Origin of the sequence: Paractinoplanes durhamensis, assembly GCF_016862175.1 — a bacterium.
In the GTDB taxonomy this organism is placed as follows: Bacteria; Actinomycetota; Actinomycetes; order Mycobacteriales; family Micromonosporaceae; genus Actinoplanes; species Actinoplanes durhamensis.
The window spans coordinates 1-40688 of the sequence record NZ_BOML01000049.1; the positions used below are offsets into that span (position 1 = coordinate 1).

Annotated in this window: 32 protein-coding genes; 21 read left to right on the forward strand and 11 right to left on the reverse strand. The window is 71.7% G+C overall.

The genetic code is table 11. From position 1 onward, the window contains the following. Window positions 1–113 precede the first annotated feature (113 nt). Entirely contained in the window at window positions 114–512 is a 399-nt protein-coding gene (locus tag Adu01nite_RS29960; protein WP_203731648.1) for a hypothetical protein, read from the forward strand. Between the two features lie 123 nt (window positions 513–635). Here Adu01nite_RS29960 and Adu01nite_RS29965 read toward each other — a convergent pair whose 3' ends face one another. After that, window positions 636–3005 carry a phosphoketolase family protein gene (locus tag Adu01nite_RS29965; protein WP_203731649.1) on the reverse strand — a complete coding sequence of 790 codons (2370 nt, stop codon included), beginning with the start codon at window positions 3003–3005 and terminating at the stop codon, window positions 636–638. A 239-nt stretch (window positions 3006–3244) separates the two neighbouring features. Between Adu01nite_RS29965 and Adu01nite_RS29970 the strand changes: the two genes are divergently transcribed. The 5 genes from Adu01nite_RS29970 (at window position 3245) to Adu01nite_RS29990 (ending at window position 9583) form a co-directional block, all read left to right on the forward strand. Further along, window positions 3245–4825, forward strand: a complete 1581-nt coding sequence (locus tag Adu01nite_RS29970; RefSeq protein ID WP_239132793.1) for a sulfatase-like hydrolase/transferase — start codon at window positions 3245–3247, stop codon at window positions 4823–4825. Further along, window positions 4822–5712, forward strand: a complete 891-nt coding sequence (locus Adu01nite_RS29975; RefSeq protein ID WP_203731709.1) for a nucleoside hydrolase — start codon at window positions 4822–4824, stop codon at window positions 5710–5712. Before Adu01nite_RS29970 ends, Adu01nite_RS29975 begins: the two co-directional genes overlap by 4 nt. 39 nt (window positions 5713–5751) lie before the next feature. Continuing rightward, entirely contained in the window at window positions 5752–7119 is a 1368-nt protein-coding gene (locus Adu01nite_RS29980) for a transaminase (protein ID WP_203731651.1), read from the forward strand. After that, window positions 7120–7959 carry an NAD-dependent epimerase/dehydratase family protein gene (locus tag Adu01nite_RS29985; protein WP_239132794.1) on the forward strand — a complete coding sequence of 280 codons (840 nt, stop codon included), beginning with the start codon at window positions 7120–7122 and terminating at the stop codon, window positions 7957–7959. It abuts the gene before it with no gap. A 127-nt stretch (window positions 7960–8086) separates the two neighbouring features. Beyond that, window positions 8087–9583 carry a dolichyl-phosphate-mannose--protein mannosyltransferase gene (locus Adu01nite_RS29990; protein WP_203731656.1) on the forward strand — a complete coding sequence of 499 codons (1497 nt, stop codon included), beginning with the start codon at window positions 8087–8089 and terminating at the stop codon, window positions 9581–9583. Here the strand turns inward: Adu01nite_RS29990 and Adu01nite_RS29995 are convergent. From Adu01nite_RS29995 to Adu01nite_RS30005, 3 genes are read right to left on the reverse strand one after another with little or no spacing between them, the layout of a single operon-like run. Further along, on the reverse strand, window positions 9580–10173 hold the full coding sequence (locus tag Adu01nite_RS29995) for a hypothetical protein (protein ID WP_203731658.1): 594 nt from the start codon (window positions 10171–10173) through the stop codon (window positions 9580–9582). The two genes, Adu01nite_RS29990 and Adu01nite_RS29995, sit on opposite strands and share 4 nt — an antisense overlap. Beyond that, window positions 10170–10895: a PASTA domain-containing protein gene (locus Adu01nite_RS30000; RefSeq protein WP_203731660.1), complete on the reverse strand. Its 726-nt coding sequence runs from the start codon at window positions 10893–10895 to the stop codon at window positions 10170–10172. The genes Adu01nite_RS29995 and Adu01nite_RS30000 overlap by 4 nt, the downstream gene beginning before the upstream one ends. Window positions 10896–10913: 18 nt before the next feature. Next, window positions 10914–12797, reverse strand: a complete 1884-nt coding sequence (locus tag Adu01nite_RS30005; protein ID WP_203731662.1) for a propionyl-CoA synthetase — start codon at window positions 12795–12797, stop codon at window positions 10914–10916. Between the two features lie 143 nt (window positions 12798–12940). On the opposite strand from Adu01nite_RS30005, the gene Adu01nite_RS48575 reads away from it, so the two are divergent. Next, window positions 12941–14455, forward strand: a complete 1515-nt coding sequence (locus Adu01nite_RS48575) for a methyl-accepting chemotaxis protein (protein WP_203731664.1) — start codon at window positions 12941–12943, stop codon at window positions 14453–14455. Window positions 14456–14515: 60 nt separating this feature from the next. Here the strand turns inward: Adu01nite_RS48575 and Adu01nite_RS30015 are convergent, their stop codons facing one another. Then, a complete protein-coding gene (locus Adu01nite_RS30015; protein ID WP_203731666.1) occupies window positions 14516–16096 on the reverse strand; it encodes a methyl-accepting chemotaxis protein in 1581 nt (526 codons plus the stop codon). Between the two features lie 279 nt (window positions 16097–16375). On the opposite strand from Adu01nite_RS30015, the gene Adu01nite_RS30020 reads away from it, so the two are divergent. Then, window positions 16376–19756 carry a hypothetical protein gene (locus tag Adu01nite_RS30020; protein WP_203731668.1) on the forward strand — a complete coding sequence of 1127 codons (3381 nt, stop codon included), beginning with the start codon at window positions 16376–16378 and terminating at the stop codon, window positions 19754–19756. A gap of 61 nt (window positions 19757–19817) precedes the next feature. Here Adu01nite_RS30020 and Adu01nite_RS30025 read toward each other — a convergent pair whose 3' ends face one another. Continuing rightward, window positions 19818–20540, reverse strand: coding sequence for an acetoacetate decarboxylase family protein (locus Adu01nite_RS30025; protein WP_203731670.1), 723 nt, complete (start codon window positions 20538–20540; stop codon window positions 19818–19820). Window positions 20541–20666: 126 nt separating this feature from the next. On the opposite strand from Adu01nite_RS30025, the gene Adu01nite_RS30030 reads away from it, so the two are divergent. From Adu01nite_RS30030 to Adu01nite_RS30055, 6 genes are all read left to right on the forward strand, one after another. Beyond that, window positions 20667–21815 carry an NAD(P) transhydrogenase subunit alpha gene (locus tag Adu01nite_RS30030; RefSeq protein WP_203731672.1) on the forward strand — a complete coding sequence of 383 codons (1149 nt, stop codon included), beginning with the start codon at window positions 20667–20669 and terminating at the stop codon, window positions 21813–21815. After that, on the forward strand, window positions 21812–22096 hold the full coding sequence (locus Adu01nite_RS30035; RefSeq protein WP_203731674.1) for an NAD(P) transhydrogenase subunit alpha part 2: 285 nt from the start codon (window positions 21812–21814) through the stop codon (window positions 22094–22096). The genes Adu01nite_RS30030 and Adu01nite_RS30035 overlap by 4 nt, the downstream gene beginning before the upstream one ends. After that, window positions 22093–23463 (forward strand): NAD(P)(+) transhydrogenase (Re/Si-specific) subunit beta, encoded by a 1371-nt coding sequence (locus Adu01nite_RS30040; protein ID WP_203731676.1) that lies wholly within the window; start codon window positions 22093–22095, stop codon window positions 23461–23463. Before Adu01nite_RS30035 ends, Adu01nite_RS30040 begins: the two co-directional genes overlap by 4 nt. Window positions 23464–23566: 103 nt before the next feature. After that, the gene (locus Adu01nite_RS30045) at window positions 23567–24733 is read left to right on the forward strand and encodes an alpha/beta hydrolase-fold protein (protein WP_203731678.1); all 1167 of its coding nucleotides are present in this window, start codon (window positions 23567–23569) and stop codon (window positions 24731–24733) included. A gap of 11 nt (window positions 24734–24744) precedes the next feature. Then, on the forward strand, window positions 24745–25623 hold the full coding sequence (locus Adu01nite_RS30050; protein ID WP_203731680.1) for an ABC transporter ATP-binding protein: 879 nt from the start codon (window positions 24745–24747) through the stop codon (window positions 25621–25623). After that, the gene (locus Adu01nite_RS30055; RefSeq protein ID WP_203731682.1) at window positions 25620–26225 is read left to right on the forward strand and encodes a hypothetical protein; all 606 of its coding nucleotides are present in this window, start codon (window positions 25620–25622) and stop codon (window positions 26223–26225) included. The genes Adu01nite_RS30050 and Adu01nite_RS30055 overlap by 4 nt, the downstream gene beginning before the upstream one ends. Here the strand turns inward: Adu01nite_RS30055 and Adu01nite_RS30060 are convergent. Genes Adu01nite_RS30060 through Adu01nite_RS30070 form a run of 3 tightly spaced genes read right to left on the reverse strand, consistent with a single transcriptional unit; the run spans window position 26222 to window position 29690 of the window. Continuing rightward, the gene (locus Adu01nite_RS30060) at window positions 26222–27598 is read right to left on the reverse strand and encodes an acyl-CoA synthetase (protein WP_203731684.1); all 1377 of its coding nucleotides are present in this window, start codon (window positions 27596–27598) and stop codon (window positions 26222–26224) included. The genes Adu01nite_RS30055 and Adu01nite_RS30060 overlap by 4 nt on opposite strands. A gap of 22 nt (window positions 27599–27620) precedes the next feature. Beyond that, window positions 27621–28805, reverse strand: a complete 1185-nt coding sequence (locus Adu01nite_RS30065) for a helix-turn-helix domain-containing protein (protein ID WP_203731686.1) — start codon at window positions 28803–28805, stop codon at window positions 27621–27623. Between the two features lie 36 nt (window positions 28806–28841). Continuing rightward, entirely contained in the window at window positions 28842–29690 is an 849-nt protein-coding gene (locus tag Adu01nite_RS30070) for an oxidoreductase (protein ID WP_203731688.1), read from the reverse strand. Window positions 29691–29792: 102 nt separating this feature from the next. On the opposite strand from Adu01nite_RS30070, the gene Adu01nite_RS30075 reads away from it, so the two are divergent. Next, window positions 29793–30647, forward strand: a complete 855-nt coding sequence (locus tag Adu01nite_RS30075; RefSeq protein WP_203731689.1) for a helix-turn-helix domain-containing protein — start codon at window positions 29793–29795, stop codon at window positions 30645–30647. A gap of 24 nt (window positions 30648–30671) precedes the next feature. Beyond that, complete coding sequence (locus Adu01nite_RS30080) at window positions 30672–31889, forward strand: methyl-accepting chemotaxis protein (protein ID WP_203731692.1); 1218 nt, start codon at window positions 30672–30674, stop codon at window positions 31887–31889. Between the two features lie 1002 nt (window positions 31890–32891). Here the strand turns inward: Adu01nite_RS30080 and Adu01nite_RS30085 are convergent. Both Adu01nite_RS30085 and Adu01nite_RS30090 read right to left on the reverse strand, forming a co-directional pair. Continuing rightward, complete coding sequence (locus tag Adu01nite_RS30085) at window positions 32892–33068, reverse strand: hypothetical protein (RefSeq protein WP_203731694.1); 177 nt, start codon at window positions 33066–33068, stop codon at window positions 32892–32894. A gap of 112 nt (window positions 33069–33180) precedes the next feature. Then, a complete protein-coding gene (locus Adu01nite_RS30090; protein ID WP_203731696.1) occupies window positions 33181–33780 on the reverse strand; it encodes a TetR/AcrR family transcriptional regulator in 600 nt (199 codons plus the stop codon). Window positions 33781–33841: 61 nt separating this feature from the next. Here Adu01nite_RS30090 and Adu01nite_RS30095 point away from each other — a divergent pair, with 61 nt between their 5' ends. From Adu01nite_RS30095 to Adu01nite_RS30115, 5 genes are all read left to right on the forward strand, one after another. Next, window positions 33842–35005: an acyl-CoA dehydrogenase family protein gene (locus Adu01nite_RS30095; RefSeq protein WP_203731698.1), complete on the forward strand. Its 1164-nt coding sequence runs from the start codon at window positions 33842–33844 to the stop codon at window positions 35003–35005. Beyond that, window positions 34995–36212, forward strand: a complete 1218-nt coding sequence (locus tag Adu01nite_RS30100) for an acetyl-CoA C-acetyltransferase (RefSeq protein WP_203731700.1) — start codon at window positions 34995–34997, stop codon at window positions 36210–36212. Before Adu01nite_RS30095 ends, Adu01nite_RS30100 begins: the two co-directional genes overlap by 11 nt. Continuing rightward, the gene (locus Adu01nite_RS30105; protein WP_203731702.1) at window positions 36209–38224 is read left to right on the forward strand and encodes a 3-hydroxyacyl-CoA dehydrogenase NAD-binding domain-containing protein; all 2016 of its coding nucleotides are present in this window, start codon (window positions 36209–36211) and stop codon (window positions 38222–38224) included. Before Adu01nite_RS30100 ends, Adu01nite_RS30105 begins: the two co-directional genes overlap by 4 nt. Then, a complete protein-coding gene (locus Adu01nite_RS30110) occupies window positions 38221–39297 on the forward strand; it encodes a CaiB/BaiF CoA transferase family protein (protein ID WP_203731703.1) in 1077 nt (358 codons plus the stop codon). Before Adu01nite_RS30105 ends, Adu01nite_RS30110 begins: the two co-directional genes overlap by 4 nt. 214 nt (window positions 39298–39511) lie before the next feature. Then, on the forward strand, window positions 39512–40688 hold a 1177-nt coding region (locus Adu01nite_RS30115), incomplete at its 3' end, for a methyl-accepting chemotaxis protein (protein WP_203731705.1).

The following is a 40688-nucleotide window of genomic DNA, read 5'->3' on the forward strand; positions in this document are numbered from 1 at the left end:
CCCCGAGTAAGCCGAAGCCGCCCCGGAACCCCGGGGCGGCTTCTTCGTGTCGGCTCCCGGGCCGGCCGGGCGGGCACTGACGCCGGTTGATGTCGACTGCGATCATGGGCGGCGTGCAGAGCTCAGCGGTGGTTCCGGGGCGGGCCGCGATAACGGCGGTGTGGGGATTTCTTGCGGCGGCGTTCGGGGCCGATCTCTTCGCGGATGTCGGGGACCGGCCGGAGACCGTGTTCCGGTTCGTGGTGGCGATGCTCGGGCTGTTTCTCGTGTTCCGGGAGCTGACCGCTCAGGCGGAGCGGCGGGCCGACTACGAGACCGCGGAGCGGTGGAGCCTCAGTGACACGCAGAATCTTGTCGCGCTGCTCGTGCTGGCCGCGGTGCTGGCGGTGACCGTGGCATTCCCGATCGGGTCGATCACCGAACCCACGGCCTCGGCCTGCTACGCCATTCTCTACACGGTGCTCGCCGCCTACTTCGTCTTCACCCGGCGGCGGACCCTGCGCGGGAAATGACCCCGGGCGCGACAGCGCCGTCCCTTGCCACCGGGGCCGACCCGGCGGCAAGGAACGGCATCGGCCATCTACGGCCTTGTCGATTCCCACGGGACTCGTCGCAAATCCCGTATTCATATGGTTTTAAGAAGGCAGCGCCCAATCGCGGACCTCGGGCATGTCCTCGAGGTTCTCCACGACGTAGGCGTCGTGCTTGGCCAGCTGGGACTCGCACCAGGCCTTCAGGTCCGCGGCGCCGCGCGGCAGGCGCTTGGCGTTGTTGATGGCGTCCATGACCAGGTGGTAGCGGGACGTCTTGTTGCGGACCGTCATGTCGAACGGGGTGGTCGTGGTGCCCTGCTCGATGAAGCCGCGCACCCGGAACCGGTCGGCGTCCGGCCGGCCGTGGACCAGCTGGTGGATGGCGCCCGGGTAGCCGTGGAAGGCGAAGATCACGTCGACGTTGTCGGTGAACAGCTCGGTGAACTGGACCTCGGACATGCCGTGCGGGTGGTCCTTGGGGCGGGGCAGGCTCATCAGGTTGACCACGTTGACGACCCGGGTCTTGAATCCGGGCAGCTTCTCCTTGAGGATCTGCGCGGCCGCGACCGTCTCCATCGTCACCACGTCGCCGGCGCAGGCCAGGATGATGTCGGGGTCGGTGTCGCCCTCGTCGGTGCCGGCCCAGTCCCAGATGCCGGCGCCGCGCTCGCAGTGCGCGATCGCCTCGTCCATCGACAGATACTGCAACTGGGGCTGCTTGTCGATGACGATCAGGTTGACGTAGCTGCGTGACCGGAAGCAATGGTCGGCGACCGAGAGCAGCGTGTTGGCGTCCGGCGGCAGGTAGATCCGGGCGACGTTGCCGCGCTGGTTGAGCACGACCTGCAGCAGGCCGGGGCCCTGGTGGCTGAAGCCGTTGTGGTCGTTACGCCACGCGGTGCTGGTCAGCAGGATGTTCAGCGACGGCACCTTGGCCCGCCACGGCAGGTGCGCGGCCTCCTGCAGCCACTTGCCGTGCTGGACCGTCTGCGACGCGCTGACCATGGCGAACGCCTCGTAGGTGGCGAACATGCCGTGCCGGCCGGTCAGGTTGTAGCCCTCCAGCCAGCCGTGACAGTTGTGCTCGCTGAGCACCTCCATCACGCGGCCGTCGGCGCTGAGCTTCACGTCGCCGGGGATCGTGCGCTCCATGAACGCCCGGTCGGAGACCTCGAAGACCGCGCCGAGGCGGTTGCTGTTGGTCTCGTCGGGGCAGAACAGCCGGAACCGGTCAGGGCTCGACGTGTAGATGTCACGCATCATCTCGCCGAGCTTGCGGGTCGACTCGGCGTGCTGGGTGCCGGGCTTCTTGACGTCGATGGCGTACTGACGGAAGTCGGGCATGTCGAGGTCGCGGGTGAGCAGGCCACCGTTGGCGTGCGGGGTGGCACTCATCCGCAGCCGGCCTTCCGGCGACTGCTCGCGCACCGGCGCGGCGGGCGCACCGTTGGCGTCGAAGAGCTCTTCCGGACGGTACGACTTGAGCCACTTCTCCAGGAGCTTCAGGTGTTCCGGGTTCTCCCGGACGCCGGACAGTGGCACCTGGTGGGAGCGCCACGTGCCCTCGACCAGCACACCGTCGACCTCGTGCGGCCCGGTCCAGCCCTTCGGCGAACGAAGGATGATCATCGGCCAGCGGACGCTCTTGTCGCCGTCCTTCTTGGCCTTGATCATGCCGTACGCCTCGGCCAGCACCGCGGCGAAGCGCTCGTGCATGCCGGGCAGGTCCTCGCCCTCGATCTCCAGGACGTGGTAGCCGTGGCCCTCGAGGAGCTTGCGGACGTCGCCGCGGTCCTTGCGGCCGAGCACGGTCGGGCCGGAGATCTTGCCGTCGTTGAGGTGCAGGATCGGCAGCACCGCGCCATCGCGCTCCGGGTTGATGAACGAGATGCCCTTCCACGAGCCCTCCAGCGGGCCGGTCTCGGCCTCACCGTCACCCACCACGGCGATCGCGAGCAGGTCGGGATTGTCCATCACCGCACCGAACGCATGCACCAGGACGTAACCGAGCTCACCACCCTCGTGAATGGAACCGGGCGTGGTCACCGACACGTGGCTGGGGATCCCGCCCGGGCTGGAGAACTGCCGGAACAGCTGGAGGATGCCGGCCTCGTCCTGGGTGATGGCCGGGAAGTGCTCGGTGTACGTGCCCTCCAGGTAGCCCGCCGCCACCAGGGCGGGGCCGCCGTGCCCGGGGCCGGCCAGATAGATGGCCTCCTGGCCGGTGTGCTTGATCAGGCGGTTCACGTGGGCATAGATGAACGACAGGCCGGGGCTGGTCCCCCAGTGCCCGAGGAGTCGCGGTTTGATGTGCTCGGCCTTCAGCGGCTCACGCAGCAGCGGGTTTCCCCGGAGATAGATCTGGCCGATCGTGAGATAGTTCGCTGCACGCCACCAGGCGTCGAGCTGGTCCAGTTCGTCCTGGCCGGGCTCGGCCAGCGTGCGGACAAGATCGGGACTGACCGTGGTCACGGTGATTCCTTTCGCGGATCTTCGTCTACCGTTTTGAGCCTACGTGGTCTCGGAACCGCTTCCGAAGGGCCTTTTGGCCTAGGGATGACTTTCTGGCGACGGTGAACTCCAGCCGCCAAGATTCCGTTCCCCCTGGCGTGCAGCCCGATGCCCCACTCCCCACACGGTCCCGGATTCGTAGCGTCTTCGCCCTGTTTTCTCGCCCGGCGGTGTCTCGAACATTGACCGTTCTGGCGGGTTTGATCCTTTTCGTCGCGTTGATCTTCCCGAACGTCGTCTCGCGGCTCACCCCGATCGGCTTCCTCCGGATCCCGGTCGAGGGCGCCTTCCTGATCGCCCTGCTGCTCGTCCCGGCCCGCGCCCGCCGCATCGCCGGCATCGCGGTCGGCGTCCTGCTCGGCTGGCTGGTCATCGAGAAGTGCCTGGACATGGGCTTCTTCTCGGAGCTGAATCGGCCGTTCGACCCGGTCCTGGACTGGGTCCTCTTCGACGACGCGTACAGCTTCGTGGTCGACTCCTACGGCAAGGCAGCGGCGCTCGGCGCGGTCGCCGCGATCCTACTGCTGGTCGCCGCGGTCATGTCGCTGACCACCTGGTCGGTGCTGCGGATCGGCCGGCTGGTCGGCGCGCACCACCGCCGCTCGCTGGTCGCGGCCGGTGCGATCGCGGTCGCCTGGGCGGCCACCTTCGCGTTCGGCGCGTCGTTCACCGGCGCGGTGCCGATCGCCGCGCGCAGTTCGGCCACCTACGCCTGGGACCGCGCCCACCAGGCCAAGGCCGGTTTCGCCGACGCGTCGAACTTCGCCAAGGAGGTCAAGAACGACCCGTACGCGACCGTGCCGTCCGATCAGATGCTGACCGCCCTGAAGGGCAAGGACGTGATCTTCACGTTCATCGAGAGCTACGGGCGCAGCGCCGTCGAGCATCCGGCCCTCGCGCCGCTGGTCGACCCGGTCCTGGACGCCGGCACCGCGCAGCTGACCGCGGCCGGGTTCAGCTCCGAATCCGGCTGGCTCACCTCGCCGACCTTCGGCGGCGGCAGCTGGCTCGCCCACTCGACCTTCGAGTCCGGCTTGTGGATCAACAACGAGCAGCGCTACCGCAACCTCGTCTCCACCAACCGGCTCACCCTGACCAGGTCGTTCAAGAACGCCGGCTACCGCACGGTCAGCGTCATGCCGGGAGCCACGCGGGCCTGGCCGGAGGGCAAGTTCTACGGGTACGACGCGGTCTGGGACTCGCGCAACCTCGGCTACCAGGGCCCGAAGTTCTCCTGGGCGCCGATGCCCGACCAGTACACGCTCAAGCAGCTCAACACCATCGAATACCAGAAGGCTTCGCGTACGCCGTTGATGGTGGAGATGCCCCTGGTCTCCAGTCACACGCCGTGGGCGCCGATCCCCTCGTACCTCGACAACTGGGACCAGATCGGGGACGGGTCGATCTACGCGTCGATGGCGGCCGACGGCAAGAAGCCGAAGGCACTGTGGGCCAACCCGCGCGACGTCCGGCCGGAATACGGGAAATCGATCGTCTACTCGGTGACCTCCCTGGTGAACTGGGTGACGAAGTACGGCGACGACAACCTGGTGCTGGTCTTCCTCGGCGACCACCAGCCGTCGCCGATCGCCTCCGGGGCCGGCGCCAGCCACGACGTGCCGATCTCGATCGTGACGAAGGACAAGGCGTTGCTGGAGCGGATCACCGACTGGAAGTGGGCTCCCGGGCTGCGGCCGGCGGGAGATACGCCGGTGTGGCCGATGAACGCGTTCCGGGATCGGTTCTTCACCGCGTTCGGGCCTAAGGCGGCGGCGTCCTGAAGCTCTATCTCGACTGCGACACGGGGATCGACGACGCCGTCGCCCTGGGGTTTCTCCTTGGCTCGCCGGACGTCCAGATTGTCGGGATCGGCACCGTCAACGGGAACACCTCCGCAGTGCAGGCCGCCCGGAACACGCTAGGGCTGCTTGAGCTTTCCGACATTTCCGATATTCCCGTCGCGGTGGGCGCGGGCGCCTATCGCGGCGGGGCCGGGGACGTGCACGGCGGTAACGGGATCGGTGAGGTCTCGCTGCCGCCGGGCGGTGCGCCTGACCCACGTACGTCCGCGTCGTTGCTCTGGGATCTTGCCCGGGACAATCCGGGCACGCTGCACATTCTGGCCACCGGGCCGTGCGGCAATCTGGCTTCGGCGCTGCGGCTCTTTCCGTCGTTGCCGTCGCTGATCGCCTCGGTCACCGTGATGGGCGGGGCGGTGCGGGTGCCCGGCAACGTCACGCCGCGCAGCGAGGCGAACATCCACGACGACCCGACCGCGGCCGCCGCCGTCCTCGCCGCGCCCTGGCCGGTCACCCTGGTCCCGCTCGACGTCACCATGCGGCACCGCTGGACCGAGGACGACCGGGCCGCCCTGCACGACGGCGGCACGCCGTTGCAGCAGACGCTCGCCGACATGCTGCCCACCTACTTCGACTTCTACGAGCCGCGCCTCGGCGTCCGCGAGATCCCGCTGCACGACCCCCTGGCCGCGGCGATCGCGGTCGGTGCGATAGCTCCGGCGGACGCCCCGCAGCTGCCGCTGCGGGTCGATCTGGAGGGCGCGGTGCGGGAGGATCCGGCGGCTGTTTCCTCGGTACGCACGGTGCTCGCGCTCGACCAGCCCGCCGCCCCGATCATTCTCCGCCGGATCCTCGGAATCCGCAGCTGACCCCTCCCGTGACGCGCCGTTCGTTGGTAGCGTCGCGCCATGCCGACGGAATCCGGAGTTGATCGAGCTCGTCTCGCCGAGCTGGCCGCCCGCGAACGCGCCACCTACACCGCGCGCCACCCGCGGTCGGCGGCTGCCTACGGCCGGGCCGACCACCTGTTCGGCCGGGTCCCGATGACCTGGATGAACAAGAACGCCGCCGGCTTCCCCGTCTACGTCGACCGGGCCCGCGGCGCCCGCCTGACCGACATCGACGGCCACGAGTACATCGACTTCTGCCTGGGCGACACCGGCGCGATGGCCGGACACTCGCCGGCCCCGGTGGTCGACGCGGTGACCCGCCGGCTGTCCGAGCTGGGCGGCGCCACCACGATGCTGCCGACCGAGGACGCCGCACTGGTCGGCGCCGAGCTGGCCCGCCGCTTCACCTTGCCGTATTGGAGCTTCGCCCTGACCGCGACCGACGCGAACCGCTGGGCCATCCGCCTGCTGCGGGCCGTGTCCGGGCGCCCGAAGATCCTGGTGAACAGCTACTGCTACCACGGTTCGGTCGACGAGTCCCTGATCGTGGTCGGCGCCGACGGCCACGGCGAGTCCCGCGAGGGCAACGTGGGCGCCCCGACCGACGTGACGACGACGTCGCGGGTGGCCGAGTTCAACGACCTGGCCGGCCTGGAACGCGAACTGGCCCACGGCGACGTGGCCGCGGTCCTGATGGAACCGGCCCTGACCAACATCGGCATCGTCCTGCCCGAAGAGGGCTACCTGCAGGGGGTCCGGGAGCTGACCCGCCGCTACGGCACCTACCTGATCAACGACGAGACCCACACGTTCTCGGCCGGCCCCGGTGGCGCGACGGCGGCCTGGTCCCTGGAGCCGGACGTGCTGACCATCGGCAAGGCGATCGCCGGCGGCATCCCGATCGGCGCGTACGGCCTGTCGGCGTCCCTGGCCGACGCCCTGACCGGCCGCTCCGACCTCGACCTGGTCGACATGGGCGGCGTGGGCGGCACCCTGGCCGGCAACCCGGTCTCGATGGCCGCGGCCCGGGCGACGCTGGAGCAGGTCCTGACCGACGACGCCTTCACCGGCATGATCGCCACGGCGACGGCCTTCGCCGAGGGCGTCCAGAAGCTCATCGACGGCCACGCCCTGCCGTGGTCGGTGGCCCAGCTGGGCGCCCGGGTCGAATACCGCTTCGCGAACCCGGCCCCACGAAACGGCACCGAGTCGGCAGCGTCGGCGGACGGCGAACTGGAGGACTTCCTGCACGTCTACCTGGCCAACCGCGGAATCCTGCTGACCCCGTTCCACAACATGGCCCTGATGTCCCCGGAAACCACCCTCGACGACGTGACCCGCCACCACGAGGTCTTCGCCGAGGCCCTGACCGAACTGCTCGGCTAGGTGGTGCTCGGCCGGGCGACCGTCACCGGGACCTCGGGGCGGGTCGGTGCCGCGGTGGCGCGCGAACTCGAGGCCGCCGGCTGGTCGGTTCGCGGCGTCGACCGGGCGCCCGGCTCGCCCACCGGTGTCGTCGGGGACCTGCGCGACCGGGCCGTACGCGAAGCGGCGCTGGACGGGGCCGGCGTGCTCGTCCACGCGGCGGCGCTGCACGCCCCGCACGTCGGCCGAGTCCCCGACGCGAAGTTCCGGGCCGTCAACGTGGACGCCACCGCCGCCCTCCTCGACGACGCGGCGAAGGCCGGCGTGCGGCGGGTCGTCTACATCAGCAGCACCAGCGTCTACGGCCACGCGCTGGTGCCGGTGGATCGGGCGGTGTGGGTCGACGAGAGTCTGCGGCCGCGGCCACGAGACATCTACGACGAGACGAAACTGGCCGCCGAGCAGCTGGTCGCCGCCGGTGCCGTCCCCGCGGTGACGCTGCGGATCGCCCGATGCTTCCCGGAGCCGCCGCCCGTACTGGCCGTCCGGATGCTGCACCGAGCCGTGGCGTTGAGCGACGTGGCGGCAGCAACGGTCCGGGCCGTGGCCGAGGAATCGGTGACCGGCACCTTCAACATCGCCGGACGCTACCCGTTCACCCGCGCCGACTGCCGTGCCCTCTACCAGGACGCGGCCGGCCTGATCGCCGAACGTGCGCCGGCGGTCGCGGCGGCCTTCCGCGACCGGGGATGGGATCTGCCGCGCCGCATCGACCGGGTCTACGACTCCGGCGCGGCGGCGGAGGCCCTCGGTTACCGCGCCGACCGGGATGCACTGGACGCTCTCCGGGAGGAGGGTTGATCGCCAGCTCCATCGGGTTGACCCGTTTGCCGGGCTCACCGATGCCGACTTCGATGAGGCCGGAGTATGCGCGGGGCGTGCAAAAGTGGGGAAGACGGGCGGTTGCGTCAACCCCTACGATCGCCGGATGACGATGACCGCGGCGGCGCCGGTGACGGCTGCGCCCGCTCCGGAGCAGCCTCGTGTGCCCGCCATCGTGCGCCGCCGGCTGGCGACTCTCGACAACTGGCTCGACCCGTACTCGTGGCTGGTCACCGGGGTGGTCGTGGCGATCGCGGCGATGCTGCGGTTTCAGCATCTCGGCAGCCCCAAGGGCTATGTCTTCGACGAGGTCTACTACCCGACCGACGCGTGGGACATGCTGCAGCACGGCGTCGAGTGGGACGAGAAGATCGACGGCGCGGCGTACGTGGTGCATCCGCCGCTCGGCAAGTGGCTCATCGCGTTCGGCGAGCATTTCTTCGGCAACACCGAGGTGGGCTGGCGGGTGCCGACCGCGATCGCCGGCACCCTGATGGTGCTCATCCTGATCCGGGTCGCGTACCGGCTGTTCCATTCGATCGTGCTGGCCGGCACGGCCGGGATGCTGATGACCCTGGACGGCTTCCAGCTGGTGCTGTCCCGTACGTCGCTGCTCGACATCTTCCTCGGGCTGTTCGTGCTGGCCGCGTTCGCCGCCATGCTCATCGACCGGGACAGCTACCGGCGCCGGCTGTTACGGACCCTGGAGCGGGGCACCGAGCCGGGCCTGCTGGTGCCGTGGTGGCTGTTCGCCGCCGGCGCCATGTTCGGGCTGGCGTGCGGGGTGAAGTGGAGTGCGCTGTTCTTCGCGCCGTTCTTCGCCGGGCTGGTCATCGCGTGGCGGGTGCAGGCCCGCCGCTCGGCCGGGCTGCCCGGCGAACGGATCACCGGCGACCTCGGCTGGGGCGCAGTCAGCATGGTCCTCGCCGGCGTCTTCTACCTGGCCACCTGGACCGGCTGGTTCGTCACGAACACCGGCTGGATGCGGCACGACCTGCGCGACCACGGCCAGAGCGAGCCACCGATCCTGGGCGCGCTGCTCAACCTCATGCACTACCACCAGAACGCGTACGCGTTCCACAGTGGCCTGACGACTCCACATTCGCGACAGTCGTGGCCGTGGCAGTGGCTGCTGCTGGGCCGCCCGGTGTCGTTCTACTGGAACACCGGCGGCAACTGCGGCGCCCCCAGCTGCGCCCGGGAGATCCTGCTGCTCGGCACGCCGCTGCTGTGGTGGTCGTTCCTGCCGGCGCTGGCCGCCCTGGTGTGGTTCGGCCTGGCCCGCCGCGACTGGCGGGCCTGGGCGATCCTGGTTCCGGTGGCGGCCGGCCTGCTCCCGTGGTTCTACTACGCGATCCGCGACGGCCGCACGATGTTCTCGTTCTACGCCCTGCCGGCCCTGCCGTTCCTGATCCTGGCGGTCGTCTACGTCCTGGGCGCCATCATGGCCCCACCCCACCAGCAGCTGGGCGCCGTCTTCGTCGGCGCCTACGTGACCGTGATAGCCCTGTGCTTCGCCTACTTCTACCCCATCTTCGTGGGCGACCTGATTCCCTACGAGAGCTGGCTCTCCAAGATGTGGCTGGGCGGCCGCTGGATCTAGGGATACTCCACGCGGAGCTCGCCGTCGTACAAGCGCCAGCAGAAGTCGTTCATCCGGGCTGCGGCCGGGGCGTGCCGGGCGATGACCGCGGCCGCGGCCGCCGGCACGCCCGGCGGGATGTCGCCGTCCGCGCACCGGCGCACCAACGCGTTCCGGTCGGCCGGCGACGGCGCCTCGCACACGGTCGTGACCAGCCAGTTCACCAGTCGCATCGCGGCGTAGTCGGCGTCGTGATCGCGATTGCGGGCGACGAAGCCGCGTTCGGCGTCCGACAGGTCGAAGCGCGGCGACGTGACCAGGCCGAAGTCGACGAGGTGGATCCGGCCGGCGGCCGCCCGCATGTTGCCGAAGTGGCCGTCCATGTGCAGCAGCTCGCGGTCGCGCAGGAAGTCCACGACCTCGAACAGCTGCCGCTCCACCCCGACCGGGTCGGTCAGCGCGGCGGACACCGGATCGGCCAGGTATTCGAGGAACAGCACGAGGCTGGACCCGGCCGCGGCCAACTCCGCGGGTGCGGAGTCGAGCTCGCGGTCGTCCCGGGCGGCCAGAGCGGCCGACATGCGGTCGTGGCGCAGCCGCCGGGCTGTCACCGTGTCGGTGGCTCGGCCGTGCTCACCGCGACCGAGGTCCCGGACGGCACGGTCGTGCCCGGCGGCACCGCCTGCCGGGTGACCAGCGACGTGTCCGGGGCGTCGTCCGGGACCAGCAGGGTCACGTTGTTTTGGCTGGCCGTCTCGCGGGCCTCGCCCAGCGTCTGGTCGCGCAGGTCCGGCATCGTCTGCTGGTTCTGGCGCTCGGCCTCCTCCAGGAGCTCGCGCACCCGGATGCTGGTCCACAGGTAGTAGAGCAGGAAGCCGGCCAGCAGGCCGACGATCAGCACCGACAGGCCGACCGCGCCCGCGTACGCGGTGCCACCCAGCGGGGCGTGCAGGGCGTGCGCCAGCGCGCGCATCGCCGGGACGGCCTTGCCCAGGTTGACCAGGCCGAGGCCGATGACGATGGTGGTCAGCCAGTCCGACACCTTGATCAGGTTGGAGTTGGTCAGGTAGAAGGTGCTGGTGGTGGAGCTGTCGGCGACCCGGGCGCGGGGCAGGCCGAACATGAAGCCCAGCGCCGAACCGACCGCGGCGGCCGCCGCGAACAGGACGAACGCGGTGACGCCGGCGCCGCCGTCGCGGGTGGTGACGGTCAGCAGGACGGCCACCAGGACCATGGCGAGCAGCATGGCGATCGAGATGATCAGCACGCCGCGTTGAATCTTGTCGCCGGCCTTGCGGTCGCGGCCGGAGGTGAAGAGATCACGCAGACCCATGCGCGGCAGGGTACCGACTCATCGATGGTTGCGCAGGACCGGCCGCAGCCGGTCCAGGACACCCGCATCCTCGATGGTGGACGGAACCGGTTCGTCGGCGCCGTCGGCGATCCCGCGCATGGTGCGCCGCAGGATCTTCCCGGAGCGGGTCTTCGGCAGGGCACCGACCACGTCGACCCGGCGCAGCGACGCGACCGGGCCGATCTGGGCGCGCACCATCGCGACGAGTTCCTCCTCCAGGCCGATCGGGTCGGCCTCCACACCGGACTTCAGCACCACGAAACCGCGCGGCAGCTGCCCTTTCAGCGGATCCGACACCCCGATCACCGCGCATTCGGCGACCGCCGGATGGCCGGCCAGGACCTCCTCCATCGCGCCGGTGGACAGGCGGTGACCGGCCACGTTGATGACGTCGTCGGTGCGGCCCATCACGTACAGGTAGCCGTCTTCGTCGAAGCGGCCGCCGTCACCGGTCAGATAATTTCCGGGGTACGCGGACAGATAGGACCGCACGTACCGGTCGTCGTCGCCCCACAGGGTGGGCAGGCAGCCGGGCGGCAACGGCAGTTCGAGAAGGATCGTGCCGTCCTCGCCCGCCTCGACGTCGGTGCCGTCCGGCCCGACCACCCGCACCCGGTAGCCGGGGACCGGCAGCGACGGCGACCCGGACTTGGTGGGCAGCACCTCGATGCCGCGCGGGCTCGCCACGATCGGCCAGCCGGTCTCGGTCTGCCACCAGTTGTCGATCACCGGCACCCCGAGAAGATCCCCGGCCCAGGTGTACGTCTGCGGGTCGAGCCGCTCCCCGGCCAGGAAAAGGAGGCGAAGAGCGCCCAGGTCGTAGAGGCCGGCCAGCCTCCCCGATGGGTCCTCCTTCTTGATCGCCCGGATCGCGGTCGGCGCGGTGAACATCGTGGTCACCCGATGCTGGGCCGCGACCCGCCAGAACGCCCCGGCGTCGGGGGTGCCGACCGGCTTCCCCTCGTAGAGGATCGTGGTCGCTCCGGTGAGCAATGGCCCGTACACGATGTAGGAATGACCCACCACCCAGCCGACGTCGGACGCCGCCCAGAAGACGTCCCCCGGCCTGGTGTCGAAGATGTTCGCCATCGACCAGCGCAACGCGACCGCATGCCCGCCGTTGTCCCGGACCACGCCTTTCGGCTTCCCGGTGGTGCCGGAGGTGTAGAGGATGTAGAGCGGATCGGTCGCCGCCACCGGCACGCACTCGGCCGGCTCGGCACCGTCGAGCGCCGCCGCCCAGCTGATGTCCCGGCCCGGACGCAGCGCGCCCGGATGCTGCGGGCGCTGGAAGATCACGCAGTGGTGCGGCCGATGGGTGGCCGTCTCAAGAGCGGCGTCGAGCATCGGCAGGTAGGGCACGACCCGCCCGGCCTCCACCCCGCACGACGCCGCGAGCACCACCACCGGCCGGGCGTCGTCGATCCGCGCGGCCAGCTCCTTCGCACCGAACCCGCCGAACACCGCCGAGTGCACCGCGCCGAGCCGGGCGCAGGCCAGCATCGCCACCACGGTCTCCGGGATCATCGCCATGTAGATCACGACCCGGTCACCCCGGGCGACTCCCAGCCGGCGCAGGGCACCGGCGAAAAGAGCGACTTCGTCGCGAAGACCCCGATAGGTGTACGTCGTGAGCACGCCGGTCACCGGGCTGTCGTGCACCAGGGCGGGCTGTTCCCCGCGGCCCGCCTCGACATGCCGGTCGAGCGCGTTGTGGCAGGTGTTCAGCTCGGCACCGGGGAACCACCGGTAGAGCGGGGCGTTCCCGTCGTCCAGGATCCGGCCGGGCGGCGTCACCCAGTCGATCATGGTGGCCGCATCCCGCCAGAACCCCTCCGGGTCCTTCCGGCTCCGCTCGTATTCCCGCCGATAGTCGCCCATGCCGCCAGTCAACACCCGGTGACGGCCGCCCGGTGCCGTACGGCCCGCGCACGCGCCGAACGGTACGGCGTCTGCGCCGAACCGTCCGGCCCAACCTGGGCATTACCGGGGAAAACCGGGAAATCGCTCCGTAGCCTGACTACATGGGTCTGTTCGGGAAGCGAGCGGTCGGTCAGCCCCCGGTGCTGGAGCGGAATCCGCGCGACATCGAGGCCCTCGAGGAGTTCGTCACCAACCTCGAGAGCGCGACCGACGAGGCGAGTACGTGGCGCATCTTCACGTCCACGTACGTCGAGTTCTACGACATGGAGTACGGCGCCGCCTGGATCGTCGACAACGGCGTCCCGCGCATCGAGTACGAGGCGGGCCGCATCGTCTCGGCGCTGGCCGGCACCGCCGACCGCGGTGCGCTGGTGCAGAAGGCGATCCGCAACCGGGCGGCCGTCTACGCCGACGACGCCGAGAACGACCCCCGGGTGGCCGCCGCCCTGCGCGCCGGCGCGGTCGCCGCGATCGCCATGCCGATCGTCCGGCGCGGCACCGTGACCGCCGTCCTGGAGATGTACGGCCGCTCCGAGACCGCCGTGGACAACGCCCTGATCAGCAAGTGGGGCGCCATCATGCGGGTCGCCGAGCAGGCCCGGCAGGCCTCCCTCGCCGCGTTCCAGACCCGGCAGGTCTCCGACGACCGGCTCGCCGTCACCAACGTGGTCAGCGCCCTCGGCCACACCAACGACTCCGGCCGCGCGCTCGTGCTGGCCCTCGACGCGGTCCGCACCGCGTTCGGCTGGGCCTACGGCTCCTACTGGGAGATCGACGACACCGAGAACGTTCTCAAGTTCAAGGTCGAGTCCGGTTCGGCCGGCGAGGAGTTCCGCAAGGTCACCCTGGCCGCCACGTTCGCCGAGGGGGTCGGCCTGTCCGGGCGCGCCTGGCGGGCCAAGGACCTGGTCTTCGTGCGCAACATCGGCGATCTCACCGACTGCGTACGGGCACCGGCCGCGACCCGCGCCGGCGTCCGCTCCGGCGTCTGCTTCCCGATCGTCAGCCTGGACCGGATCGTCGGCACGATGGACTTCTTCACCACCGATTTCATCGACCTCAGCGACTCCCGGGCCGACGCCCTGCGCAACGTGCAGCAGCTGGTCTCCCAGCGCCTCGACATCGTGCGCAGCGCCGAGACCTCCGCGCACAACGCCCGCGCCCTGCTCGACACCGTCTCCCGGCTGCGCGAGGCGACCAGCGACGCGACCCGGGTCGCCGACGCGGCGGTCGGCCGCGCCTCGGACATGACCGGCGACGTGACCGCCCTCGGCGAGGCGTCGAACGCGATCGGCGACGTCATCAAGGTGATCACCTCGATCGCCGACCAGACCAACCTGCTCGCCCTGAACGCCACCATCGAGGCGGCCCGCGCCGGCGAGATCGGCAAGGGCTTCGCGGTGGTCGCCGGCGAGGTCAAGGAGCTGGCCCGGGAGACCGCCGAGGCGACCAAGCGGGTGTCCGAGCAGATCGCCGCGTTGCAGACCAGCGCCGAGTCGGTGGCCGGCGGGATCCGCACCACCAGCGAGACCATCGGTCAGATGGATGCGGTCCAGGCCCGGATCAGCGAGGTGCTCGAGGAGCAGGCCACCATGGCCCACGCTTTCGAGCACTGACCCGCCCCGTACGCCAAAAGTGCCGGCACCCTTCGCAAGGGGGCCGGCACTTTTGTCAGTTCAGTAACGGAACCGCGAGACCAGGGTCTGCAGCTGGCCGGCCGTGACGGCCAGCTCGTCCGCGGCCTGGCGGGTGTCGCCGACCGCGCCCGACGTGCGCCGGGTCGCGTCCGAGACGGTCCCGATCGTCTGGGCGATGTTGCCGGCCCCGGCCGCCGCTTCCGACAGCGTGCGGTTCATCTCCTGAGTGGTCGCCGTCTGCTCCTCCACCGCCGAGGCGATGGCCAGCTGGATGCCGTTGATCCGCTCGATGATCGCGGAGATCTCGCCGATCGCGGCGACCGCACCGTCGGTGTCGGTCTGGATGGTCGAGACCCGCCGCGAGATGTCCTCGGTGGCCTTGGCCGTCTCCTGGGCGAGGTCCTTGACCTCACCGGCGACGACCGCGAAGCCCTTGCCGGACTCGCCGGCCCGGGCCGCCTCGATCGTCGCGTTCAGGGCGAGCAGGTTGGTCTGCTCGGCGATCGCGGTGATCGTCTTGACCACGCTGGCGATCTCCGCCGACGACTCACCGAGCCGCCCGACGATCGCGTTGGTCTGCGCCGCCACCTCGACCGCCTGCACCGCCACCTCGGACGCCTCGGTGGTGGAGACGCTGATGTCCCGGATCGCCGAGCCCATCTCCTCCGAGCCGGCCGACACGACCTGCAGGTTGCTGGAGACCAGATCGGCGGCCGCGGCCACCGAGCCGGCCTGCGCGGACGCCTCGCTCGCGGCCGTGCTGACCTCGCCGGACACCGCGGTCAGCTGGGCGGCGGCCGAATTCAGGGTGCCGGCGTTACCGGACAGCTGAATCAGGTCCTCCCGCAGCCGGGAGATCCCCCGGTCCAGCGAAGCGGCCATCCGGCCGACCTCGTCGCCGCTGGTCACCCCGGACGTACGGGTGAGGTCGCCCTCGGCGAGCCCGTCGGCGAGGTGCGAGACACCCTGCACGGCGGTGCGGACCCGGCCGGCCACCCGGAACCCGATCAGCAGGCTGATCAGCACGCCCGCCGCGAGCAGGGCGGCCACCAGCCAGGTCGCCGTCCGGGTGTCCTTCCTGGCGGTCTCGATGCCCGCCTCGGACAGCGTCTGAGCCCGCTCCTGCAGGCTGGTCTCGTCGGCGACCACGGCCGAGTAGACGATGTTGTAATCCTTCACCGCCTGCTGCAGCTGCGCCGGGGTGTCCTTCGAGTGGTCGGTCTCGGAGAACTTCAGATACGCCGCCCAATCGGTCTTCGCCTTGGCCACCGCCGCGGCGCCGGCCGCGTCGCCGGCAAGACTCGACTCGAGACTGGTCAACGCCTCGTTGATCGCCTTTTCGTTGGCGGCAAGATTCGTCTTGAGCCCGTCGGCCAGGGTGGGGTAGAGCTTGAGGGCCGATTGGTTGCCCGAGTACGACTCGATGTTCTTGGCGAACGAGGCGGCCGCGGACTCGACCGCGATCGTCCGGCGCTGCGCGGCGGCGGCGTCGGTGTTCTGCCCGTTCAGCGTCACGATGGCCACGCCGCCCACGATCACACCGACCGCAATGGCCGTCAGCACCGCCGTCCCGATCTTCGTCCGCAATGAGCGGTTGTCGAACCCACTAAGCAGTCCCATGCCTCGCCCTCTCCCAATAAAGCTCGCACTGTAGAGATCGGCACCGACGTCCCCCGCGATGAGGATCAACAGCAAAATCGCTGATTCGACCAGGGTCGACAGCTAACGTCCGACGTTCCGTTCCGGCAACTTTTGCCCCGCCGTGCGGCTTTTCGTGATCCCGGTACCGCCGGGCACGGTGCGTAAAGCATCCTAGGAGGCTAGGTCTGGATTTCGGGAGTCGGAGCACTGCGGGCGAATCGCCGCCTGGCGGGCGGAATGCCCGGTACGGTCGCGATCATGCCCGCGGTCACCAAAGCCGCCAACCGGCTCCCCGCCGACGGTGGCCGGCCGGCGCGACGCAACCCCGACGGCACGCCCGCCGTGCACCGCTTCGGCGCGGACGAGTTCCGGCAGCTGCTGCAGGAGGGCACCCCGGCCGACCTGGCCGACGTGCTGCTCGCCGTGCCCGAGGCCGACCGCCGGGCGTTGGCCAGCACCCTCCACTCCCCCGCCGCCGGGGGCACCGAGCAGCAGGAGGGCGCCCTGCTGGTCGCGGGCGCCGGTTGCCTGCCGAGCGCCGACGCGATCGTGTCGTGGTTGCGTTCCCGCCGTTTCCAGCACGTCCCGCCCGCGGAGACGGTGGCCGACCTGCTCCGGGTCCTGACCGCCACCGGCCGCCCCCGCCTGAGTGCGATAGCCGCCGTCCTGACCGACCGGATGCGCCCACGCCCCGCCTGGCCCGGCGAATGGACCGTGGCCGCCGCCGTCCTGGCGGCCGCCGGCACCGCACCGCCCCGGTCCGAGGCCGTGACACGAGCATGGATCCGCGGCCACGAGGGCGACCCCGGCACCCTGGCCGACCGCCTGGCCGCCGACCCATGGCTGGACCGCCTGCTCCCCCGCCTGTTCCAGACCCCCGGCCTGGACCGCCATTGGCCGCCCGCCCTGGCCGAGCTGGCCGCCACCGGCCGCCTGAACCGCAACCAGCTGATCCGCCTGACCTTGCACCGCTTGGCCGAGGGCGGCACGCCGGCGTCCCTGCGCCCGGCCATGACGACCCACCATCTGCTGGCCCCCACCGCCAAGGAGATCACCAAGCACCGCCGCGACTACGAGACCCTCCTGGGCGGCCCGCTGGCCGCCTTCGCCAGCAGCGCCCTGCACATCACCGACGAGCCCCAGGCCGTGCCGGCACGCTCCACCAAGCCCTCGGCCAAGATCACGCAGCCCGCCAAGCCGGCCGCCAAGACCTCGCGACCGACGGCCGGCCCCACCTCCCGGTCCACCCGCCCCTCGGCCGAAGCGGCCGCCAAAACCTCAGCCGGATCGACCCGTCGCCCCGCCAAGCCGCCCGCCACGCCTGCCGCCCGGACCACCGACCCCTCAGCCAAGGACGCCCCCAAAAGCTCGCCGCCGGCCAAGCCCGCCACAAGGACCAGGCGTTCCGCGGCGAAGCGCGCCCCCGAGATCGCGCCCGCCCCCGGGGCCGTCGCCGAGGTCTCGCCGCCGACCATCACCGCCAAACACACCCAGCCTTCGGCAAGACCCGCGGTGCGGGCGCCGGCAGATCTCGCCGCCGACAGCCCGACGTCCGCCATCCCCACCGCCGAGCACACGCAGGCATCGGCGAACCTCGCCGCGACGAAGGCGCCGCCGCCGGAATCCGTCGCTGAGGCCATGCCTGTCGCCGGAAACCGGCCGCAGATCGGGCCGGCCGCCGACTCCTTGCCGTCCCCGGCCACATCCCTCGCGGAGGGACCGTCGCCCATGCAGCCGGTGACCAGGCCGGCCGTGGAAGGTCTCCCGGCACCCGGTGCGCTGGCCAGGATCCCGTGGCTCGCCGGCAGATCGGCTGCGGCGCAAACGCCTCAGCCGGGCCCGGCGAAGTCTCAGCCTCCCCAGCCGACGTTGCCCGGGTTCAACGCGGTCCAGGCGAGGTCGCCGCGGCCGGTTCGGCCGCCTGTCGCGCCGCTCTTTCCGCCTCCGCCCGTGGCCTTGCCGCCGGCCGCGATGCCGGCGCCGTTCGGGTCGGTGGCCGAACTGGTCGCCGACTTCGCCGATCGTCTGCCGCAACCGCTGGAAGCGATCAGCCTGGAGCGGATTCTCGCCGGCCTGGTGGCCTTCGCCCAGTCGGACCGCGACGAACTCATCGCCGCGATCACCCCGCTCGCCGATTCGGCCCCGCCGCCGTTCGGCCTCCTGCTGCGCGCACTCGCCCGGCCCGGCCACCGGCCTGACCGGCTGCCCGCCGAACCGCTCCCGCCGCCGGCCGCGATGGTCCCGGCCCGGATCCGCGAACTGGCCTACCAGCTGGCCACCAACGTGCCGCCCGCGCTGCTGGCCACCCCGGCCACCGTCGACGGCCAGGTCAGCCCGGTCCGGGTGTTGTTCCGGCTGATCGCCGCCGAACGGGACAACTGGCAGCCCGGCCCCTACGACCTCGCCCAGGCCCTGCTGCGCCTGCCCACCACCGTGGACACCGCCGTGATCACGGCCGCCGACCGCCTGGTGTCCCCGGCGGGCCGCCAGTTCGCCACCTGGCTGCACGCCGGCGGCCTCCCCCCGGCAACCGCCACGATCACCACCGGCCCACATCGGCGAGCAACCGTCGTCCCGCCACCGGCGCCGACCATCCCGTCCGACGCCCACCCCGAACCCGCCCCGGCCGGCGTCCCCCCACTCCTGCACGACCCCACGCCCGCCGCAACCGTGGACACGATCATCCGCGACCTGCTGACGCCGCCGGTCCTCGAAGCCGCCGAGGCCATCCCGCCGGACATGGGCTGCTGGACGATGGTGCTACCGCACCACCGCGACCTGATCGCCGCCCACGTCCTCCCGTTCCTGACCGGCCGGTCAGCGGCCACGGCACGGCCCGAGAGCTCGCCACCCCCAGCAAGCGCGCCCCACACGTCAAGCACGGCCCGCGTTCTGGGCGCGGCAAAGACTGCGAGCCCCGCCCGCATTGCCGGCGCAGGGCCCACCGCGGCCGCCGCCCGCATTGCCGGCGCGATGCGGGCCGCAACCGCCCGCGATGAAGCGCAAGATCATCGGCGCCTTGCCGACGCGTTGCGCGGGCTGGCTCGGGCCGCGGGGCCGTTCGGGCCCGGGATGGCGCTCGCCCTGGCCCATGGGCTTGTCGCCGAGGAGGAGCTGCTGCGGGACGCCGCGGTTGACGCGGTACGGCATCTGACCGGCAGCAGCGGCCTCGACACCGGCCTGCTCGGCCGGGAGTTGCGGGCCCTGCTCACCGCCGCCGGCAGTGCGGTCCCCGGTGACGCGGCCGTCCGTCCATCGCCGCCGGCCGCGGGTTATGGCGTGATGTCCCGAGCCGCAGCGGACGGCCGGGCACCGCGGACCATGGAAGATCGAGAGACCCGGCGCTCCGTCGGGGTCGGGCGTCTGCGGCGGGCCGCTGCCGGCCTGGAACGGATCGGTCGTGGCCGCGGCTGGCACATCGTCTGGGCGCTCGCCTACGCCGTGGTGCCGGCTCTGCTGCGGCAGCGCCCCGTCGCCGACGGCCTCCCGGAGCTGCTCGCCGTGGCGGCCGACGCGGCCACCGCCGTCGGCGCCCGCGCCGACATGCCCGACGTCATGCTGGCCGCGGCCGAGCCGGGCAGGTCAGACCTGGCCGTCGAGGCGGCCCGGCTCGCGCAGATCCTCACCGCAAACACCTGAGCCGGATGACGCCGACGACCCGGCGGGCGTGACGCGAGGCGCCGCGCCCGCCCGGCGGCGTTCAAGGGGCCGGTACCTCGCGGAACGAACCCAGCGAACCGGCCATCCGGGATGCGGTCACGGTCAGGAGTGGGCGGGACAGCATGCCGAGCGCGCGCATCTTCTCCGTCATCGGGTGCTCGCCCAGGCGTACCGAAAAAGGAGCCCGGCCCACTCGGATGCCGGACAGATTCATCGGGAGCGCGCCGCGCAGCAGGCGGTCCGCCTGCGCGCCGTGCGACAGGTAGGACCAGGACGGCACCTTCAGCCTCGTGCCGAACGGCAGCCGCACGCCTCCCGTTTGCACCGACGCGTGCATCACCTCGGCGCCGCCGTCGCGGACGGTCACGTCGGTGGTGGACGGGCCGAAGGCCAGGTCGGCCTCCATCAGCCATTTCGGCAGGGCCCAGAAGTCCTGGCCGGCCTCGCGGGTGAAGGCGCCGGTCACCGGCAGGTCGACGATGTGCAGGCCGGGCAGGCCGCGTGGCCCGCGCACGAGAAGCCCGACGCCGACCTCGTCGTAGGTCTTCAGCACCCACTCGTCGTAGTGGATGAACATCAGCAGCGTGATCGCCCGGCCGAAGACCGTGACCGGGCGCAGCGGCACTCCGGAGAGCACCCGGCGGGCGTCGGCGGCAGGGGCCGTGAAGATCGCCGCGGTGATCCGGGCATCGGTGATGGTCACTGGCAGCGTGACCGTCTCGCCCTGAATGGACCAGGTCGCCGCGTCGATGCGTTCCGCCATGCGGCGACCTTACCGCTCGGTAAGGAGAACGGTAAGGAGTCACGAAGGTGGAGTCGGGTGGCCCCTTGACGCCGAGTCGGACAGCATCGATGTTGGCGGTGGGACGGGTCGACGGATGGGATGCGGATGGCGACGGTCGGGGTGCTGCGGGAGACGGCGGGGCGGGAGCGGCGGGTTGCGCTCACCCCGGACGGGGCCGGTCGCCTGCGCAAGCAGGACGTCTCCGTGCTGGTCGAGGCGGGCGCGGGGAGCCGCGCCTGGTTCGGCGACATCGACTACGAGGGTGCCGGCGCGGTGGTGGTGACCCGCGAGCAGGTGTACGCCGAGAGCGACGTGCTGCTGTGCCTGCATCCGCCGGAGGACGTGGTTGCCGCCAGACCGGGCCAGCTGCTGGTCGGGCTGCTCGGGCCGCTGACCGACCTCGACCTGGCCCAGCGGCTGGCATCGGCGGGGATCACCGCGATCAGCCTCGACCTGCTGCCGCGCACACTGAGCCGGGCCCAGTCGATGGACGCGCTGACCTCACAGGCCAACGTGGCCGGCTACAAGGCGGCGCTGCTGGCGGCCGAGGCCTACGCCGGCTTCTTCCCGATGCTGATGACCGCGGCCGGCACCACCCGGCCGGCCCAGGTGCTGGTGCTCGGGGCGGGGGTGGCGGGGTTGCAGGCGATCGCCACCGCCCGGCGGCTGGGGGCGCTGGTCACCGGCTACGACGTGCGGGAGGCGGCGCGGGCCGACATCGCCTCGACCGGCGCCGCCGTGCTCGACGTGTCGGTGCCGAGGGGGGACGGCGAGGGCGGCTACGCCCGGACGCTGTCCGAGGACGAGGGCGCGGCCCAGCAGCAGGGCCTCGATGCGGCGATCCCGCGCTTCGACGTGGTGATCACGACCGCCCAGGTTCCGGGTGGGCCGGCACCGCGGCTGGTGTCCGGAAACGCCCTCGCCGGGATGCGCCCGGGCTCGGTGCTCGTCGACCTGGCGTCGACTGTGGACGGCGGGAACGTCGAGGGATCAATTCCGGACACCCGGGTGGTCACCGACGCCGGCATCACGATCATCGGGGCGGGGAATCTCGCGTCGACGGTGCCGGCGGCGGCTTCCACGGCGTACGCACGGAATCTGCTGGCCCTGCTCACCCAGCTGATGCCCCGCGGAGAGGTCGTTCTCGACCTCGACGACGACGTGCAGGCGGCGGTGGTCGTGACCCACGGCGGGCGCCTGGTCAACCCGCGGGTGCGTGCGGCGCTCGCCGACTTCAAGGAGATCCGTTCGTGAGTGCGCTGCTGCTGGCCGACGTGACCGTGTTCGTCCTGGCGCTGCTCGTCGGTTTCGAGGTGATCAGCAAGGTGCCGGCGACGCTGCACACGCCGCTGATGTCCGGCGCGAACGCCATCCACGGGGTGGTGCTGGTCGGGGTGATGCTGCTGGCCGCCACCGTCACCGGGATCGGCGGATATGTCCTGCTCGCGGTGGCCGCGTTCTGCGCGGCGATGAACGTGGCCGGCGGCTACGTGGTCACCGACCGGATGCTCGCGATGTTTCGGAGCCGTCGATGAACACCACGATCCACCTGGTCTACCTGGCCTGCGCGGTCAGCTTCGTGATCGGCCTGCACTGGATGAACGCGCCGGCCACCGCGCGGCGCGGCAACCAGATCTCGGCGGCCGGCATGGCGCTCGCGATCCTCACCACCGTCGTCGTGCTGGTGCGCGACCACACGGTCACCCTCGGCGCGGCGGTCGCCCTGGTCATCGGGTCGGCCGCGGGCGGGCTGGCCGGGCTGCTCACCGCCCGGCGGGTGCAGATGACCGCGATGCCGCAGCTGGTCAGCCTGTTCAACGCGGTCGGCGGCGGGGCGGCCGCGCTGATCGCGCTCGGTGACCGGACCGCGTCGGTGTTCGGCGTGCTCGACGTCGCGATCGGCGGGGTCACGTTCACCGGTTCGCTGGTGGCGGCGGGCAAGCTGGCCGGGCGCATCCCGGGCCGGCCGATCACCGTTCCCTTCGGCCGGTGGCTCTCCGCCGCCCTCACCGCGCTCGCCGCGGCGCTCGGCGTCTGGTTCGTCGCCGACGGCGGCAACCAGTGGCTGCTCGGCGGCGTCACCCTCGCCGCGCTGGCCGGCGGCCTGCTGCTCTCGCTGCCGATCGGCGGCGCCGACATGCCGGTGGTGATCTCGCTGCTCAACGCGTTCACCGGCACCGCCGTCGCGATGGCCGGGTTCGTCCTCGACAGCACCCCGCTGATCATCGCGGGTGGCCTGGTCGGGGCGGCCGGCGCGATCCTCACCAAGCTCATGGCCGACGCCATGAACCGGCCGATCAGCGCGATCATGGCGGGTGGTTACGGCACCGGCGACGCGGTCGCGGTCGCGACCGGTTCCGGTTCCGCGGCGGTACGGGAGATCACCGCGGACGATGCCGCGATCCAATTGGCGTACGCGTCGAAGGTCGTCATCGTCCCCGGCTACGGCCTGGCCGCCGCGCAGGCACAGCACGAGGCGGTCGCCCTGGCCGAGGCGCTGACCGAGCGCGGGGTCGAGGTCACCTACGCGATCCACCCGGTCGCCGGGCGGATGCCGGGGCACATGAACGTGCTGCTGGCCGAGGCCAACGCCCCCTATCAGCAGCTCAAGGACCTGGAGGAGAGCAACCCCGAATTTGCGCGTACGGACGTCGCGCTGATCATCGGCGCCAACGACGTGACCAACCCGGCGGCACGGCGCCCCGGCAACCCGGTCTCCGGCATGCCGATCCTCGACGTCGACAAGGCGCGCAGCGTCATCGTGCTCAAACGGTCACTCGGGCACGGCTATGCGGGCATCGACAACGAGCTGTACTCCGATCCGAAGACGGCGATGCTCTTCGCGGATGCGAAGGCCGGGCTGGGTGCGCTGCTGAGCGGGCTGCACGCGTACGCCGATTGACGGGCGACTCATCGATTTCAGTCACTTGACACCTAGTGATCAACTTGGAACGCTCGGTTGCTGGGAACGTTAACGGGGCCGGAATCGCGGGAGAACCGACGCCTTGCACAGTCCACGTCTCAGCAGCCTTCTGTCCGATTTATCCGACAAAGCCATCGAGGAGTTCTGGGCCGACACCGGCTCGCCGCTGATCGAGCCGGCCGGCGACGGCCGGACGCTCGTCACCTTCCTGTGGCGGGGCGAAGCGGTCAGCACCCGGGTGTGGTGGGGCTTCGACCTGCCCCTCGACCGGGTGCCCGGCACCGATCTGTGGCACGCGTCCTGCCCCCTGCCGCCGCAGTTGCGCACCACGTACTGCCTGGCGCACGGCGACGCCGACCGGTCCCCCGGCGACGACTCCGGGTTCGGCCCGACCCACGTCGACGCGGCCAACCCGCACCGGCTGCACTTCCCGGCCGACCCGGACGACCCCGGCGACCGGGACTGCTGGGTGTCGCTGCTGGAGCTGCCGGAGGCACCGCCCGAGCCGTGGACCGGGCCGCGCCCCGGCGTCCCGGCCGGCGACCTGACCGAGGTGGTGCTGCCCGGCACCGCCCTGGGCGGGCAGCGCCCGATCACCGTCTATCGCCCGGCCGGCACGAGCGCCGACGGCCTCGGCGTCCTGGTCGTCTTCGACGGCTTCCTGGCCCGGCACGTCATGCGCATCCCCACCGTCCTGGACAACCTGATCGCGGCCGGCCGGATCCCGCCGACGGTGGCCCTGTTCGTCAGCAGCTTCGAGAAGACCCGCGAACGCGACCTGGAACCGACCCCGCCGATCCACGAGTTCATCCGCCACGAGCTGATGCCGTGGGCGCGGCGGAATCTGGGCGCGGGCCGCGACCGGCGGGCGAACGTGATCGCCGGGGTGTCCCGGGGCGGGCTGGCCGCCGCCTACGTGGGCGCGTACGCGCACGAGGAGTTCGGCGCGGTGATCGCCCAGTCCGGCAGCTTCTGGTGGCCGGAGCCGGCCGCCGGTGAACCGGGCTGGCTGATCCGGCAGATCCCCCGCCATCCCCCGGCCGACGTGCGCTTCTACCTGGACGTCGGGATCCGCGAGACGTTACCGGGGCCGGGCGGCGCACCGGATCAACTGACCGTCGTCCGGCAGATGCACGAGGCCCTCAGCGGCCACGGCTACCCGGTCGACTACACCGAATACGTCGGCGGCCACGACTACGTGAACTGGCGCCGCACCTTCCCCGAAGGCTTATTGGCGGTGCAGCGCTAGAGTGCCCGACGATGATCGAGACCGATGAGCTCACGAAGGCCTACCGCAAGGTTCGCGCGGTCGACGGCCTCTCCTTCGCCGCGCAGGCCGGCCGGGTCACCGGATTCCTCGGCCTCAACGGCTCCGGCAAGACCACCACGCTGCGCATGCTGCTCGGCCTGACCCGGCCGACGTCCGGCGCCGCGCTGATCGACGGGAAGCCGTTCACCGAGCTGAGCAACCCGCTGCGCAAGGTCGGCGCGGTGCTCGAGCAGGGCATCAGCCACCCCGGGCAGAGCGGGCGCGCCCACCTCGTCGCGCAGGCGATGCTGGCCGGCACCGGCAAGGACCGGGTCGACCTGCTGCTCGACCAGGTCGGCCTGACCGACGCGGCGCACCAGCGGACCGGCGACTACTCGCTCGGCATGCGCCAGCGCCTCGCGGTGGCCACCGCCCTGCTCGGCGAACCCGAGGTGCTGATCCTCGACGAGCCGGCCAACGGCCTCGACCCGGAGGGCATCGCCTGGCTGCGCGGCCTGCTGCGGGCGCACGCCGAGGCCGGCGGCACGGTGCTGATCTCCAGCCACCTGCTCGCCGAGCTGGCCCAACTGATCGACGACGCGGTGATCATCGCGCACGGCAAGCTGCGCTACTCCGGGCCGCTCGACGATCTCTACGGCTCGGCGGCCGGGCGGCTGCGGGTGCGCGGCCGGGATCCGCAGGTGCTGTGGCGGGTCTTCGAGGAGGCCGGCGGGAAGGTCGGCACCGACGGCGCGGCCCTGGAGGTCGACGGGCTGTCCGCCGAGGACGCGGGCGAGGCGGCCTTCGCGGCCGGCGTGCCGATCTACGAGCTGTCCGCCGACGTGCCCAACCTCGAACTCCTCTTCCTCGAACTGGCGGCCGGCCGATGACCACTCTCCTCCGCAGCGAGCTGTACCGGATGGCGACGATCCGGTCGAGCTGGGTGTCGATCGCCCTGTTCGGCTTCCTGGCCGCCGCGTTCGGCATCCTCGACGCGCACTTCTGGGCGCTGTTCGCCGCGCTCGGCGCGTTCGGCATCGCGGCGCTCACCATCGCCCAGCACCACCAGCACCGCACGATCGCGTTGCTCTACCTGGCCCGGCCGAACCGCCTGACCGTGCTGTTCGCCCAGGTCATCACGACCGTACTCGTCTCCGAGGTCTTCGCCGTTCTGACCGGCATCACCGTGCGGCTCAAGGACGGCAACGGCCAGATCTTCACCAACACCCTGATCGTGGTGCCGGTGATGGCGGTGTTCGCGGCCGCGGTCGCGTCGATCGTGCGCCGGGCGTCGTGGATGCTGATGGGCTTCGCGGCGTGGTTCGTCATCGTCGAGGGCCTGGTCGGCAAGCTGGAGTGGCACCTGCCGATCTCGGCGTTCCTGAAGGCGGCCGCGGGCGACGGTTTCGGCCTGGAGGTCTTCATCGTCTGGGCGGTGACCGCCCTCGGCGTAGCGGTCCTCACCCTCCCCCGCGACCTGACCGGCGATTAGCCCTTCAGCCGGGTCTTCTGGACCTTGCCCATCGCGTTGCGCGGCAACTCGCCGACCAGGCGCACCGCGCGGGGGCGCTTGTGCGCGGCGAGACGCTCAGCGACAAAGGCGATCAGGTCGGATTCGGCGACGGCACGGCCGTCAAGCACGACGAACGCGGTGATGCGCTCGCCCAGGTCGGGGTCGGGCATGCCGATCACGGCGGCCTCGCGGACGGCCGGGTGCAGCAGCAACGCGTCCTCGACCTCGCCCGCGCCGACCCGGTAGCCGCCCGTCTTGATCAGGTCGGTGGAGGCTCGGCCGACGATGCGGTGCCAGCCGTCCGGGCCGATGGTGGCGACGTCGCCGGTCGCGTACCAGCCGTCGGTCAGCGGGGCCGGGTCGACGGCGCCGCCGCGCAGGTAGCCGTCGAACATCGTCGTGCCGCGCACCTGCAACTGGCCGATCGTGCTGCCGTCGGCCGGCAGCGCGGCGCCGGACTCGTCGACCAGGCGGGTCTCGATGCCGGTCAGCGGCAGGCCGACCTGGCCGGGGCGGCGGTCGCCGGTGGCGCGGGCGCTCACCGTGATCAGGGTTTCGGTCATGCCGTACCGCTCGACCGGCGCCTGCCCGGTCAGCTCGGCCAGGCTCCGGAAGACCGTGGCGGGGAGCGGGGCACTGCCGGACACCAGCAGGCGGGCCGGCGCCAGCGCCTTCGCGGCCGCCGGCCGCCCGGCGATCCGGGACCAGACGGTGGGCACGCCGAAATACATGGTTCCGCTGCTCTGGGCGTACGCCTCGGGCGTGGGCCGCCCGGTGTGGATGAGCCGCCCGCCGATCCGCAGCGGCCCGAGAGCCCCGAGGACCAGCCCGTGCACGTGGTAGAGCGGCAGGCCGTGCACGAGCGTGTCGGCGGCCGTCCACTCCCACGCCTCGGCGAGCGCGTCGAGGCCGGCGGCGATCGCGGCCCGGGAGACGACCACGCCCTTGGGCTTACCGGTGGTCCCGCTGGTGTAGAGCACGAGCGCGGGAGCCGCCGAAACAGGCTCGGCCGGAACAGTGGTCGCCCGCGCGGCCCGGCTGATCGGCACACCCTCGCCCGGCACGTCGGAGAGCAGCAGCGCGGCACCCGAGTCGCGGAGGATGTGCTCCCGTTCGAGCACCCCGGCGTCCGGCGGGATCGGCACCACCGGCACCCCGGCCAGCAGCGCTCCCGTGATCGCCGCGATCGTCGGCGCCCCCGGCGTCGCGTGCACCGCCACGATCGGCGCGCCCGCGATGTCCGCCGCGATCGACGCGGCCCAGCCGAGCAGGTCGTGCCGGGCGAACCGGCCCTCCGGGGTGACCAGGGCGTCGTCGAGATCGGCGGGGTCGAGCAGCGCGGTCAGCAGCATCCCCGCATCCTGGCATGTCGCCTCAAGCCACCTGCATCCGCTCGCACAACCCGCGCAGCTCGGATCCGCCGGTCTGCCGCCGGGCTCGTTCCAGCAGGGCGCGGGTGGTTTCCTGGACGACCGCCGAGGTGTGCACGTGCTGGGGTGCGATCCGTTCGGCGATGAGCAGGTAGCGGATCGCCTCCCGGTCCTTGCGCAGCCGGGCCAGCGCGCGGGCGGTGTCGGCGTAGTAGAAGACCTGCCGGAATCCGGCCGGGATGGCGGCCGGATCGGTGGCCCGGGCGACCTCGGCGGCGTGCCCGGGGTCGTCGCCGTCCACCTCGATGCCGACCTGCCAGATGCCGACGTTGGTCGGGCCGAACCACAGGCCCAGGGTGGTGGTCTCGCCGGTGCGTTCGGCCAGGCGCGCGGCCTCGGCGGTCCAGGCGCGGCTGTCGTCGCGGGCCCGGCTGTCGAAGGCGCAGATCAGGTGGAGGCTGCCGAGCACCTCGGCGCCGTCGCGGTGGCCGCCCAGCTCGTCGACCGCGCGGGAGGCGATGGCCAGGCCACGTTCGTACGATCCGCAGGAATTCGCGGCACCGGCGCGCGCGTACGCCGCGTACCCGGCAAGAACTTGATCTTCGGTTGCTTCGGCGGCGTCGCGGCAGCGTTCCGCGCCCAGCCAGGCCTCCGCGGGGTGGCCGAGGTTGCGCAGCACCGAGGAGGCGATGAAGGTGGCGCTGACCAGCATCCGCAGCGCCTCGGCCCGGTCCCGGCCGGCGGCCGCCGCGTGCAGGGCGCGCAACAGGTCCGCGGTCAGGCCGGCCGCACCCGCGTAGTCGCACGCCTGCCGCAGATCGTCGACGAGTGCCAGGGTGCGGGCCAGCTCGGCGACCGGCCGGGCCGGGACCGACGGCGGCTCGGCCAGATCGATGTCGACCAGAGCCTGCCGGACGCCGTTGACGGCGGCGTGCGCGGCCACCACCGCCCGGTCGGTGGCCGGCACCGGGGCGCCGGCCAGCTCGGCCGGAGCACATTCGAGGGCGGCCGAGATGTCGGCCAGCATGAACCGGTTGTCGGCCGCCTGCCGCCCGCGTTCGATGCGGCTCCAGGTGGCGTGGGAGATGCCGGCGCGGCCGGCGGCGTGCCGGATGCTCCAGCCGCGCAGCATCCGCCGCGCGTGGATACGGTCGCCGATGCTCGGATCGGCGGTGGGTCGTGGCGTCATACCCGGACCGTAACCGCGGCTAACCGACCCGGTGGGTCATGCCTGTACCGCATCCAGCTCCTCGACCACCGCGGCCGGCAGCTCCAGGTCGGCGGCGGCCATGTTCTCCCGCAGGTGGGCGACGCTCGACGTGCCCGGGATGAGCAGGATGTTCGGCGACCGCTGCAGCAGCCAGGCCAGGGCCACCTGCTTCGGGGTCGCGTCCAGCTTCGCCGCCACCGCGTCCAGGGTCGCCGACTGCAGCGGGCTGAAACCGCCCAGCGGCCAGAACGGGACGTAGCTGATGCCCTGCTCGCTCAGCGTGGCGATCAGCTGCTCGTCACCACGGTGCGCGATGTTGTACCAGTTCTGCACGGTGACGACCGGCGCGATCGCCTGCGCCTCGGCGACCTGCTCCGCACTGACCACGCTGAGCCCCAGATGCCGGATCAGGCCCTGCTCGCGCAGCTCGGCGAGCGCCCCGAACTTGTCGGCGATCGACCCCGGCACCGGCGTGTGCCCGTCGCTGCCGCCGCCGACCCGCAGGTTCACCACGTCGAGCGCGTCCACGCCCAGGTTGCGCAGATTGTCATGCACCTGCGCGGTGAGCTGCTCCGGCTCCCGCGCGTGCAGCCAGGCGCCGGTCTCATCACGCAGCGCACCCACCTTCGTGACGATCAAGAGATCTTGCGGGTACGGCGTGAGCGCGGCCCGGATCACCTGGTTGGTGACGTGCGGCCCGTAGAAGTCGGCCGTGTCGATGTGGTCGACGCCCAGCTCGACCGCGGTCCGCAGCACCGCGATCGCCTCGTCGCGGTCCTTCGGCGGGCCGAACACCCCCGGGCCGGCCAGCTGCATCGCGCCGTAGCCCATCCGATTCACCGTGCTCATGTTCTTCTCGGTCATGCACCCAGCCTCTGCTTCTTGCCGGCGGCCAGGCAGTACTCCGCCGATCCTGGGGGTGACAGGACCAGGATGCGTCCGCACCGGCGGCACTACCGTGGCGGCATGAGCGACAACGCGATCGGCGACTTCCTGCGCGCCCGCCGTGCCCTGGTGCAGCCGGCCGACGCCGGCGTCCGGGTCACCGGCGTCCGCCGGGTGGCCGGGCTGCGCCGCGAGGAGGTGGCCATGCTCGCCGGCATCAGCGGCGACTACTACCTGCGGCTCGAGCAGGGCCGCGACCGCAACCCGTCGCTGCCGGTGCTGGAATCCATCGCCCGGGTGCTGCAGCTCGACGACGACGCCACCGCATACCTGTTCGGCCTGGCCGCCCCCAAACCCCGCCGGGCCCGCCGCCCCCGCAAGGAGACCGTGCCGACCGGCATCCGGCAGATGCTCGACGTGCTCGGCCTGCCCGCGTTCGTCGAGGGCCGCTACTTCGACGTGCTCGCCGCCAACCCGCTCGCCACCGCGCTGTCACCCCACCTGCAGCCCGGCCGCAACCGGATGCGGTCGGTCTTCCTCGACCCGCAGGAACAGGCCCTCTACCCCGACTGGGACCGCGACACCGCCACCCTGGTGGCCGGCTTCCGCGAATCCGTCGGCACCGACACCGACGACCCCCGGTTCGTCCAGCTGGTCGGCGAGCTGTCGCTGGCCAGCGTGCAGTTCCGGCAGTTGTGGGCGCGGCACGACGTGCAGAGCAGGGAGGGCCGGCCGACCCGGCTCGACCATCCGTCGGCCGGCGAGCTCACGCTGCGCCGGGAGAAGCTCGCCATCGGCGGTACCGGCGGCCAGATGCTCGTCGTCTACCACGCCGAACCGGGCACCAGCAGCGCCGACCGGCTGGCTCTCCTCGCTTCCGAGGCAGCCCCTCGACCTCTAAAGCAGCCTGCCGGGGAACCGATGAATACGCCGTAGTCGTCCCCCCGGAACGGAGCGTCCATGTCACCCCTGATCTGGCTATGGGCGTCTCTCACCGTGCTGGTGGCGGCCGGCGCGTATCTCGCCGGTTCCCGCCGTCAGCGCGGACGTGACCTGCGGGCCTTCGAGACCGGGATCGCCGAGCTGGCCCCCGTGTCACCCGCCGCCGGCGCCCTCACCCTCAGCAACCTGCACGAGCGGCTGAGCGACCTCGGCGCCATGCTGCACGAGCGGCAGGCCGAGGTGGAGCAGATGCGCGCCGACCGCGAGGACCAGATCCGCGAGGCCGAGCAGGAGCAGCGCCAGGTCAACGGCCGGCTGCGCCGCCGCGCCAAGGAAGCCATCGACGACACCGGCTACGTCATCGGCGAACGCCTCCGCGACGTCGTCGAGCAGGTCGGCGCGGCCCGCCAGGCGGCCAACGCCACCCACGAGCGGGTGTCGGTGACCAGCGCGGCCGCCGCCACCATGGTGCGCCGGGCGCGCAGCGCCGACGAAGCGGCCACCGCCCTCAACGACAGCCTCCACCAGGTCGCCGGCATCGCCAGCGTGATCAGCGAGATCGCGTCGCAGACCCGGATGCTCGCCCTGAACGCCACCATCGAGGCGGCCCGGGCCGGCACCGCCGGCAAGGGCTTCGCGGTGGTAGCCGCCGAGGTGAAGAACCTGGCCAACACGACCGCCGACTCCACCGACAAGATCGCCGCGACGATCGCCACCCTGGAGGCCGACGTCCTCCAGATGGGCGGCACGCTGACCGCGATCGTCCAGGACGTGGACGAGATCGAACAGGCGATGGGCCTGCTCGACGGCATCGCCGACGACCAGCACCAGATCGTCGAACGCCTGAACACGACGGTCGACGCCACCATGATCCAGATCCAGGACCTGTCCGAGGTGGCCGAACGCCTGGAACGCCGCAGCGCCGACCGCCTGACCGCCTCGGGCGGCGTGCGGTTGCGGGTGCCGTCCCGGCCGGAGCCGGTCGCCGGCCGCCTGACCGACCTGAGCTCGGGCGGCCTGGGTTGCGCGGTCCCGGCCCGCACGCCGCTGTCGGTGGGCGACACGGTCCAGGTGCAGACCGAGCTGAACGGCGTCGCGGTCAGCATGACCGGCCGGGTGGCCCGCCGCCGCGAGCTGGGCGAGGAGATCGAGCTGGGCCTGGAGCTGACGGACGTCGGCGCCGACGCCCGCCGCCAGATCGAGACGCACATCAGCCGAGCCTTCGAAAACGCCTAGAGAGCTCCCGCGATCGCGGCCCAGCCAGCCCAGCCCGCAAGGCACCCAGCCCGCAAGGCACCCACCCGCGCCCGCAAGGCGGACCGCTCGGCCCGCAAGGCAGACCGCCCGGCCCGCAAGGCAGACCGCCCGGCCGAACTTCCTGGAAATCGGGGCCTCCACCCGCTGCCGAGGCCCCAACATCCAAGATGCTGGGACGGCCCCCGCGCCCACGACCCCGACCGGGCCAGCACATCCGCACCCGCTCCGACCATCGGAAGACCACCCCAGGCCGGCCGTCGGCCACCGCCCCGGCCAGCCCGGCCCGGGCGAGGTCACGCCCGAGGGCCGACGCCCCGGTCTGCAGATCGAGGCATCCGAACCGCCCGCGGTACCGGTGCAGCGCCGCCATCCCGGCCGCGAGCTCCCGCGAGGCAACGTTCGTCGCCCCAACGTTCGGCCCGCCAACGCTCGTAGCCCTAACGTTCGGCCCACCAACGTTCGGGCCGCCCAACGCTCGTCGCCCCAACGTTCGGGCCATTAACGTTCGGCGGGCGAACGTTAGGGTCACTAACCTTTAGGGCATCGACGTGTGGCCGGGTCGCCGCCGTTAAGGCTGGGTCTAAAGGTGAGGTCGAGGTTGAGGGTGGGGACCCCCGCGTCGCTGCAGCGATCGCCGAATCCGGTGCATCTGCGCTGGTCAGAGGCCAGCTTGAGGGTGGAGTCGAGGTTGAGGGTTGGGGGTTTGCGGGCGGCCGGATGTCGAGCGCTGCCCGTACCGCCAGTAGGTCGGCCAGGGCGGCCCGACGCCGGTTTCCGCGGCGCGTGAAGACCCCCCGCGCGGCGGCTGCCACTCTCCCGCCGCCGGGGGACGGCCCGCGAGCAGGGCCGCCTCCGCTCTTCCCGGTAGTGCTTCGGCCCGGGTGTGCTCCTGGCCCAACGACGCGGCGATGGCCACGGATGCGGCCAGGTCCCGGTCGGCCTCGGCGAACAAGCCCGCCGCCACCAGCGCACGTCGAGGACCTACTGGGCGTCGACGCCGGGCGCGGTCACCGGGACGATCAGGCGCGATCCGGCCGTGCGGACCGGGGCGCCGAGCGGCCGGTCGAGCTGGTTGGCCTGCCGGATGTCGTTGAGGCGCTCGACCTCTTTGTCGTCGTCGGTGTCGAGCGTGAACGTGTCTTCGCTCCAGTTGCGCATGTCGCCCGGCTCCAGGCGTGGCGTCTACTCGGCCACCTCTGAGGTGGCCTGATGGGGGTGCGCAGATACCCATCGTGTCGAGCCTTGCGGGCGAGCACCGTCACCCGGACGGTCACGCGTCGGGGAACACCTGGTCCACCATGGTCAGCAGCGTGGCGGTGAGGAGTTTGTGCACCTGGGCGCGGGTGAGGTCGCCGCGCTGCAGCCATTCCCGGGCGGTCGATGTCGCAAGACCGACATAGGAGCGGGCCATCGCGTGCAGGGCGCGGCTGCGCACCGGCAGGCCGACGGCGGTGAGCACCCGGTCGGCGGCGATGTCGACGGCCTCGCTGATGACCCGGTCCACGTCGTCGTCGCCGGCCATCCCGCCCGCGGTGATCGCGCCGAGCCAGGACGTCGAGTGCCGGGACACCACGTCGAGGAACCAGGTGGCGATGGCGTCGGCGCGGGTGGTCAGGTCGGCCGGCGGCAGCAGCGTGAGGGCCGAGTCGGGCACGGTCAGCATCACCCGGATGACGTCCAGGTACAGCTCTTTCTTCGTACCGAAATAGTGGTTGACCAAGCCGCGGGCGACGCCCGCACCGCGCGCCACGTCGCCGGTCGAGACGTCGGCGTAGCCGCGTTCGCCGAACAGGCGGACCGCGACCAGCAGGATCTGCTCGCGCCGGGCGTCCGGCTCCAGCCGGCGGCGCTGGCCCACGTCGACACTCACGAAGTGGACCTTACGGCACGCGGCTTGTTGACACACTGCCAACAAGCCGTAAGAGTGAGGCATGCCAACTCCCGGACTGGACGGCTATATCCCGTCGTGGCACAAGCCGGAGCACGACGACCTCGCCGAGCTCGCGCGGAACTTCTTCGCGAAGGAGGTGCTGCCGCACGCCGAACGCCTGGAGCGGCAGGGTCACCCCGATCGCGAGCACTACCTCAAGGCCGGTGAGCTCGGCCTGCTCGGCCTGTCGGTCCCGGAGGAGTTCGGCGGCGGTGGCGGCGACTTCACCCACGAGGCGGTGATGCTGCACGAGCAGCAGCAGGTCGGCGAGGGCAGCCTCGGCCTGGCCGTGCACTCCGGCATCGTCACCGGCTACCTGGTGCACTACGGCACCGACGAGCAGAAGCGGCGCTGGCTGCCCGGCCTGTGCAGCGGCGAGCTGGTCGGCGCGATCGCGATGACCGAGCCCGGCGGCGGCTCCGACCTGCAGGCCATCCGCACGAAGGCGGTCCGCGACGGCGACGACTACATCGTCACCGGGTCGAAGACGTTCATCACCAACGGCGGCCTCGCCGACCTGGTCATCCTGGCCGTCAAGACCGACACCAGCCAGGGCGCCGCCGGCATCAGCCTCGTCGTGGCCGAGGTTTCCGCGGAAAAAGAGGGGTTCCGCCGGGGGCGGCTCCTCGACAAGATCGGGCTGCACGCCAACGACACCGCCGAGCTGTTCTTCGACGACTTCCGGGTGCCGGCGGCCAACCTGCTCGGCAGCGAGGGCGGCGGCTTCTTCCAGATGATGCAGCAGCTGCCGCAGGAGCGCCTGGTCATCGGGGTGGGCGCGGTCTCCGCGATGCAGCGGGCGGTCGAGCTCGCGGTGGCGTACGCGAAGGAGCGCACCGCCTTCGGCAAGACCGTGTTCGCCCACCAGAACACCCGGATGGTCCTCGCCGACTGCGCCACCCGCACCCGCGCCTCGCGGATCTTCCTGGACGACTGCATCACCCGGCACGCCCGCGGTGAGCTGGACGTGCCGACCGCGGCGATGGCCAAGCTGTGGCTCACCGAGGGCCAGTGCGAGGTGGTCGACAAGTGCCTGCAGATCTTCGGCGGGTACGGCTACACCACCGAATACCCGATCGCGAAGATGTACGCCGACGCGCGCGTCCAGAAGATCTACGGCGGCACCAACGAGATCATGAAGGAGCTGATCGCGCGTGTCCTCTAGCAACGACGCTTTTGTGTACGACACGGTCCGCACCCCGCGCGGCCGGGGCAAGGACACCGGCGCGCTCCACGGCACCAAGCCGATCACCCTGGTCGCGGGCCTGATCGACGCCCTGCGCGACCGGAATCCCGGCCTCGATCCGGCAGCGATCGACGACCTGGTTCTCGGCATCGTGACCCCGGTCGGCGAGCAGGGCGGTGACCTCCCCCGCGCCGCCGCACTGCTGGCCGGCCTCCCGGAGACCACCGCCGGCGTGCAGCTCAACCGCTTCTGCGGCTCCGGCCTGGAGGCGGTCAACCAGGCCGCCGCCCGCATCCGCTCCGGCTGGGAGCACCTGATCCTGGCCGGCGGCGTCGAGTCGATGTCGCGCAACCCGATGGGCTCGGACGGCGGCGCCTGGTTCCTCGACCCGGAGACCGCCCTGGCGACCGGCTTCGTGCCGCAGGGCATCAGCGCCGACCTGATCGCCACCATCGAGGGCTTCAGCCGCGACGACGTCGACGGCTACGCGCTGCAGTCGCAGGAGCGGGCGGCCAAGGCCATCGCCGGGGGTCTGTTCGGCCGCTCGATCGTGCCCGTCCGCGACCCGAACGGCCGGACGATCCTGGCCGCCGACGAGCACCCCCGGCCGGATACCACCCGCGAGGGTCTGGCCCGGCTCAAGCCGGCCTTCGGCGCGATCGGCGCGGCGGCCGGCTTCGACGCGGTGGCGCTGCAAAAATACCACTGGGTCGAGAGGATCAACCACGTCCACCACGCCGGCAATTCGTCCGGAATCGTGGACGGTGCGGCGTTGGTCGCGATCGGCAGCGAGAGGCTGGGCGAGAAAATGACCCCGCGTGCCCGAATTGTCGCAACGGCGGTGACCGGCGCCGACCCGACGATCATGCTGACCGGCCCGATCCCGGCGACCGAGAAGGCACTGGCGATCGCCGGCCTCACCACCAAAGACATCGACCTCTTCGAGATCAACGAGGCCTTCGCCGCCGTCGTCCTCAAATACCAGCGCGACCTCGGCCTCGACCCGGAGAAGGTCAACGTCAACGGCGGCGCGATCGCCCTCGGCCACCCGCTCGGCGCGACCGGCGCGATGCTGCTCGGCACCGCCCTCGACGAGCTGGAACGCCGCGACCAGCGCCGCGCCGTGGTCACCCTGTGCATCGGCGGCGGCATGGGCGTCGCCACCGTGATCGAGAGGCTCTCATGATCCGCTACGAGCGCGCGACGGACGGGATCGTCACCCTCACCATCGACGACCCGGACCAGTCCGCGAACACGATGAACCTCGCCTACGCGGCCGCGATGACCGCCGCGGTGGACCGCCTCGAGGCCGAGCGCGAGGATGTCACCGGCGTGATCGTGACCAGCGCGAAGACGACGTTCTTCGCCGGCGGCGACCTGCCGATGATGAGCCGGGTGACCGAGGCGGACGTGCCGGCGCTGTTCGAGCTGCTCGGCACGATCAAGCGGGACTTCCGGCGCCTCGAAACCTACGGCCGGCCGGTGGTGGCCGCGATCAACGGCGCGGCGCTCGGCGGCGGCCTGGAGGTCGCGCTCGCCTGCCACCACCGGATCGCCCTCGACGCCAAGGGCACCCGGCTCGGCTTCCCCGAGGTCACCCTCGGCCTGCTGCCCGGCGCGGGCGGCGTCACCCGTACGGTCCGGATGCTCGGCATCGCCCCGGCCCTGATGACCTGGCTGCTCACCGGCCGGCGCTGGAAGCCGGCCGACGCGCAGGAGAACGGCCTGGTCGACCAGGTCGCCGCCACCGAGGCCGAACTGATCACCCTGGCCCGGGAGTGGATCATCACGCACCCGGACGCCGCCCAGCCGTGGGACCGCCCCGGCTACCGGATGCCCGGCGGCACCCCGTCCAGCCCGAAACTCGCCGCGCAGCTGCCCGCCTTCCCGGCCACCCTGCGCAAGCAGCTCAAGGGCAACCGGATGCCGGCCCCGGAGGCGATCCTGGCGACCGCGGTGGAGGGCGCCCAGGTCGACTTCGAGACCGCCCAGCTGATCGAGACCCGCGGCCTGGTCAAGCTGCTCACCGGGCAGATCGCCAAGAACATGATGGGCGCGCTCTTCTTCGACCTGCGCGCCGTCAACGGCGGCCTGGCCCGCCCGCGGGTCGAGGTCCTGCCGGCCACCAAGGTGGCGGTGCTCGGCGCCGGCATGATGGGCGCCGGCATCGCCCAGGCGTGCGCCCGGGCCGGCCTGCCGGTGGTCGTCAAGGACGTGACGCCCGAGCTCGCCGCCCGCGCGGCCGGCCCCGGCATCGTCACCACCGCCGACGTCGACGACCTGCGCGGCTGCGACGTCGTGATCGAGGCCGTCTTCGAGGACCCGGCGCTGAAGGCACAGGTGTTCGCCGAGGTCGAACCGGTCCTCGCGCCCGGCGCGCTGCTCGCCTCCAACACCTCCACCCTGCCGATCACCGGCCTGGCCGGCACCGTCGGCCGGCCCGCCGACTTCATCGGCATGCACTTCTTCTCCCCGGTCGGCAAGATGCCGCTGCTGGAGATCGTGGTCGGCGAGAAGACCCGGGACGAGGCGGTGGCCCGCGCCTTCGACCTCGGCCGGCGGATCGGCAAGACGCCGATCGTGGTCAACGACGGCCGGGGCTTCTTCACCAGCCGGGTCATCGGCCGGTTCATCGACGAGGCGATCGGCATGGTCGCCGAGGGGGTGCCGGCCCCGTCGATCGAGCAGGCCGCGCTGCAGGCCGGCTATCCGACCGGGCCGCTCGCCCTCGCCGACGAGGTCAGCCTCCTGCTCGTCCAGCGGATCCGGCGGCAGTTCGAGGCGGCGGCCGGCGATGGCTTCGAACGGCTGCCCTCGCACGACCTGGTCGATCGGCTGGTCGACGAGCATGACCGCCCCGGGCGTGCGGGCGGTCGCGGCTTCTACGCGTACACCCAAGAAGGCAAGCGCGACGGCCTCTGGGACGGCCTCGCCCAGCTCGCCACCGACGAAGGCCGCGCCGTTCCGTTCGATGATCTTCGCGACCGGTTCCTGTTCGCCGAGGCCCTGGACGCGCGGCGCTGTCTCGCCGAAGGCGTGCTGCGCACCGAGGAGGACGGCAACGTCGGCTCGATCCTCGGCATCGGCTACCCGGCCTGGACCGGCGGGGTGCTGCGGTTCGCGGCTCAGCACGCCGACTTCCGCGGACGCGCTCTGGAGCTGGCCAAGCGCTACGGCGACCGGTTCGTGCCCGCATGAGCGGCCCGCTGGCCGGGATCCGGGTCGTCGAGCTCGCCGGGCTCGCCCCCGCCCCCTTCGGCTGCATGATCCTCGCCGACCTCGGCGCCGACGTGATCCTCATCGACCGTCCCGGTGGCCAGGGCATCGCCCCGCCGCCGGGCCCGTTGCAGCGCGGCCGCCGCTCCCTGGTCCTCGACCTGAAGACCGAAGCCGGCGTCACTGATCTGCGACGCCTGATCGAGCGCGCCGATGTCCTGGTCGAGGGCTACCGCCCCGGCGTCGCCGAACGCCTCGGTTTCGGCCCGCAGGACACCGAGAAGATCAACCCCAGGCTGGTGTACGCCCGGATGACGGGCTGGGGCCAGGACGGGCCACTCGCCGCGCGCGCCGGCCACGACATCGACTACATCGCGATCGCCGGCGCCCTCGAACCGATCGGGCGCGCCGGTGCGCCGCCGCACGCCCCGCTCAACCTGATCGGCGACTTCGCCGGCGGTGGCATGCTGATGACCGTCGGCATCCTCGCCGCCCTGCTCGAACGGGAACGCTCCGGCCGTGGCCAGGTCGTCGACGCCGCCATGGTCGACGGGTCGGCGCTGCTCATGACGTTCATCCACGGCATGAACGCGGCCGGGCTGTGGCCGTTCCCGCGCGGCGAGAACATGCTCGACGGCGGTTCCCCGTTCTACGACACCTACCGGACGTCCGACGGGGGTTTCCTGGCCGTCGGCGCCCTCGAACCGCCGTTCTACGCCGCCCTGCTCACCGGCCTCGGCCTCGACACCGAGGACCTCCCGTCCCAGCACGACCGGGACGGCTGGCCGGTGCTGCGCCAACGCTTCGCCGAGGTGATCGGCTCGCGGACCCGCGACGACTGGGCCGCGGTGTTCGCCGGCAGCGACGCCTGCGTGGCGCCGGTCCTCTCCCCCGCCGAGGCGCCGGACCACCCGCACAACCGGGCCCGGAACGCGTTCGTCGAGGTCGGCGGGATCGTCCAGCCGGCCCCGGCGCCCCGGTTCGGCCGCACCCCGCCGCCGACCCCGGCGCCGGTGACCGAAAGCACCGTCGACGAGGTCCTCGGCAGCTGGTAATCGCTCAGATGGGCCGGGCGGGAGCCGATGCTCCCGCAGACTCGACGAACTCACCAGGATCGCCGACGTCGCGATGGACGAGGACAAGGCGATGTCCCGCCGCTGATCATGTTTTGTTGCTTTGCGGTTGCCGCCCTCAGGTGATGGGCCTCACCACCGATCGTGGTGGCATTCGACGACCGCGAAGCAGCGGCCTGAGCAGAGGCAGAGTCACATGCGGAGACTGCACGACATCGGTGTCGCCAAGCGCCTGGGCCTGATCGTGGGCATCGGGGCAGTACTCCTGGCCGCGCTGGCCGGCATCAACCTCTACGGCCAGAGCAAGATCGCCACGCAGAGCCGGACCATCACCGGGCTGCAGGCGGGCCTCGCCGCCCTGCACCACCTGGACACCCGGCAGAGTGAGCTCAAGGTCGACGCCTACCGGTCGCTGCTCGGCCAGGACGTCACCCAGGACGTGGTCGACGACGTGCAGTCCTCGGTCGAGGCCGCCGACGCGGTCGCCGCCTCCGGCCTCTCCGCCGACCTGCAGGCCAACTTCACCAAGATCCGCCCCGACTTCGTCGATTTCAGCGCCTTCATCACCGACTTCACCAACGCCGCCAAGTCGAACCGTGCCACCGCGGTCAAGAACATCGCGCAGATCGCCGAGCGCAACCACGTCACCGACGACGAGCTGGGTGCCCTGACCGACGCCACCACCGCGGCCGCCGAGCAGGAGCAGAAGGACATGGACTCGGCGGTCGCGTTCACCCGTACGCTCGCCCTGGTCGTGGCCGGTCTCGGCCTGCTCCTGATGATCGGCCTGGCGATCCCGCTGGTCCGTTCGATCCTCAAGCCGGTCCGCCGGCTCGGCGTCGTCATCGACGCCCTCGCCGCCGGCGACCTGACCGTCCGCAGCGAGATCACCAGCGGCGACGAGCTCGGCTCGATGGCCGCCAACCTGGACCGCACCCTCGACAAGCTGCGCGGCTCGATGACCACCATCGCCGCCGACGCCGACATGCTCGCCAGCGCCTCCTCCGAGCTGTCCGCGGTGGCCGGCACCATCGCCGAGGCGGCCGGCAACACCAACGCCCAGACCGCGTCGGCCGCCGCCGAGGCCGACGAGATCTCCCGCAACGTCCAGTCGGTCGCGGCCGGCTCCGAGGAGATGGGCCTGGCCATCCGGGAGATCTCCCGCAACACCAGCGAGTCCGCCCAGATCGCCGCGATCGCGGTGAACGAGGCCGCCCGGGCCGGCGAGGTCATCCGTCAGCTCGGCGAGTCCTCGGCCGAGATCGGCAACGTCATCAAGCTCATCACCTCGATCGCCGAGCAGACCAACCTGCTCGCCCTGAACGCCACCATCGAGGCGGCCCGGGCCGGCGAGATGGGCAAGGGCTTCGCGG

Bases quoted from the DNA above. Each gene is read 5' to 3' on its own strand.
- Adu01nite_RS30055 (WP_203731682.1), top strand. From the start codon at position 25,620: ATGACCACTCTCCTCCGCAGCGAGCTGTACCGGATGGCGACGATCCGG.
- Adu01nite_RS30020 (WP_203731668.1), top strand. From the start codon at position 16,376: ATGCCCGCGGTCACCAAAGCCGCCAACCGGCTCCCCGCCGACGGTGGC.
- Adu01nite_RS30050 (WP_203731680.1), top strand. From the start codon at position 24,745: ATGATCGAGACCGATGAGCTCACGAAGGCCTACCGCAAGGTTCGCGCG.
- Adu01nite_RS48575 (WP_203731664.1), top strand. From the start codon at position 12,941: ATGGGTCTGTTCGGGAAGCGAGCGGTCGGTCAGCCCCCGGTGCTGGAG.
- Adu01nite_RS30105 (WP_203731702.1), top strand. From the start codon at position 36,209: ATGATCCGCTACGAGCGCGCGACGGACGGGATCGTCACCCTCACCATC.
- Adu01nite_RS30060 (WP_203731684.1), bottom strand. From the start codon at position 27,598: ATGCTGCTGACCGCGCTGCTCGACCCCGCCGATCTCGACGACGCCCTG.
- Adu01nite_RS30030 (WP_203731672.1), top strand. From the start codon at position 20,667: ATGGCGACGGTCGGGGTGCTGCGGGAGACGGCGGGGCGGGAGCGGCGG.
- Adu01nite_RS30005 (WP_203731662.1), bottom strand. From the start codon at position 12,797: ATGGGCGACTATCGGCGGGAATACGAGCGGAGCCGGAAGGACCCGGAG.
- Adu01nite_RS30095 (WP_203731698.1), top strand. From the start codon at position 33,842: ATGCCAACTCCCGGACTGGACGGCTATATCCCGTCGTGGCACAAGCCG.
- Adu01nite_RS30025 (WP_203731670.1), bottom strand. From the start codon at position 20,540: ATGGCGGAACGCATCGACGCGGCGACCTGGTCCATTCAGGGCGAGACG.
- Adu01nite_RS30085 (WP_203731694.1), bottom strand. From the start codon at position 33,068: ATGCGCAACTGGAGCGAAGACACGTTCACGCTCGACACCGACGACGAC.
- Adu01nite_RS30080 (WP_203731692.1), top strand. From the start codon at position 30,672: ATGTCACCCCTGATCTGGCTATGGGCGTCTCTCACCGTGCTGGTGGCG.
- Adu01nite_RS30065 (WP_203731686.1), bottom strand. From the start codon at position 28,805: ATGACGCCACGACCCACCGCCGATCCGAGCATCGGCGACCGTATCCAC.
- Adu01nite_RS29990 (WP_203731656.1), top strand. From the start codon at position 8,087: ATGACGATGACCGCGGCGGCGCCGGTGACGGCTGCGCCCGCTCCGGAG.
- Adu01nite_RS30070 (WP_203731688.1), bottom strand. From the start codon at position 29,690: ATGACCGAGAAGAACATGAGCACGGTGAATCGGATGGGCTACGGCGCG.
- Adu01nite_RS30110 (WP_203731703.1), top strand. From the start codon at position 38,221: ATGAGCGGCCCGCTGGCCGGGATCCGGGTCGTCGAGCTCGCCGGGCTC.
- Adu01nite_RS30075 (WP_203731689.1), top strand. From the start codon at position 29,793: ATGAGCGACAACGCGATCGGCGACTTCCTGCGCGCCCGCCGTGCCCTG.
- Adu01nite_RS30000 (WP_203731660.1), bottom strand. From the start codon at position 10,895: ATGGGTCTGCGTGATCTCTTCACCTCCGGCCGCGACCGCAAGGCCGGC.
- Adu01nite_RS30015 (WP_203731666.1), bottom strand. From the start codon at position 16,096: ATGGGACTGCTTAGTGGGTTCGACAACCGCTCATTGCGGACGAAGATC.
- Adu01nite_RS30040 (WP_203731676.1), top strand. From the start codon at position 22,093: ATGAACACCACGATCCACCTGGTCTACCTGGCCTGCGCGGTCAGCTTC.
- Adu01nite_RS29980 (WP_203731651.1), top strand. From the start codon at position 5,752: ATGCCGACGGAATCCGGAGTTGATCGAGCTCGTCTCGCCGAGCTGGCC.